Source organism: Massilia sp. UBA6681 (assembly GCF_002454935.1).
GTDB lineage: Bacteria > Pseudomonadota > Gammaproteobacteria > Burkholderiales > Burkholderiaceae_D > Telluria > Telluria varians.
Map to the genome: position 1 here is coordinate 1 of NZ_DKJX01000011.1, position 46,275 is coordinate 46,275.

The following is a 46,275-nucleotide window of genomic DNA, read 5'->3' on the forward strand; positions in this document are numbered from 1 at the left end:
CGAATTTTTCCTTTGCCATTTCCTATCTTCCTTTAAAAGAAACGTATTGTTTTTTAGCTGTTGTTGGGGACAGGTTCTCGTGAAACCCGTCCCCGGTTTTTTTTATTACTTGGCTTTCGCGGTCACGATAGCGTCGATCACGTGCTTCGGAGCTTCCGAATAGTGCTTGAACTCCATCGTGTAGGTCGCACGGCCCTGGGTTGCCGAACGCAGCGAGGTCGAGTAACCGAACATTTCCGACAGCGGGACTTCGGCCTTGATGATCTTGCCGCCGCCGCCCGGGATTTCGTCCATGCCCTGCACCATACCGCGGCGGGACGACAGGTCGCCCATCACGGAACCGGCGTAGTCTTCAGGCGTTTCCACTTCCACGGCCATCATCGGCTCGAGGATGACCGGGTTCGCCTTGCGGCAGCCGTCCTTGAACGCCATCGAGCCCGCCATGCGGAACGCGTTTTCGTTCGAGTCGACGTCGTGGTACGAACCGAAGGTCAGGGTGACTTTGACGTCAACGACCGGGTAGCCAGCCAGCACGCCGCTGGTCAGGGTCTCGCGAACACCCTTCTCGACTGCCGGGATGTATTCGCGTGGAACCACGCCGCCCTTGATGGCGTCGATGAACTCGAAGCCCTTGCCCGGCTCTTGCGGTTCGATGGTCAGGACTGCGTGACCGTACTGGCCGCGGCCGCCCGACTGCTTGACGAACTTGCCTTCGACGTCGGTGACTGCCTTGCGGATGGTTTCGCGGTACGCAACCTGCGGCTTGCCGACGGTTGCTTCCACGTTGAACTCACGCTTCATGCGGTCAACGATAATTTCCAGGTGCAGCTCGCCCATACCACCGATGATGGTCTGGCCCGACTCTTCGTCGGTACGCACGCGGAACGACGGGTCTTCCTGAGCCAGACGGTTCAGTGCCAGGCCCATCTTTTCCTGGTCAGCCTTGGTCTTCGGCTCGACTGCCTGCTGGATGACCGGCTCCGGGAACACCATCTTCTCGAGGATGATCGGTGCCGACGGATCGCACAGGGTCTCGCCGGTGGTTGCTTCTTTCAGGCCGACTGCTGCGGCGATGTCGCCTGCGCGGACTTCCTTGATCTCTTCGCGCTGGTTGGCGTGCATCTGCAGAATACGACCCAGGCGTTCCTTCTTGCCCTTGATCGGGTTGTAGACGGTATCGCCCGAATTCACGACGCCCGAGTACACGCGGAAGAAGATCAGCTGGCCGACGAACGGGTCGGTCATGATCTTGAATGCCAGCGCAGCGAACTTCTCGCTGTCGTCGGCCTTACGCGAGGTCGGCTGCTCTTCTTCGTCGGTACCTGCGACCGGCGGGATGTCCACTGGCGACGGCAGGTATTCGATGACCGCGTCCAGCATTGCCTGCACGCCCTTGTTCTTGAATGCGGTGCCGCACATCATCGGGACGATTTCGCCGGCGATGGTACGTTGGCGCAGCGCCTTCTTGATCTCGGCTTCCGACAGTTCGCCCTCTTCGAGGTACTTGTTCATCAGCTCTTCCGACGCTTCAGCGGCGGTTTCGACCAGCTTCTCGCGCCACTCGTTGCAGGTGTCGAGCAGTTCGGCCGGCACGTCGACGTATTCGAACTTCATGCCCTGCGAAGCGTCATCCCACAGGATGGCCTTCATCTTGACCAGGTCGACCACGCCCTTGAAGTTGTCTTCGGCGCCGATAGGCACTTGCAGCGGGATCGGGTTGGCCTTCAGGCGGGCGCGCATCTGCTCGTACACCTTGAAGAAGTTTGCACCGGTACGGTCCATCTTGTTGACGAAGGCCAGACGCGGAACCTTGTACTTGTTAGCCTGACGCCACACGGTTTCCGACTGCGGCTGCACGCCGCCGACTGCGCAGTAAACCATGCAGGCGCCGTCCAGCACGCGCATCGAACGCTCCACCTCGATGGTGAAGTCGACGTGGCCCGGGGTGTCGATGATGTTGAAGCGGTGCGGCTCGAAGTTGCTGGCCATACCTTTCCAGAAGCAGGTCGTCGCTGCCGAGGTAATGGTGATGCCGCGCTCTTGCTCCTGCTCCATCCAGTCCATGGTGGCGGCGCCGTCGTGCACCTCGCCCAGCTTGTGGTTCACACCCGTGTAGAACAGGATGCGCTCGGTGGTCGTGGTCTTGCCGGCGTCGATGTGAGCGGAAATACCGATATTGCGGTAGCGCTCAATGGGGGTAGTGCGTGCCATAATTTTTCCTAAATCTTTGAATGGACAAAACCGGACGGCATTTTGACGATCAAAACGCGCCCGGCCTGAACAACAGATACTGCAGGCCGCACTCCCCGAAGGGGTTTGGCCATTTGCTTAGAAGCGGAAGTGCGAGAACGCCTTGTTCGCTTCTGCCATGCGGTGCACTTCGTCACGGCGCTTCATTGCGCCACCGCGCATTTCAGCCGCTTCCATCAGTTCACCACCCAGGCGTTGCGGCATGGATTTTTCGCTGCGCTTGTTTGCGGCTTCGCGCAACCAACGCATGGACAGCGCCATACGACGAACCGGACGAACTTCCACTGGCACCTGGTAGTTGGCGCCGCCGACACGGCGGGATTTCACCTCGACCATCGGCTTGCAGTTGTTGATCGCGGTCGTGAACACTTCCAGTGGGTCCTTGCCCGATTTTTGCTGGATGTGCTCGAACGCACCGTAGATGATGTTTTCAGCGACCGATTTCTTACCGGACAGCATCAGAACGTTGACGAACTTGGCGACATCGGTGTTGCCGAATTTTGGATCCGGCAGGATTTCGCGCTTGGGTACTTCACGACGACGTGGCATTTCAATTCCTTCCTATCTTCAGTTGAGTGCGGTGTCCGCACTCGCGAAAGACCCTCATGATCTTTCACTTACTCGGCCTTCCGGCCGGCTCAACTTAACTTTTTAATGTGACCTGTACGTGACAGGGTCCGCAGGATTACTTCTTGGCGCCGGCCTTGGCGCGCTTCGCACCGTACTTCGAGCGAGCCTGCTTACGGTCTTTCACGCCCTGGGTATCCAGTGCGCCGCGGACCATGTGGTAACGCACACCCGGCAAGTCTTTCACACGGCCGCCGCGGATCAGGACGACGCTGTGCTCTTGCAGGTTGTGGCCTTCACCGCCGATGTACGAAATGACTTCGAAACCGTTGGTCAGGCGAACTTTAGCGACCTTACGCAGTGCCGAGTTCGGCTTCTTCGGGGTCGTGGTGTAGACACGGGTGCAAACGCCGCGCTTCTGCGGGCAGTTTTCCAGTGCCGGGGACTTGCTCTTCACAACCGCGGCTTCACGCGGCTTGCGAATCAGTTGATTGATGGTTGGCATCGTTCAAAAATCCAACAAAGTTACTACGTTGATGACCCGGACCCTTGTTGCGCTTGTCCGGGGACTGAAACCTAGTCCCGGATTCGTGCTCACAGCAGAGGCGACGAAAGCCACTCACCGAAGGAGCGGCTGCGAATGCGTATACCATGTGCAGAATAAATCGAGAACTCGCGAGTATAGACCCGATGCGCAAGTGGGTCAACCGCTTTGCCGGCCGGTCGACCTGGCGGCGGGGTAAACCTGGGGTTTACCGTGGTGGATGTGGCAAGCCTGCTACAGAGCTGCTGTCAAGCTTGCGTCAAGGATAGTGTATTTCCGGCTATAAAGACAGGATAATAGCCGATTTGGCCCTCTTCCTGCCCGATGTCCCGCCTGCTTCGTCCCGCCAACCTGTACCTGCTGCTGAGCTACGCCCTGCTGTCGAGCATGCCTTTTGCGGCGAAGCTGCTGGACCTGCCGGGTGCGCAAGGCGGCAGCGACCCATGGCAGCTGCTGGGCGCCGGCGTGTTCGCCTGGATCGCCGCCTGGGCCCTGTGCAAGCGCCCGGCCTGGTTCCACTGGGCCCTGCTGCCGGCCTTCCTGGCCCTGCCGACCGAGCTCTACCTTCTTGTCTATTATGGACAGGGGATTTCGACGCACCACCTGGGCATCATCGCCGAGACCAGTCCCAGCGAGGCACTCGAGTTCCTGGGCGGGAAAGCCTGGCTGCTGGGCGCGGTGATCGTCGGCGTGCTGCTGTGGTTCGGCTCGACCTGGGCGGCAGCCTGGCGTACCCGCGACCTGGATTGGAACGACCGCTCGCGCTGGATCGTGCTGGCGGTGCTGGGCGCGGGCGCCGCGGTGCTGGCCTACGGGCAGAAATCCGGCTTCGCCCAGGCCGACGGGAAACACGCTGCCGCTACCGCGGGAAGCTGGCCGCCACTGCCCGCCTGGGCCAGGCCGCCGGTCGACCTGGCGCTGTTCGCCCAATCCTGGCCCTTCGGCCTGAGCGCGCGCGGCCTCGACTTCTATAAAGAGCGGGTCTACCTGGCCGAACTGAACCGGCGCAGCGCCGCCTTCCGCTTCGGGGCAAAGCAGATAGGCGACGGGCATGGGCCGCAGGTGCTCGTGGTGGTGCTGGGCGAATCCTCGCGCTACGACCGCTGGAGCCTGAACGGCTACGCACGCGAGACCAATCCCTTGCTGGCGCAGGAAGAAAACCTGGTCATGCTGAAGGACGTGATCACGCCGGTATCGGCCACCCGCCTGTCGATTCCGGTGATCATTTCGCGCAAACCTGCGATGCAGAGCCTGAAGGATGGCTTCTCCGAAAAATCCTTCCTGTCGGCCTTCAAGGAGGCCGGCTTCAAGACCTTCTGGATCTCGAACCAGGTCTCGTTCGGCAAGTTCGACACGCCGGTGTCGGTGTTCGCGAAAGAAGCGGACGACGTCCAGTTCCTGAACCTGGGCAGCGTGTCCGACGCCTCCAACCACGACGCGGTACTGCTCGCGCCCTTGCGGCGCGCCATCATTGATCCGGCGCAGAAGGTGCTGGTGGTGCTGCACACGCTGGGCAGCCACTGGAACTACGCGCACCGCTACCCGCAGGAGTTCGACCGCTGGCAGCCCTCGCTGAAGTCGATCGAGAAGCCCGACTACACCAATCCGCGCATCGAGCCGCAGATGAACAACAGCTATGACAGCGCCATCCTGTATACCGACTGGTTCCTGTCGAACGTGATCGGGGTGCTGAAGGAAACCGGCCTGCCCGCCTCGCTGCTGTACGTGGCCGACCACGGCCAGACCCTGTACGACAAGTCATGCAAGATCGCCTTCCACGGCCATAACACGCAGTACGAATTCCACGTGCCGGCCTTCGTCTGGTATTCGGGCAGCTACGGCGAGCGCTTCCCGGCCAAGGTCGCGCAACTGAAGCGCCATCAGAAGGCGAAGCTCTCGACCGAGAACATGTTCCACACGGTGCTCGACATGGCCGACATCCGCTACCCCGGCGAAAGCCTGGAACGGAGTTTCGTCAATCCGGCCTTCAAGCGCCACAAGCGCTACGTCGACAGCTACGGCTGGACCGACTACGACGACGCCACCATGCGCGGCGACTGCCGCGAGGTGATTGCGAAGGGCAAGCCGCTCAAGCGCAACTGAGGCGGGCGGCCGCTTTTCCTCGGACTCGGTCAGGTGTGCGCTGAGCCAGCGCGCCACCTCGGCGGCACGACCTTCGATCCGCTCCCCGAAACCCTGCGTGGCCAGCAGCGCAATGCCGTTCGGGTTGCGCAGCACGCCCGGCAACAGGACCGGCCGGCCACTGGCGGTATCGATGCGGTACGGTTCCAGCTTGCCCGCGAGGATACGCGCCAGCACCAGGTTGTGCGAGGACACCAGCACCAGGTCGCGCTCGCACAGGCTTTCCAGCACCGCGGCTGCGGCCGACACCGATTCCAGGTGGTTGGTGCCGCGGAAGACCTCGTCGACCAGGCAGATGCCCGCCGGCTCCCCGCTCGCATCCAGCAGTTCGCGCGCGCGGCGCAGTTCCGACATATAAAGACTCTCGCCGCCCAGCAGCGAATCCTCGTTCTGCATGCTGGCGCGCACCGGCACGGCCGGCAGGCGCGCCTGCTGCGCGTAGCAGAAGCCGAAGGCGCGCGCCGCCACCAGGTTCAGGCCCACCATGCGCAGGAAGGTGCTCTTTCCCGAGGCGTTCTGGCCCGAGATGAAGGCGCCCTGCCCGTCCAGGCTGACGGACAGCGGGACCGGCATCTCCATCAGCGGGTGCACGCCGCCCTGCAGGTCCAGCGTGCGCGCGGCGCTGCGTTCGGCCCAGCACCAGTGCTGCTGGCGGCGCAGGTGGCGTGCCAGCGCGACGTCGGCCTCGAGCTCCGCGCTGCGCAGGTAGCAGGCGCGCAGGAAGTCGCGCGCACCGTACACCGCGCGGATGGTCTTCCAGTAGCGGCGGATGTTGTAGGCGGCGAACCAGTCCATGTAGGCCTCGCCGCCCGGGATCATGCGCAGCAGCAGCGGGCGCCCGAGGCGCCCGTGCAGGCGGGCCGCCGTGGCGCGCTCCTCGACGAAAGGCTCCAGCAACGGGCCGCCGAGTTGCGCCAGTGTCTGGCTGGCGGCCAGCAGCGCGTTCAGTCTGTCCAGCGTGTTCTTTCACAGCTCGAGGCGGCGGTGGTAGCTGATCTGCAGCGCCATCAGCGGCGCCACCGCGGCCAGGGTCGCGATCCAGCCGAGCGGCTGCGTGACGAGCAGGCCCAAGGACATCACCAGCAGCAGCGGCAGCACCCAGATGAATCCGGCCCAGGCGGGCGCTTGCGGCGCCTCGCCCTCGAACAGCAGGCCGGCGACCTCGGTCTCGGCGTAGCGCAGCGGGCGCAGCGCCAGGTTCAAGGCGTCGAGGCGCGCCGGATCGGCCAGCAGGCCGCGCAGGCGCTCTCCCAGCACGGCGCAGCCGGCATCGTCCAGGCCCGCACGCAGGTGGCGGTGCAGCACCTGGCGGCCGAAGATGCTGGTGCCTTGTGCGAGTTGCTCTTCGTAGGCCGGGAGCAGCAGATCATGCCAGGTCTGCTCGTCGAGCGCCGTGCGGGCGTCGAGGGTGATGCGGTGCAGGCGACCGGTTTCTTCGGGAGTGAAGAAGTGCGAAGGCGGCTCGCGCTCGGCGTCGCGTTTGACAACATGGCGGAAGAGGCGCTGCAGGCGTGCGAGTTCGGATCGGATCATGCCGCGATCCTAGCAGCGCGCCGGCGCCTCAAATCTCAAGCATTGTCACCGAGGCCGGCCGCCATGGCGATAAAGGCGTCGAGGTAGCCGATCGCGGCGTCGTCCTCGCGCGTGCCGAGGAAGATCTGCTTCGGGATGCCGTTCGGGCCGAGACGCACCGGCACCACCGGCATGCGCGCGGAGTATTCCTCGACCAGCCAGCGCGGCAGCGCCGCCACGCCGCGGCCGCTGGCGACCATCTGCAGCAGGATGTCGGTGGTCTCGATGGTCTTGCGCTGGCGCGGGGCACAGCCGGCCGGCAGGAAGAACTGGTTGTAGATGTCGAGGCGGTCGATGTCGACCGGGTAGGTGATCAGGACCTCGTCGGCCAGGTCGCAAGGCTCCACGAAGGCGCGGCCGGCCAGCGGGTGGTCTTTCGCCAGCACCAGCACCTGCTCGTAGTCGAACACCGGCACGAAGCGCAGACCCGGCTTGAACAGCGGATCGGGCGTGACCAGCACGTCGATCTCCCATCCCTCGATGGCCTTGATGCCGCCAAACTGGAAGCGCTGCTTGACGTCGACGTCGACGTCCGGCCAGGCCGCCAGGTAAGGCGCCACCACCTTCAGGAGCCAGGCATAGCAGGGCGCGCACTCCATCCCGATGCGCAGGGTGCCGCGCTGGCCCTCGGCATACTGCGCCATCAGGCGCTCGGCGTGTTCGAGCTGGGGCAGCAGGCGATTGGCCAGGCCCTGCAGGTAGAGGCCGGCCTGGGTCGGGCGCAGGCTGCGGCCGTCGCGGGTCCAGACCTCGACCCCGAGCTGCCCCTCCAGCTTGCGGATCGCGTGGCTGAGCGCCGATTGGGTCAGGTGCAGGCTCTCGGCGGCGGCCGTCAGCGAGCCGCGCTGCTCGACTGCGCGCAGGATCATCAGGTGGATACGTTCCAGCATGGATACATGAATGAATTTGATCGATATATGAAATCATATCAATTTTATTCATGAGTTGTCCGTCCTATCATGGCTGCGACCATCAACAGGACGCATACCATGACCATCACCCACAACCTCGGCTTTCCCCGCATCGGCGCCCGCCGCGAACTGAAATTCGCCCTCGAGCGCCACTGGAAGGAAGCTACTGCACCCGCCGAACTGGAAATAGAGGCCGCCCAGCTGCGCGCCCGCCACTGGGCCCGGCAATCCGCGCTCGACCTGGCCCCGGTTGGCGACTTCTCGCTCTACGACCACGTGCTCGACATGAGTTTCACGCTCGGGAACGTGCCGCAGCGCGCCCATGCCCACCACAGCGACGCGCTGGACGCCTACTTCCGCGTGGCCCGCGGCCGCGCCTTGCACGCCGACTGCGGCTGCACCCACGCCGGCGAAATGACCAAGTGGTTCGACACCAACTACCACTACATCGTCCCCGAATTCGACGCCTTCACGACGTTTACACTGGACACCTCGCGCTTGCGGCAGCAGTTGCAGGAAGCGTTCGACGCCGGCGTGCGCGCCAAGCCGGTGATACTCGGCCCCCTCACCTACCTCTGGCTCGGCAAGTCCCACGACGACAGCGACCGCCTGGCGCTGCTGCCCGCCCTGCTGCCGGTGTACGCGGAACTGCTCGACTGGCTGGCGCAGACCGGCGTCGAATGGGTACAGGTCGACGAGCCGGCGCTGGTCACCGACCTCGACGCGCGCTGGCGCCAGGCCTATGCGGACGCCTACACGGCGCTGCGCGGCCACGGCCCGAAACTGCTGCTGGCCACCTACTTCGGCCGCCTGGAGGACAACCTGCCGCTCGCCTGCAGCCTGCCGGTTGCCGGCCTGCACCTGGACGCCATCAACGCGCGCGACGAGATCGAGCCGGCGATCGCCCTGCTGGGCCCCGACAAAATCCTGTCGCTCGGCGTGGTCGACGGCCGCAACATCTGGAAGACCGACCTGCATGCGACCCTGGCCTGGCTGGAGCCGGTGCAGCGCCAGTTGCAGGCGCGCCTTTGGATCGCGCCGTCCTGCTCGCTGTTGCACGTGCCGGTCGACCTGGAACTCGAGACCGGCATGGACCCCGAGGTCCGTTCCTGGCTCGCATTCGCCGTGCAGAAACTGGACGAGCTGCGCCTGCTGCAAACCGCGCTCGACCACGGCCGTGTCGGCGTGCAGGACGCCTTGATCGCGAACGCCGCCACCATCGACCGCCGCCGTGCCTCTGCGCGCGTGCACAATGGCGAGGTGGCGCGGGCCGTCGCCGCCATTGCGCCGGCGCTGGGCCAGCGCATCAGCGCCCACGCCCAGCGCGCCACCGAGCAGGCCGCCGTACTGGCGCTGCCCGCCTACCCCACCACCACCATCGGCTCCTTTCCGCAGACGCCGGAGATCCGCCAGGCGCGCCGCCGCCACAAGCTGGGCGAACTCGACGACGCCGCCTACCGCGCTGCCATGCAGGCCGAGATCGCGCGCTGCGTGCAAGCCCAGGAAGCGCTGGGCCTGGACGTCCTCGTGCACGGCGAGGCCGAGCGTAACGACATGGTCGAGTACTTCGGCGAACAGCTTGATGGCTTCGCCTTCAGCGCCAACGGCTGGGTGCAGTCCTATGGCTCGCGCTGCGTGAAGCCGCCGATCCTGTACGGCGACGTGCAGCGCCCGCGTCCGATGACCGTGGAATGGACCTGCCATGCCCAGTCGCTGACGAACAAGCCGATGAAGGGCATGCTGACCGGCCCGGTCACGATGCTCAACTGGTCTTTCGTGCGCGACGACCAAGCGCGCGCCGTCACCTGCCGCCAGCTGGCGCTGGCGATCCGCGCCGAGGTCCAGGACCTCGAACGGGCCGGCGTGCGCATCATCCAGATCGACGAGGCCGCGCTGCGCGAAGGCCTGCCGCTGCGCCGCGCCGGCTGGCCCGGCTACCTGGACTGGGCGGTCGAGGCGTTCCGCATCGCCGCCAACGGCGTGCGCGACGCCACCCAGATCCACACCCATATGTGCTATTCGGAGTTCAACGACATCATCGCCGCCATCGCCGCCATGGACGCCGACGTGATCACCATCGAGACCTCGCGCTCCAATATGGAACTGCTCGGCGCCTTCGACGACTTCCGCTACCCGAACGGCATCGGCCCCGGCGTCTACGACATCCATTCGCCCAACGTCCCGAGTCGCGAGCAGATCGTCGCGCTGATGCAGAAGGCCGCCGCGCGTATCCCGGCGGCGCAACTGTGGGTGAATCCGGACTGCGGCCTCAAGACGCGCAGCTGGGACGAGGTGCTGCCGGCGCTGGAGAACATGGTGGCGGCGGCGCGGACCCTGCGCGCCGCCGCCTAGCGTGCCTGTCCCGCCTGTTGTCCTGCGCTGTCCCGCCAACGCGACAGTCTGCGTACGTTCTCCCACATACCGTCGGTCGATACTCTGGCACGATTTTTTATCACATCCATACACGGTAACGAGGGAGAACCAGGGCATGAAACGCGTGACAGCAGCGGTGGTAATCGGCATGGCGACAGGCGCCGCCTGTGCCCAACAGGGTGACGGGACCCGCTTCTCGGCCCCGTCCAACGTCTTCAAGCCGGCCAAGGTCGAGGCCACTCCCGAGCGCATGCGCAGCATCAAGGCGCCGCAGGGCTTTACCGTCACCCCCTTCGCCACGGGCTTGAAGAACGCCCGCATCATCACGGTGGCGCCGAATGGCGACATCTACGTCAGCCGGCGCGACCAGGGCGACGTGTTGTTGCTGAAGGACACGAACGGCGACGGCAAGGCCGACGGCGCGCCGGTCGAGGTGGCCAACCGCGCCGGCGCGCACGGCATGGCGATCAAGGACAACAAGTTCTATCTCGTCACCGTCAAGGAACTGTTCGTGGCCGACATCAAGTCCGACGGCCGCCTGGGCGAGCTCAAACTGCTGGTGGGCGACCTGCCGGATTCCGGCCAGCACCCGAACCGTACCATCGCCTTCGGGCCAGACGGCATGTTGTATCTCACCGTGGGCAGCACCTGCAATACCTGCAACGAGAGCAATCCCGAGAACGCCACCATCCTGCGCGTCTCGCCGGACGGCCAGCAGCGCAGCATCTTCGCTTCGGGCCTGCGCAACACCATCGGCTTCGACTGGCATCCCCAGACCGGCGAGCTGTGGTCCTTCGATCACGGCATCGATTTCCTCGGCGACGAGCAGCAGCAGGAAGAGATCAACAAAATCGAGATGGGCAAGATGTACGGCTGGCCGCACGTCTACGGCGGCGGCGACATCTACCCGCAGAGCACCCCGGTGGGCGAGATCAAGAAAGAAGAATGGAAGGCGCGCAGCACCCCGATGGTGCTGGGCTACACCGCGCATGCGGCGCCGATGCAGATGGTGTTCGGCCACCGCGGCGGCTTTCCGGCCGAGTACAGCGGCGACGCCTTCGTGACCATGCGCGGCTCCTGGAACCGCGCCCAGGCGTCCGGCTACGAGATCGTGCGGGTGCGCTTCGCGGGCGGCCGGCCGACCGCCGTCGAACCCTTCGTCACCGGCTTCCTTACCGACGGCGGCAAGACCCACATCGCACGTCCGGTCGGCCTGGCCTGGGCCAAGGATGGTTCGCTCTTGATGGCAGATGACGGCAACGGCGTCATCTACCGCATCGCCCACAGCGCCGGCAAGCCCGGCAACTTGAGCGCGATGGCCCCAAGCGGCCCGATGCGCGACCAGGCCAACAAGGGCAATGGCGTGCCGCTCGCGAACAAGCGGCCCGAGACCCAGTCGACAGGCACGCTGTCGGTCAGCTCGACGAGCTTCAAGGCCGGCGGCGCGATGGACCAGAAATACAGCGAATACGCCGACGGCGTGTCGCCGGCCCTGGCGTGGAAGCCAGTACCGAATGCGAAGTCCTACGCCATCATCATGGAAGATCCGGACGCCAAACCGGTCACGCCCTTCGTGCACTGGCTGGCCTGGAACATCCCGGCGAACGTCACCAGCCTGCCCGAAGGCCTGCAGGAGCAGCCGCGCCTGACCGATCCGGAAGGCGTGCTGCAGGGCCGGAACACGCGCGGCTCGATGGGTTATTTTGGCCCCAAGCCGCCGGCGGGCGACAAGCCGCACCACTACCACTTCCAGGTGTATGCGCTCGATACCATGCTGGATGTGCCCTTCGGCGCCGACCGCGACCAGCTGCTGCAGGCGATGCAGGGGCACGTGATCGGCAAGGGCGAAGTCATGGGCACCTACGCCCAGAAGCAGAAGCCGCAGAAGTAAGGAAGCAAGCCAAGGAGCACCCCCAGGACGGGCGCGGATGCAGTCGGTTCGCGCCCGTCCGCTTTTGCACAATCGGACGCTCCTGTGTCCGGACGCTGTCCGCACCCTGTCATGACGGACACCGCGGACACCGGACGCGGCAGCAACCTTCCCTATAGAATCAATCACTTGCTTCATTGGCACGGATCGTGCATTGACAACGCCATCCAACGTTGTCACCCGAGATGCCATGATCCGCGATACATCAGAACAAGACGCTGTCCTCACCCCGGCCCCGGTCCACAAGCTCAAGCGCCGCGCGCTGTGGGTGGGCGGCGCCCTTGCCCTCCTCGCCGTCAGCGTCGCCGTGCTGGGCGCCTGGACCAGCAGCGAACACTCCGTCAGCGAAGCCCGCCTGCGCATCGCCGAAGTCACCCGCGGCACCCTGGTGCGCGACGCGTCGGTGAATGGCCGCATCGTGGCCGCCGTCAGCCCCACCCTGTATTCGACCGCCCCATCCACCGTCAACCTGAAGGTCGCCGCCGGCGACACCGTCAAGAAGGGCGACGTGCTGGCGGTGCTGGAGTCCCCGGACCTGACCGATGAACTCAAGCGCGAGACCTCGAGCTACGAGCAACTGAAGGCCGAGGTGGCGCGCCAGCAGATCCTGGCGCGCAAGCAGAAGCTGCTGGCCAAGCGCGAAGCAGACACCGCCGAGATCGATCGCCTGTCGGCCCAGCGCACCCTGGAGCGCTACGAGAGCGTGGCCCAGGTCGGCATCATCGCCAAGATCGACTACCAGAAGGCCAAGGATGCCCTGAACTCGGCCGAGATCCGCGCCAACCACGCCTCCCAGGCCGCCGCGCTCGAAGGCGACGACGTCCAGCTGGCCCTGAAAACCAAGATCAACGAGCTGGAACGCCAGCGCCTGTCGCTGGCCAATGCCCAGCGCCGCGTCGACGAGCTGACCGTGCGCGCGCCGGTGGACGGCTTCATCGGCACCCTCAACGTCCAGAACCGCATGGTGGTGGCCGCCAACGCCCCCCTGATGACCCTGGTCGACCTGTCGAAGCTCGAAGTCGAGGTCGAGGTGCCGGAAACCTATGTGGCCGACATCGGCCTGGGCATGAACGCCGAGATCACCCTGCCGTCGGGCAAGACCACCGGCAAGCTGTCCGCGCTGTCGCCGGAAGTGGTGCGCAATCAGGTGCTGGCGCGCGTGCGCTTCGACGGCGAGCAGCCGAAAGGCCTGCGCCAGAGCCAGCGCGTGACCGCCAGATTGCTGATCGAGGAGCGCCCCAACGTCCTGATGCTGCCGCGCGGCCCCTTCGTCGAAAGCGAAGGCGGACGCCATGCCTATGTGGTGCGGGACGGGATCGCCGTGCGCACCCCGATCCAGTTGGGCGCGACCAGCATTTCCGCCGTCGAGATCCTGTCGGGCCTGAAGCAGGGCGACAAGGTGGTCGTCGCCGGCACCGACACCTTCAATAACGCCGCGCGCGTCTCGATCAACCGCTGAACAAGACCAACACAAACTAGGAGAATCCCATGCTGCGCATGACCAACCTGAGCAAGGTGTACCGCACCCACATGATCGAGACCCACGCGCTGCGCGGTTTCGAGATCGAAGTCAAGCAGGGCGAATTCGTCACCGTGACCGGCCCCTCCGGTTCGGGCAAGACCAGCTTCCTGAACATCGCCGGCCTGCTGGAAGAATTTACCTCGGGCGAATACATCCTCGACGGCGTCAACGTGAAGGGCCTGGACGACAGCGCCCGCTCGCGCCTGCGCAACGAGAAGCTGGGCTTCATCTTCCAGGGCTTCAACCTGATCCCCGACCTGAACCTGTTCGACAACGTCGACGTGCCGCTGCGCTACCGCGGCTTCAACAAGACCGAACGCAAGGAACGCATCGAGGACGCGCTGGCCAAGGTCGGCCTGGCTTCGCGGATGAAGCACTTCCCGGCCGAGCTGTCCGGCGGCCAGCAGCAGCGCGTGGCGATCGCGCGCGCGCTGGCCGGCTCACCCAAGCTGCTGCTGGCCGACGAACCGACCGGTAACCTGGACACCCAGATGGCGCGCGGCGTGATGGAACTGCTGGAAGAGATCAACGCTGCCGGCACCACCATCCTGATGGTGACCCACGATCCGGAGCTGGCGGTGCGCACCCACCGCAACGTGCACATCATCGACGGCCAGGTCTCGGACCTGGTGCGCAAGGGCCCGACCCTGGTCGACAAGGCCGCCGTGACCGCATAAGGACGACCAGACCATGTTCTCCTACTACTTCAAGCTGGGCGTGCGCAGCCTGCGCCGCAACCCCGCCCTGACCGCCTTGATGGTGCTGACCCTGGCCATCGGCGTGGCCGCCAGCGTGTCCACGCTCACCATCCTGCACATGATGTCGGGCGACCCGATCCCCGCCAAGAGCGACCGCCTGTTGGTGCCGCACGTGGACAACGGCCCGGTCGAGGGCTGGGCGCCGAGCGACGGTCCCAACGACGACCAGCTGGGCTACATCGACGCCGCCAACTTCCTCAAGAGCGGCCAGGGCGAGCGCCGCACCGCCATGTACGGCGTCTACCAGCCGATCGAGCCGCCGCGCACCGACATCCCGGCCTTCACCGCCTCCGGCCTGGCCCCGACCCGCGACTTCTTCGCGATGTTCGATGTGCCCTTCCTGCACGGCCAAGCCTGGACCGAAGGCGACGATGCGCGTGGCGCCGACGTGGTGGTGCTGGGCCGCGCGACCGCCGAGAAGCTGTTCGGCGAGGCCAATCCGGTCGGCAAGCAGATCAGGATCGGCGGCTTCCCGTACACGGTGGTCGGCGTGCTGGACAAATGGAATCCGCTGCCGCGCTACTACAGGCTGATCGGCGGCAGCCGCTTCGGCAACTCGGAAGAATTCTTCATCCCCTTCTCGACCGCGCTGCGCCACGAAATGGGCCACAACGGCAGCATGAACTGCAGCGCCAACCGCGACCCGGGCTTCGCCAACCTCCTGACCTCGGAGTGCACCTGGATCCAGGCCTGGTTCGAAACCAGGAGCAGCAGCGACCGCGCCGAACTGCAGACCTGGCTCGACAACTATGCGAGCGAGCAGCGCAAGCTGGGCCGCCTGAAGCGCAATGCGCCGAACAAGCTGTACGACGTGATGGAATGGATGGAGCACATGAAGGTCGTCGGCAACGACAGCAAGCTGTCGGCCTGGCTGGCCTTCGGTTTCCTGATCCTGTGCCTGGTCAACACCGTCGGCCTGCTGCTGGCAAAGTTCTCGGTGCGCGCATCCGAGATCGGCGTGCGCCGCGCGCTCGGGGCTTCGCGCCGCGACGTGTTCCAGCAGTTCCTGATCGAGACCGGCGTGGTCGGCCTGGTTGGGGGTGTGCTCGGCCTGGTGCTGTCCTTCGGCGCGCTGGCCCTGATCGGCATGCAGAGCAAGGGCATGGCGGCGGTCGCCCGCATGGACTGGCAGATGCTGATGCTGACCTTCCTCATGTCCGTCACCGCGGCCATCGTTGCCGGCCTGCTGCCCACCTGGCGCGCCTGCCAGGTGACGCCGGCCATCCAGCTGAAATCGCAATAAGAACGAGAAAACGAGAGAGACCATCATGGAAATCAAGCCCATCCTGTCCGCGCTGATGCGCAACAAGACCGGTCCGATCCTGGTCGCGCTGCAGGTCGCGCTGAGCCTGGCGATCCTGGCCAACGCCCTGCATGTCGTCAACGAGCGCCGCGAAGTCGCGGCGCGTCCGAGCGGCCTGCTGGATGAAGCCGCGACCTTCTACTTCAATGTGCGCAACCTGAACAGCGACGGTCCCGAGCAGATGCTCGCCACCATGAAGCGCGAAGCCGATGTGCTGCGCGCGGTGCCGGGCGTGGTCTCGGTGGCGAACGTGTCCCAGATGCCGATCTCGGGCAGCGGCAGCAGCAACAGCGTCGCGCTCGACCGGCGCCAGGAACGCGAGAGCGCAATCGCCTCGATCTACATCTCGGGCGATTCGCTGGTCAAGACCTTCGGACTGAAGATCGTCGAAGGCCGCGACTTCCTGCCGCAGGAATCCGTGGACATCAACGAAAACGAGAACCGCGAATTGCCCAAGCAGCTGATCATTTCGAAAGCGCTGGCGGACAAGCTGTGGCCGGGGAGCTCGGCAATCGGCAAGACCCTGTACTTCGGCACCGGCGAAGACGCCCAAGGGACCGAGATCGTCGGCGTGGTCGAACGGCTGCAGTCGGCCCATGGCGACCTGGGCGAGCGCGGCGAGTGGTCCGCGATCACCCCGGCGCGCCTGTACGGCAATCCCGGCGCCCTGTATGCCGTCCGCGCCGAAGCGGGCCAGCGCGACCGCGTCATGAAGGAAGCGGAGGAAGCGCTGCGCAAGTCGTCGGCGACGCCGATGATCCTGGAAGTCAAGACGGTCACGGACGACCGCCAGAAGCGCTACCGCGGCGACGTCGCCCTGTCGTGGATGCTGATTACCGTCAGCGTGCTGCTGCTCCTGATTACCTGCTCGGGCATCGTCGGCATGGCCAGCCTGTGGGTCACCCAGCGTCGCAAGCAGATCGGCGTGCGCCGCGCCCTGGGTGCACGCAAGGTCGACATCCTGCGCTACTTCATCACCGAGAACGTTTTGATCACCAGCGCCGGCGTGTTCGGCGGCGTGCTGCTGGGCCTGGGCCTGAACCACCTCCTGGTGACCAGGCTGGAAATGGCGCGCCTCCCGGCCGAGTACCTGATCGGCGGCGCGATCGTGTTCTGGGCGCTGGGCATCCTGGCGGCCTACGGTCCGGCGTGGCGCGCGGCCAGCATTTCGCCGGCGACCGCCACCCGCAGTGCCTGATGGCAAACAACCAGTGCTAAACTTGCCGTCATGCCCACTGTACTGATCATCGACGACAACGCCGCGGTCGCCATCGCGCTCGACGTCCTGTTCTCCCTCCACGACATCGCCGCCCTGCGCGCGGCCTCGCCCGAGGAAGGACTGGACATCCTCGGGCGCGAGCACGTGGACCTGGTCATCCAGGACATGAACTTCACGGCCGACACGACCTCCGGCGAGGAAGGCGTGGCGCTGTTCCGCGAGATCCGGCGGCGCCACCCGGACCTGCCGGTGATCCTGCTGACCGCCTGGACCCACCTCGACGCCGCGGTGGAGCTGATCAAGGCCGGCGCCGCCGACTATCTCTCCAAGCCCTGGAACGACGAGCGCCTGCTCACCACGGTGAGCAACCTGATCGAGCTGGGCCAGGCCAACCGCGCGCTGAACCAGCGCCTGCAGCGCGAGCGCAAGGCCAAGCGCGAGCTGGAACAGAACTTCGACCTGCGCGGCCTGGTCTGGCAAGACCCGGCCACCGAGCGCGTGCTCACCCTGGCCTGCCAGGTGGCGCGCGCCGACGTGCCGGTCTTGATCACGGGCCCGAACGGCACCGGCAAGGAACGCATCGCCGAGATCATCCAGGCCAACTCGCAGGTGGCCGACGGCCCCTTCGTGGTGCTGAACTGCGGCGCCCTGCCCTCGGAACTGATCGAGGCCGAGCTGTTCGGGGCCGACGCCGGCGCCTACACCGGCGCTTCCAAGGCCAGGGAAGGCAAGTTCGAGGCGGCCGACGGCGGCACCCTGTTCCTGGACGAGATCGGCAACCTGCCGCTGGCCGGCCAGATGAAACTGCTGCGCGTGCTGGAAACGGGGCGTTTCGAGCGACTCGGCTCCAACCGCGAGCGCCAGGTGAAGGTGCGCGTGATCAGCGCCACCAATGCGGATCTTGGCGCCATGATCCGCGCCGGCACCTTCCGCGAAGACCTGTTCTACCGCCTGAACGTGATCGAGCTGCGCCTGCCGCCGCTCGCCGCGCGCCCGGGCGACATCCTGCCGCTGGCACTGTCCTTCCTGCGCGGGAAGACCCTGCACCCGTCCGCGGAAAGCGCCCTGCAGGCCCACACCTGGCCCGGCAACGTGCGCGAGCTGAAGAACGTGATGGCGCGCGCCAGCCTGCTGGCGCAAGGTGAGGTCATCAAGGCCGCCGATCTCGGCTTGCCGGTGGCGGTGGCGCCCACGCCGGACACGGAGCCGGACCGCGACGCCATCGTGCAGGCGCTGGCGCGCGCCGGCGGCGTGGTGGCGCAGGCTTCAAACGAACTGGGCCTGTCGCGCCAGGCACTGTACCGGCGCATGGAGCGGCTCGGCATCGCCAGGCCGGCATGAAGCGCACAGGGTTCCGACTCTCGCTGGTCACGCGCTGGTCGGCGCTGGTCGGCACCCTGCTGGCCCTCGGCATGCTGATCGCGCTCGGGCTGGACCACCTGTTCCCCGAGCATCCCGCGCTAGTCTTCTTCACCTGCCTGGTGGCGATCGTCCCGATCGCGATCATCACCATCCGCACCCAGATCCAGCCGATCCTGTCGCTGTTCCGCGCCCTCGAGGGCACGGTGGCGAGCTACCGCGACGGCGACTTTTCCTTCAGCCTGCACTGGCCGCAGAACGACGAGCTGGCCGACCTGATCGCCGCCCACAATGACCTGGGCCAGGTGCTGCGCGAACAGCGCCTCGGCCTGGTGCAGCGCGAGCTGCTGCTCGACACCATGGTCCAGAACACCCCGGTGGCCATGCTCCTGGTGACGGACTTCGCCACCGATACGGGCACCTCGGCCGGCACCATCGTCTACGCCAACCTGGCCGCGCGCCAGCTGCTGTCCGAGGGCCGCAAGCTCGAAGGGCACGGACTGGGCGCCGTGCTCGAGACCGCGGCCCCGGCCCTGAAAGAGGCGCTGGCGCGCGGCGGCGACGGCCTGTTCACCGCCGGCGAATCCGAGGAAGAAGAGGTCTACCACCTGGCGCGCAGCAGCTTCACCCTGAACGGCCGGCGCCACGAACTGCTGCTGCTGCGCCACCTCACCACCGAGCTGCGGCGCCAGGAGGTACAGACCTGGAAGAAGGTGATCCGCGTGATCAGCCATGAACTGAACAATTCGCTGGCGCCGCTGGCCTCGCTCGCGCACTCGGGCGCGGAGCTGGTGCGGCGCGGGCAGACCGAGCGCCTGCCCCAGATCCTGCAGACCATCGGCGAGCGCACCCGCCACCTCGAGACCTTCATCCTGGGCTATGCGCGCTTCGCCAAGCTGCCCACGCCGCGCCTCGAAGCCCGCCCCTGGGACGTGTTCATCGACGCTCTGGCCGAGCAGGTGCCGTTCCGCCTGCTCGGTGACTTGCCGCAGGATCCGGCCTGGATCGACGCCCCGCAGATGGAGCAGGCCCTGCTGAACCTGCTCAAGAACGCCCACGAATCCGGATCGCAGCCCGAGGACGTCGCGCTGCAGGTGCGCCGCGTGCAGGACGCCCTGCGCATCGACGTGCTGGACCGCGGCACCGGCATGAGCGACGCGGTGCTGACCAACGCCCTGGTCCCCTTCTATTCCACCAAGCGCAGCGGCACCGGCCTCGGGCTGGCGCTGGCGCGCGAGATCGCCGAGGCCCACGGCGGCCGCATCTCGCTCTCGAACCGCGAGGGCGGCGGCCTGGCCGTCACCCTCATCCTTCCGGCGCTGCCGGGTACGCACACTTCCTGACCAGGACTGTCCCGCATTGGTCATCTGGTAAGATCGGCTTTCACCGCCGCTCCTCTGCCATGCCGCCTTCCTACGCCCGCATCGATCCCCGTTTCGCCCAGCCGGGCCACCCGCCCGCCACCATCGACGAGTTCGACGGCGTGCGCTTCCTGCACCTGGGCACCTCCTGGGTGCAGGGCGCGATGCGGCTGTCCAAGCCGGACGCGATCGAGCTCGAATACGTCCAGATGATGATGATGTGGACGCTGTTCATCCAGAACCCGCGCCGCATCGTGCAGCTGGGCCTCGGCAGCGCGGCCCTGACCAAGTTCTGCTGCCGGCGCTTTCCCGGCGCACGCGTGAGCGTGGCCGAGCTGAACCCGAACGTGATCGCCATCTGCCGCGCCCTGTTCGGCCTGCCCGAGAACGACGCGCGCCTGGACGTGCGCGAGATGAACGCGCTCGACTTCGTGCTCGATGCCGGCAACCACGGCCAGGTCGACGTGCTGCAGGTGGACCTGTACGACCACGACGCCCGCGGACCGGTGCTCGATTCGCTGGACTTCTACCAGGGCTGCTACGACTGCCTCACGAACGACGGCATCATGACCGCCAACGTGTTCGGCCACGTCGACAGCTACGACAAGAACCTGCTCACCATGCAGCAGGTGTTCGACGCCGTCGTCTGGCTGCCCGAGGTGCACGATGCCAACATCGTGGTGCTCGCCTTCAAGAATGCGCCGGAGCTCGATTTCTCGGTGCTGTACGAACGTGCCGGCGAGATCCGGCGTCACTTGAACCTGCCGGCCAAGAAATGGGTCGACGGACTGAGGGAGTGGATGCGCGACCACGCCTGAGGGTCGCGCAGCGGCAGCTCAGCGCACCAGCGCCCCCTCGGCCTTGTCCAGCGGCAGCCTCGCTGCTAGCACAGGTGGTCCTCGCTTTCCATCCTCTTCTCATCAATACACCGAATCACGTAAAACTGTTGTGTCTTGCACAGTTCACACTTGTATTTACGAATTTCCTTGTTCAGAATCAATTCGCCACGGTTATAGGAGACCTAGTTTTTGTGATGGCGTAATTCAATTCTCAACAAGGGGACAAGATGGTGAAACACGCAGACAAGCAGGTATTACTGGTGACCGCGCTGGTATCGGCCATGACATCGGCGTTCGCGCAGGAAGCAGCGAGCAGCCAGGGGCAGGGACCGAAGGACACGGCAACGGTGGTCGTGCTGGGTTCGCGGACCCAGGCCAAGACCGCACTGGACACCGCCGTGCCGGTCGGCCTGATCAGCGCGAAAGACCTCCAGTCGGCCGGCTCGCTCGAACTCGGCAAGGTGCTGCAGGACCTCGACCCCTCGTTCAACTTCACCACGACTTTTATCAGCGACGGCACCGACATCATCCGCCCCGCCACCCTGCGCGGCCTCGGCCCCGACCAGCTGCTGGTGCTGGTCAACGGCAAGCGCCGCCATCAGCAGGCGCTGGTCAACGTGCAGCAGACCATCGGCCGCGGCTCGGCCGGCACCGACATCAATGCGATTCCCTTGTCCGCCATCCAGTCGATCGAAGTGCTGCGCGACGGCGCTGCGGCGCAGTACGGCTCGGATGCGATCGCCGGCGTGATCAACATCGTGCTGAAAAAGGGCGTCACCGATACCCAGTTGAGCGCCAGCCTCGGCACCACCAAGGAAGGCGACGGCGACACCTTCAGCGGCAGCGCGCACAAGGGCTTCGCCCTTGGCGCCAACGGCGGCTACCTGAACCTGTCGGTCGAAGGCCGCGACCGCGACGAAACCAATCGCGCCGGCCTGGACACCGCGCGCGTCAACCCGCCGCGGGTCACCCAGCGCATCGGCGACAGCAAGGCCAAGGACGCCTACCTGTGGCTGAACGCCGCGCTGCCCTTGGGTGGCGGCGAGCTGTATGCTTTTGGCGGCGCATCCCGGCGCAAGGGCGATTCGTCCGGCTTCTTCCGCACCGCCGACGACGCGCGCAACGTGCCGGCCGTGTACCCGAACGGCTTCCTGCCGAACATCATCACCACCGTCAAGGATGCCTCCCTCGGCGTCGGCTACAAGCACGACCTGAGCGGCGACTGGAGCGTGGACCTGAGCGTCAACCACGGCCGCAGCGAGCTCGGTTTCCACGAGCGGAACTCGATCAATGTCAGCTACTACTACGAGAACGGCAGCTCGCCCCTGGAAGCCGACACCGGCAAGCTGAAGTTCGACCAGACCACGCTGAACCTGGACTTCAAGGGCTCGGTCGAGGTCGCCGGCGCCCCGCTCCACATTGGCGCCGGTTTCGAATGGCGCCGGGATAACTACCAGATCGTGGCCGGCGACCCGGTCTCTTACCAGTACGGCCGCAGCAACGACCCGCGCAAGATCATCCGCGACCAGAGCGGCGGCATCGCGGCGTCCGGCATCCAGGGCTTCCCGGGCTACACCCCGGGCACGGAAGTGGACGACGGCCGCCACAACACCGCCTACTACGTCGACCTGGAACGCAAGCTCGGCGATGCGCTCTCGCTCGGCGCGGCCCTGCGCCACGAACGCTACTCGGACTTCGGCAACACCACCATCGGCAAGCTGAGCCTGCGCTACGACCCGTCGCGCACGATCGGCCTGCGCGCCAGCGCCTCGACCGGTTTCCGTGCGCCGGGCGTGCAGCAGAAGTTCTACAGCTCGGTGTCGACCAACCTGAACGCCGCCGGCGTGCTGACCGAAACCCTGACCGCGCGCGAGAACAGCGCCGTGACCCGCGCCTTCGGCATCGCCCCGCTGCAGGAGGAGACCTCGAAGAGCGCCAGCGTCGGCATGATCCTGCGCCCGACCCAGAATTTCTCGGTGACGGCCGACCTGTACCGCACCAACATCGACGACCGCATCGTGTTCTCGTCGAACATCGCGCCGGAGTCGGGCCCCTGCCTGAGCGCCGCCGCCTGCCCGATCCGGGCCATCCTCGACCCGCTGCGCGTGGGCCAGGCGCAGTTTTTCACCAATGCGATCGACACCAGCACCACCGGCTTCGACCTGGTGGCCCAGCACACTACGCGCGGCCAGGGTTCGACCCTGGTGCTGTCCGGCCAGCTCGGCTTCAACCGCACCAAGGTGAAGGACCGCCATTCGCAGTCCTCGGTCTTGACGGGCGCCCAGCTGTTCGACGACACCCAGGTGACGCTGATCGAGAAGGGCCAGCCGCGCCAGCACCACGTGGTGGCGGCCGACTATACGGCCGGCCAGTGGAACGCGACGGCGCGCGCGAACTACTTCGGCGAAGTGGAAGGCCAGGGCTTCACGCCGGGCTTCATCCAGACCTGGTCGGCGAAGTGGATCGTGGACCTGACCGGGCGCTACAACTTCACCAGGAAGCTGAGCCTGACGGCGGGCGTCAATAACCTGTTCGATACCTATCCGACCCGGTGGGATCCGGTGAAGGCGGCGCCCTTCCCGCAGCTGGGCTTTACGCACTGCTGGGAGACCTGCCCGTTCGGAATCAATGGGCGTTCGTACTACGTGAAGGCGGATTACGCGTTCTGATGCCGCGCCCCGCGACCCGTGCCTGGCGCGGGTCGCGGCTGTCGTACTTCCTTATCTGAACGCGTCCGGTTCACCTTTGAACCAGCGGGCGAGGCCGGTGACAAAGTCGGCAAGATGGTCTTGATCGGGTGTCCGCAGCGCGTGCCCGGCCTTGGGATACTCGATGAAGGTGAAGGGTTTGTCGGGACGTGCAGCAAAGTAGTCGCGCAGCTTGCGGCCTGATTCGATCGGGACACTGTCGTCTTGTTCGCCCATTGCGGCGACGATCGGGATATTCAAAGCCGCGTAGGCCGACAGCGGATCGTAGAACAGGTGCGAACTCCAGTAGCGATACGAGTTGCCGAAGAACTCCTTGTCGACGTTGTGCGGATCCGCCTTGATGGCAGCATAGGTCTGGAGTAACTGTTCGCGCGTGAACAGCGTTGCATAGGGCACGACGCCACGCGCGTTAAAAATCAGGAATTCTTCGCTTTGTGGCAGGCCGCCGCTGCCACCCGTGGCAAGCCAACCGATTTTCTTGCTGCGCGAAGCAACGATCGGGGCGACCATGCCGCCTTCGGAGAAGCCCAGGATTGCCAGCTTGCGCGCCGCGAGCCTCTTCAGGCGCGGCTCCTTGTCGATGAATGCCAGTGCGTCCTCGACCCGGCGCTCCAGGTAATCCGCGCGGCGATAGGCCGCCGAACAACGCGTTCCATCGTCGCCCTTCTCGATGCCGGCCTTTTCGAGAAAGTAGACATCGACAGGCGCCGGGTAGCGCTGGAAGAAGGCAGGGATGCGCTGGCCAAACGCGCGGCAACCCGATCCGCTGATCAGGAGGATCGGAACCGCATTTTCAGCAGAGCCGGCATCGTGCAGGCGAAAATAGCGGCGCTGCTGGCCGTCGATCTGCACCGTTCCCTCGTCGAGCCTGCGTTCGGCCGGGATCTCGAGGACTTCCAGCACCCGGGTGGCGCCCACCCCGACCTTTTCACCGCCACCCATCAGGAAGATGCGGTTGCCGACCACAGCCGCGCCATGTCCGTGCCGTGGCGTCGGCATGGCCGGCAGGGCCGACCAGCGGTCCGTCTTGGGATCATAGACCCAGGCATCGGGAAACACCTTGCTGGCCGGGACAAACTGCTCGCCGCCGAAGGCATACAGCTTGCCGTCGTAGGCGGCCGCAGCCAGGCCGCCCTGGGCCTGGGGCATCGGGGCCCTGGTTTCCCACCGCTTGGTAACGGGATCATAGACCTCCAGCGTCGACAGGTTGACCGGGCGCTGCCGGCCATCGGCCTGCTTGAGCATCTGGCGGCCACCCACCACATAGATCTTGTCGTCGATGACGGCGGCGGCTGCGCTGTTGCGCGCGCTGGGCGCGTCGGGGATGCGCTCCCAGCGCTTGGTGCGCGTGTCCAGCGCCTCGCCGCGGGCGGTATCCGCGTGGGCGTTGATGTGCACCGCCTCCGGGCTGGTCGGGACGCGCCCGCCGATGAAGTAGATTTTGTCCCTGACGGTAGCGACCACGCCTTCGGCCCGCGGCCCTGGCAGGGACGGGCCGGCCGACCACCGGTTCGCCCCGGCGTCATAGACGAACACGGTCGCATGGGCGCGCCAGTCCGGGATGGCGCCGGAGAAGCCGCCGATGCCGTAGATCCTGCCGCCGGCCTCGGCCAAGGCGATATGGTGCCGGCCTTCCGGCAAGGGCGCGAGCGTGGTCCAGCGGCCCGTTTTCACGTCGTAGGCTTCGACATGGTCGGTGAAGCCCGGCGGCTGCGAGAGCACACCGCCTGCCACGATGATCCTGTCGCCCAGCACGGCGGGATAGATTTCCTGCCGCGCGATGGCGGCGTCGGGAGCCCGGGACCAGCGCACTGCCGGCGTCGCGTCGGCGGCTGCCTGCGCCGCGGCCTGGCAAGGGGTGGCAAGCAGCGCCACGGCCAGCATGGTCGGCAGAATCGATTTCACTTTGTCTCCTTCGATCAGCGGCGCTCGCGCCACCAGAGCAGCAGCATCGCCAGGGTGAACGCGAGCGCGAACGGCCAGGCCGGGAAGGCACGTGCGGCGCCCGCCAACGCTGTCGCCGGCGTACGCGCGGCAAAGCGCGCGGTGGCGTCACGACGCTGCGCCGCCTGCCATTGCGGCCAGTCGCCCGGCGCGTAAACGTAGACCGCATGCGTGCCCGCTTTCGCATCCTCTACCCGCAGCCAGCCCGACTGCTCCGGCCAGACGGCCACGCAGGCGGCATCGACACGCGGCGACCAGGAGCGCACCAGCTTCAGGTCCGGGAACGCTAGCTCCCCCTTCACGCCGCGCGCGCACAGTTCCATGCGCTGGCCCGGCAGCGGCAGTTCTTCCGGCCCCAACCATTCGACTTCTTTCGAAACGTCGATGCCCACGCGGTCCAGCACACCCTGCCACCACAGCGCCAGCGCCTGCGGTTCGGCGATCGCGTGGCGATGCCATTCGGCGGCGCCCAACCAGGCGATGCGGCCCTTCTGCCAGCTGCGGGTCCACACCATGCCGTCCGCGCCGAGCCACTCGCCGGCTTCACGCGCGGCGGGGTTCAGCCGCGCCACCGCCATCTCCAGCGGCCCATCGATCTTCTTGTCCGCCGGCTGCGGCAGCAAGCGCAAGCCCAGGGTGCGCGACCAGATGCCCGGATCGTTGGCATTCGCGCCCAGCACCAGGAGCGGCAGGCCGCCGGCCACGCGGCCCAGTAGCGCCGAGCGTTCGGCGCTGCTTGCACGCTCGAACCAGGCGGCATCGATCACCAGCAGGTTCGGCGCCTTCATCTCGGCCAGCGGCAGTTCGGTGCGCGTGATGGCGCGGCCCAGCACCACCTGCCAGTCGAGCAGCGCACCGCTGCCGGCCAGCAGTTCGTTCAGGGTGCGCACATCAAAAGAAGGCGCGCCGAAGCGGCCCTGCACCTGCAGGATATTCGGTTCCTTGATGGTCAGCGGCACCGGACCTTCGGCGATGGTCTTGCCGGCGCCATCCAGCAGGCGCGCCCTGAGCACCAGGCGCTCGGCCAGCGGCGGCATCCAGTTCACCACCAGGTCGCCGACGCCGCGCGCATCGGCGATGACCTGGCCGTTCTCGGCCAGCAGCTGCAGGCGCGCGTCTGTTTTATCGTCGCGCTGCACCCGGAGCGTGAACGTACGGCCGAGCGCCAGCTGGCGCGGGTAATGCAGGCGCAGGCTGCCGCTTTCCGGACGCTGCCACTGCAGCGGCAGCGCGGGCAGGTCGTTCCACTGGGCGGCGCGCAGGCCGTCGCCCTTGACCGCGAAGGCGCGCACGCCGTCCAACGCCGGCGCAGGAGCGGCCGGATCGAGCGCGAGGGTTCGGCCCGCATCGCCCGGCATCTTGACGCCGGCAGCGAACAGGCCGAGCGCCGCCGCGGCGACCAGCACCAGCAGCGCATCGATGAATGTGCGGCGCCAGGCATAGAGGCCGGCGCTGGCGATGCCTGCAAGGCCGATCAGGGCCAGCATCAGGTTTGTGCTCATCATTATTTCGTCCCCTCACGCCAGGCGCGTACGAAGGGCGTCTCGACCACCGGCTTGGCCTGCAGCAGCACCTGGCCCTGCCCCGCGCCCTGGCGCAGCCAGGCGCGCAGCACCGGACGACATGCGACGCAACCGTCGGCCACGTCCTGGATCGCCTTCTGGGCAGACAGGCGCTGGTCGTCGTCCTGCAGGCGCTCGCGCACCCAGTCGTGGGCGCTGCGGGTCCACAGGGCCGGCAGCGGGCCGTCGCCGGAAAGCGCCTGCACCAGTTGGCCGAGGTCTTCCGGCACGCGTTTGTCGGCGCCGCCCTGCTCGCGGCGGTAGCTGGCGGCACCAATCATGTCGCCGGTCATGCGCTTTTCTTCCTTGATCGGCGGCGGCACGAAGGCGGTCTTGTGCAGGTAGATGCGCTCGGCCTGCTGCAGCTCCTTGATCGCTTCCAGCGCCTTGTGCTCGGGCGCCAAGGCGACTTTCGGCGTGATCGCGCGCAGCGCCTTCTCGGCATCCCACATCGCCACCAGCGCGCGGCGCAGCACCTTTTTCGTGTCTTCGTCGTACAGCGTGGCGTTTTCGGCCTCGTCGTGGGCGTGGCCGTATTCGTGCAGGATGTCCTGGGTGCTTCCCTCGCTGCCATGGACGTGGCCGTCGTCCTCGGCGTGTTCTTCTTCGCCGTCGGTAAACAGCGAGGACTCCTCGCCCAGGAACTGCCCGTAGCGCCGGCGCAGCGTGCCCTGGTCGCTGGCGATCTTCTGGCTGCGCTCGATCACCTCGTCCCGGGCGATCTTCCGGGTGCGCATGTCGGCGATCAGCTGTTCGGTATCGATGATGATCTGGCGCTGGCTGCGCAGGCTCTGCGGCTTGACCAGCATCGGCATGGCGGCGCTCTCCTCTTCCGCTTCCTCCGCGGGCGCCGGCAGGCGCAGGGTATAGGTCGGCGACTGCACGGTATGCGGGCGCGCCGCGTTGTCGGTGGCGCGGACAAAAAAGTACAGCTCGTCGCCCGGCTCCATGCCCAGCTCCGCCAGCGACCAGTTCTTGGACCAGTTGCGCTGCTTCGGGTCCGTGGAACCCGGCAAGGGCATCTCGCGGTCGGTGAAGCGGATGTTCTCGCCGCTGCCGCGCGCCAGCGTCATGTGCAGGGTAGCGCGCTTGATCAGGTAGTCGTCGCGCACCTTCACGCCCATGGCGGCGCTGGTCGCCGTATCAGGCAGCTCCTGCACCATCTGGGTCGGTGCGGTGATGGTGATTTCCGGCGGCTGGTCGGGAATGACCTTGACCGTATAACGGCTCCCGCGCCAGCGCCAGAACACCGATTCGGTAGCAGTCCAGCGCACGCACTCCTTGCCCGGCTTGATCACCTGGCCGGTACTGAGCTCGATGCTCTCTTCCGCCGCCGACGGGTCCTTCAGGCACCAGCTCATCACGGTCTGCTCCGGCACCTGCAAGTCCTTCGGCGCCGTTTCGATTGGCGCCACGCCGGTATAGGCCGGCGGCGCGGTACGCACCACCAGCTGGCTCGCTACCTGCGCCGCGATCGCCGCCGGCTGCTTGCCGGGTGCGGCGACACCACCCTGCTGCGGCGCGGCCGTGGCGAACCAGACCGCAGCGGCCGCGGCCACGCTGCCCAGCAACCAGGGCGCACCAAGCGTCACGCGGCCACGCGCGATGCCGCGCAGCTGCCGGTTCGTGAGGCTGGCATCGAGGCGTTCGAGGATGCGGCGGCGCTGCAGCTGGGCGACCGGCGTCGGCGCATGCTCGAGCAGCGCGCTGCTGTCTTCCATCTCCGGGACGGCGCCGTCCAGCCAGGAGGTCCATTCGATACCGACACGGCGGCGCAGGATGGCCCAGTCCCAGGCGCACCACATGCTCCATGCGATCAGGCCCGGCGCGGAGCGGATGAACAGCCACGGCAGCGCACCGGCGATCCACAGTGGCAGCCGGCGCAGCTGGGCGGCACGCCAGGCGCGTTTGACGATCTCAGCGCCGTCTTGCATGCGTGAGTATCCTTTCGAGTACGAACAATGCCACCAAGGCGGCCATCAGCATGTCGCGCAGCGCGCCGCTCGGTTCCGGCGCACGGGCAGTGCCGGACGCTTCGAACACGCGCGACGGCGCGGTATGGCTTGGGGGGCCGACGTGCAGGCGCTGCCAGTTGTCCAGCAGCGTGCGCGCGGCATCCGCCGTCGCGGGGGGCCAGGCTTCGGAATGCCAAACACGGCCGCGCGCACTGTCGGCGTAGCGCAATCCATCTACCTGTTGCGCCTTGCCCAGTTCCGGGAAGGCGGCGATGTCGGTGACCAGCCACAGCGGCGCGCGCAGCGATGCCGGCGGCGCCTCCTTGCGGTCCCAGACGATGAGCGAAGTCTTCGCTCCCGGCGCCGCGTCGATGGCGATACCCTCCAGGGCGAACACGCGGCGCCACTGCTCCGGACGCTCGCTGGCGATATGGACGCGGCGCTCGTTCTTCTCCGGCTGGCGCGCCAGGGTAAGCAGTTCGACCCTGCGGCCGAATTCCGGCAGCAGCGCCGGCATCGGCACGTCGCCCAGCACCAGCAGGCGCGCTTCCGGGCGCCACTCGCGCTGGTGGGCGCGCAGCCAGGTGATCGCTTGCCCGGCCGGCATGCCGAGGCGGTCGGCCTTGGCCAGCCCGGCCTGCGCCGCCTGCGCATCGGCCCATTTAGGATCGGTGCCGGTGGCGACGATCACGGTATCGCCGCGCCAGGGCGTGACCGGGTCGGCCAGCCAGGCGATGACGGTGGCCAGCAGCAGGCAACGCACCAGCAGCAGGAGGATGTCCTTCCAGCGCCACTCGCGCGTCTGGCGCGGTTCGGCACGTGGCAGGAAGCGGCTGGTGGCCAGCAGCTCGGCCTTGTGCTGCTCGCGCTTGCGGCGATGCCACCAGATCGGCAGCAGCAGGATCGGTAATGCGAACCACCACAGCTGGTTCATGGACGGCTCCCCGGACGGCGCAGCCAGAGACGCAGGACTTCGCCCGGCGGCTGCTCGATACGTGCGGACACGATCGGGATATCGCTCTTGCGGCAAGCCGCCGTCACCGTGGCGAAGTGCGCCTCGCGGTTCTGGCGATAGCCTTCCTTCAGGTCGGCGCCGAAGCGGTAGACACCCGTCTCCTGCTCCGGATCGCGGTAGGCGAGGTTCGAAGAAAAGCTGGCGTCCACTTCCGCCTGCGTCTGCAGGCACAGCACGCGCACGTCGTGGCGCATGCCGCGCAGGCGGACCAATGCCTGCGACAAGGGCGAGGGCCAGTCGAGCAAATCGCTGGCCGCATAGACGACGCTGGGGGACTGGGCGAAGTGCAGGCTGGCACGCAGGACGTCGGCATCCGGCAGTTCGCCCTCGGCCTGCACGCGGCTGAGCTGCAGCAGCACGCGCTGCAGCTGGCGCGGTCCGCGCATGGCCGGAGTGAACTGGACCTTGCCGCCGTTCAGGACGACCAGTCCGAAGGCGTCGCCCTGGCGCTGGGCGATCGCTGCCACGCAGCCGAGCAAGGTGCGCGCATAGCCCAGCTTGTCCACGCCCTCTACCTCGCGGCTGGGCTCGAGCATCGAGGCGCTGGCGTCCAGCACCAGCCAGACGGCCACGTGGCTGTCGCGCTCCGCCTCGCGCACGAAGTAACGGTCGGCGCGCGCCAGCAGCTTCCAGTCGACGCGGCGCCACTCATCCCCGGGCGCATAGGCCCGGTACTCGGAGAATTCAACGCCTGCCCCACGCTCGCGCCCGGCGTGGATGCCGTGGCCGAGCCCCGCCAGCACATGGCGGATCACGAGGTCGAGCTTCTGCGTGTGCGCGATCAGCGCGGTCTTCGCCAGCGACAAGATTAATCGACCCGGATCTCGTTGCGCAGGGATTGCAGGATGTCGGCGATGGCGATGCCGTCGGCCTCGGCCTCGAAGTTGCGCAGCACGCGGTGCGCCAGCACCGGCAGCAGCATGGCCTGGATGTCGTCGCGCGTGACCGCCAGGCGCCCCTGCATCAGGGCGCGCGCTTTCGAAGCCAGCACCAGGGCCTGGCCGGCGCGCGGGCCGGCGCCCCAGCCGATGTGCTGCTTGACCGCCGCCACGGTGGTGAGGGCCGGACGGGTGTTGCGCACCAGGCGCGTCGCGTAGCGCAGCAGATGTTCGCCGATCTCGATGTCGCGCACCAGCTGCTGCAGGCGCAGCAGGGTCTCGACCGTCATCGCCGGCTCGGCGTCGTCCAGGCCCGCGTGGGTGGTGCGCGAGACCATCAGCACCTCCTCATCCTCGGTCGGATAGACGACGTCGATGCGCAGCAGGAAGCGGTCGAGCTGGGCTTCCGGCAGCGGATAGGTGCCGGCCTGCTCGATCGGGTTCTGCGTGGCCAGCACGAAGAAGGGGCGTGGAAGTTTATGGGTGGTGCCGGCGAAGGTGACGGCACGTTCCTGCATCGCTTCCAGCAGCGCCGACTGGGTCTTGGGCGGCGCGCGGTTGATCTCGTCCGCCAGCAGCACCTGGGTGAACACCGGGCCTTGCTGGAAACGGAACACGCGCTGGCGCGTCGTGGTGTCTTCTTCCAGGATCTCGGTGCCGACGATATCCGAGGGCATCAGGTCCGGCGTGAACTGCACGCGGCGAAATTCCATGTCGGTGGCCTGCGCCAGCGATTTCACCAGGAGGGTCTTGCCCAGGCCCGGCACGCCCTCGACCAGGGCGTGGCCGCCCGCCAGCAGGCAGGTCACCAAGAGGTCGACCACGTCTTCCTGCCCGATGATCACGCGCGCCATGCTGGCCTTCAATGCGCCGACCTTTGCCGTCAGCTCGGCAATCTCCGTTTCACTCCACGCTACCACTTCACGTTCCGCCACCGCTTACGCTCCCAACGCATATTGAATGATATTGACCGCGAAGCGGGTGTTGTCGACCGCGAGGAACCGCTTGTTGCGGAAGTCGTAGTCCCACTCGCATCCGTAGTCCTTGTTCGAGTACAGCAGGCGGATGCGCCCGCCGAACTCGATCGCCTTCAGGTACTCGTGCACCAGGTCGTCGCCCCAGCCATTGAGTTCCCCGCCGGTGGTCGGCGGCCCGTCGAACTTGAAGAAGCAGGAATACAACGGGTGTGTATTCGGGATCTTCTTCAGTGCGGAGGCGCCGAAAATCTTGACCATCTCGGCTTCGAAGGACTTGGCGAACAGTCCGTCGATGTCGTGGTTGCAGTCGTCCACGAAAACGAAGCCGCCGCCGCGTACGTATTTCTCGAGGTTGCGCCGTTCTTGCGGGGTGAACTGCACCAGCTTGTGCCCCGCGAAGTAGCAGAACGGCGCCTGCAGCATCTTCGGATCCGACAGGGCGACGATGCGCTCGGTCGGATCCACCCGCAGCGTGGTGTACTCGACAAGCGAGTTCAGCACGTTGCTGGGCATACGGATATCCACGTCCCAGTCGCCCGATTCGTAGCTCAGGCGCGTGAAGTAGAAATCGTAATTGGCCATCTTTTAAAACTCAGACCGCGTCGGACAGCGAGGTGAAGTTGAAGTCGCGGACCTTCATCGGCGGCAGCACCATCTGGAACGGCACCTCGTCGCCACCGATGATCTCGGGCTTGCCCAGCTCGTCGATGTTGTTGAGGATGGTGACCGGGCTTTCGTTGAAGCGGAAGTTCTTCACCGGGTGCTTGATCTTGCCGTTCTCGACGTAGAAGGTGCCGTCGCGGGTCAGGCCCGTGATCAGGAGCGACTGCGGGTCCACCATGCGGATGTACCAGGTGCGGGTGACCACGATGCCCTTCTTGGTATCGGCAACCAGCTCGTCCAGCGACTTGGTGCCGCCGGCCATGATCATGTTGCCGTGGCCCGCGGTGGCCTGGTTGCCGGTCTTCTGCGCCCAGAACGGCGAGTAGCCGAGCGAGGCGACGCGGCCGTTCTTGATCAGGTCGGTGCGCTTGCGGGCGATCATGGTCTGGTTGTCCCACGGCGCCACCGGCACGTCCGGGTTCCACGGGTCGGCCCAGATGTTCACCTGCTCGTCGAACAGCTTCTCGCCCAGGCGGTTGCCGCCGCCCTTCTTGGCCAGGAAGCTGCGGCCCTCGTCCGCGGCGCGCGCGCCGAAGGAGCTGAACATGTTGCCCAGGATTTCCGAGGTGGCCGCCGGTTCCAGGATCACGGTGTAGCGGCCCGGCTCCAGCGCTTTCGCATCGACCGAGCGCAGCGCCTTGTCGATCGCGATCTCGGCCGCCTCGGCCGCGTTGAAGCGGCGCGCATCGACCGCCGAGCGGGTGACCCAGCCCGAACCGCGGCCGTCTTCGGTGCGCGCGGTGCAGGTGAAGGACAGGTCGGTGAACTCCTGGAAGCCGAACACGCCCTTCGAGTTGGCGATGCAGGCGAAACGGGTGCTGTCGGTGAAGAAGCCGGCGGTGACCAGCTTCTTGGCGCGCGCCTGGCCGATCGAGGCGGCGGCGACTTCGGCGCGGTAGGCCGGATCGATGGCGGCGGTGCTCGGAACGAAGGTCTTGGTGAGCTGGTATTCCTGCTTGCCGACGCTTGGGACGAACTCCGGATTCTCCGGCGCCAGGCGCGCCAGTTCCTCGGCGCGGCGCACCGCCTTTTCCAGCGACTTGTCGTCGAACTCGTTGACGACGGCGGTGCCGACGCGCTTGCCGAAGGCCACGCGCACGGCCAGCTGGGTGTCTTCGGTCAGACCGGCGGTCGACACGCTGTTGCGTGCGAAGCGGATGTTACCGGTGCGATTGCCTTCGATCGAGACGCTGCACTCGTCGGCTTTCGAGAAACCGATCACGCGGTCGGCGATGCGTTTTGCTTCTTCCTGGTTCAGCTGTTTCATATTGTCCCCTTCCCTCAACCGATCTTGCGTGCGGTGTTGATGACGTTGATGCCATTGAAGCGCGCGGTGCTCGAACCATGCGAGACGGCGCTGACCTGGCTCGGCTGGCCTTTGCCGTCGAAGAACGAGCCGCCCATGCGCCAGTCGCGCTCGTCGCAGATGGCCGAGCAGGCGTTCCAGAATTCCTGGGTATTGGTCTGATAAGCGACGTCTTCCAGCTGGCCGGTGATCTTGCCATTCTTGATCTCGTAGAACAGCGTGCCGCCGAACTGCGAGTTGTAGCGCTGCTGGTCGATCGAGTACGAGCCGCGGCCCAGGATGTAGATGCCCTTCTTGACGTCCTTGACCAGTTCGTCCGGGGTCAGGCGCGCCTTGCCGGCTTCCAGCGAGATGTTCGGCATGCGCTGGAACTGGATGGTGCTCCAGCTGTCGGCGTAGGAGCAGCCGTGCGATTCCTTCTCGCCGATGATGTGGGCCTGGTCGCGCGTGGCCTGGTAGTTGACCAGGATGCCGTTGCGGATGATGTCCCACTTCTTGGCCGGCACGCCTTCGTCGTCGTAGCCGATCAGGCCGAGCGAGCCCGGCGTGGTGCGGTCGGCAACGAAGTTCACGCGCTCGGAACCGTACTTGAATTTCTTCGACTCCCACTTGTCCAGGCCCACGAAGCTGGTGCCGGCGTAGTTGGCTTCGTAGCCGAGCACGCGGTCCAGTTCCGTCGGGTGGCCGACGTTCTCGTGGATGGTCAGGAACAGGTGTTCGGGCGACAGCACCAGGTCATACTTGCCCGGCTCGACCGACTTGGCGCTGAGCTTCTCGCGCGCCTGCTTGCCCGCCAGTTTGGCGTCCTCGATGATGTCGTAGGAGTTGGTGTACAGGGTGGTCACGCCGCCGGCGGCCTGCACCTTGTCGCTGGCCTTGGCGTCGAAGTACTCGTAGCCCATGCTCACCGGCGAGGAGAGGCCCGCGCGCGAGCGGAACTTGCCGCTGGCCTTGTCGACCGCGGTCGCATTGATCGGCGCCCACAGGCGGTGGATGTCCTGGTCGATGTAGGAGCCGTCGGTGGAGGCGAAGTACTTCTGCTGGTTGATCTGGAACAGCGACGCGGTCATGAAGCTCGCGCCGGCCGCCATGCCCGCCTTGTTGGCGGCGATCAGCATCTCGGCCTTGTCCTTGACCGGGATGGCGCGCCAGTCCTTCTTGACCGGGGTGGCCCAGGCCACTTCACCCACGCCCTTCACGGGAGCCAGGCGCACCGGCTCGGTCTGCAGCTTGGCGTTGGCCTTGGCGATGGCCACCGCCTGGCGCGCGGCGTTGGCGATGCCGTCCGGGGTCAGGTTGTTGGTCGAGGCGAAGCCATAGGCGCCGTTGGCGATCACGCGCACGCCGACGCCGGTCGATTCGGTGTTGCTGATGTTCTCGACGTTCAGGTCGCGCGTGATGATGAACTGGTTCAGGTAGCGTCCGATGCGCACGTCGCAGTAGGACGCGCCGGCCTTGGTGGCGGCGTTCAGCGCGGTGTCGGCCAAGGCCTTCTTGGCGCTGGTGGGCATGGCGCTCATCAGTTCATCGGCGGCGATGGCGTTGCCGAAGACGGGGATGAGCATGGCGCCCGCGGTGCCGGCGCCGATCTGGAGGAATTTACGACGTTCCATGTATGTTTTCCGTATGCGTTCACCCGCGGCCCGAGAACGTCATCCCGGCGCAGGCCGGGATGACGTTCTCGGGCCGCAGGATGGCTGTTGCTTAAACCGCGTCCGACAGCGACGTGAAGTTGAAATCGCGGATCTTCATCGACGGGATCAGCATCGAGTAGTTCGCCTCGTCGCCGCCGATCACCAGCGGCTTGCCGATCTCCTCGATGTTGTTCAGCATGCTCACCGGGCTCTCGTTGAAGCGGAAGTTCTTGATCGGATGCTTGACCTTGCCGTTCTCGATGTAGAAGGTGCCGTCGCGGGTCAGGCCCGTCACCAGCACCGATTGCGGATCGACCATGCGGATGTACCAGGTGCGGGTCACCAGCACGCCCTTCTTGGTGTTGGCGATCAGCTCGGCCGTGCTCTTGTCGGTGCCGGCCATGATGATGTTGCCGGCGCTGCCGATGGCGCGCTGGCCCTTCTGCTTGGCCCAGTACTGCGAGTAGTTCAGCGCATTGATGCGGCCATCCTTCACCAGGTGGGTCCGTTCGCGCGGCAGCATGTCGTTGTCCCACGGCAGCACCGGCACGTCCTTGTCCCACGGGTCGGACCAGATGTTGACCTGCTGGTCGAACAGCTTGTCGCCCAGGCGGTTCTGGCCGCCCTTCTTCGACAGGAAGCTGCGGCCCTCATCGGCCATGCGGGCGTTGAAGCCGCCGATCATGAAGGTCAGGAGGTCGCTGGTGGCGGAAGGCTCCATCACCACGGTGTAGCGGCCCGGCTCGAGGGCCTTGGCGTCCACCGAGCGCAGCGCCTTCTCGATGGCCACGTCGGCCGCTTCGCGCGGATCGAAACGGGCGACGTCGCGCGCCGAGCGCTTGACCCAGCCCGAACCGCGGCCGTCTTCGGTGCGCACGGTGCAGGTGAAGTCGAGCGAGGTGGCGACCTGGTGGCCGAACACGCCGTTCGAGTTGGCGACGGTCTCGAAGGTCTCGCGGTCGGTGAAGAAGCCGGCCGAGACCAGGCCCTTCTTGCGGCAGGCTTCCATCGCGTAGGCGGCGGCCTGGGCGCGGAATTCCGGGTCGATCTCGGCGGTGCGCTTGACGTAGGTTTCGGACGATTTGTAGCCGGTCTTGGCGATCGCCGGCATGAACTCCGGATTCTCCGGCGCCAGGCGCGCCAGGTCCTCGGCGCGGCGCACGGCCTTTTCCAGCGACTTGTCGTCGAACTCGTTGATGGTGGCGGTGCCCTGGCGCTTGCCGAAGGCCACCTGCACGGTCAGGCGGGTGTCGTCGGCCAGGCCGGCGGTCGACACGGCATTGCGGGCGAAACGGATGTTGCCGATGCGGGCGCCTTCGATGTTGACGATGCACTCGTCGGCCTTCGAGAGCGACAGCACCCGGTCGGTGATGCGCTTGGTCTGGTCCTGGGTAAGGATGCTCATGAGGGTCCTCTTGCCTTAGCCGATCTTGCGGGCGGTGTTGATCACGTTGATGCCGTTGAAGCGCGCGGTCGACGACCCGTGCGACACGATGCTGATCTGCGGCGGCTGGCCCTTGCCGTCGAAGAAGGAACCGCCCATGCGCCAGTCGCGCTCGTCGCAGATGGCGGTGCAGGCGGTCCAGAATTCCTGGGTGTTGGCCTGGTAGGCCACGTCTTCCAGCATCTGGCCGATCTTGCCGTCCTTGATCTCGTAGAACAGCTGGCCGCCGAACTGGGCGTTGTAGCGCTGCTGGTCGATCGAGAAGGAGCCGTCGCCGACGATGTAGATGCCCTTCTTGATGTCCTTGACCATCTCGTCCGGGGTCAGCTTCTTCTTGCCGGCCGCAAGGGAGACGTTCGGCATGCGCTGGAACTGCACCGAGTTCCACGAGTCGGCGTAGGAGCAGCCGTGCGATTCCTTCTCGCCGATGATGTGGGCCTGGTCGCGGGTGGCTTGGTAGTTGACCAGGATGCCGTCCTTGATGATGTCCCACTTCTTGGTCTTGACGCCCTCATCGTCGTAGCCGATGGCGCCGAGCGAACCCGGGGTCGTCTTGTCGGCGAACAGGTTGACGATCGGGTTACCGTACTTGAACTTCTTCGATTCCCATTTATCCAGGGTGGCGAAGCTGGTGCCGGCGTAGTTGGCTTCGTAGCCGAGCACGCGGTCCAGTTCCGTCGGGTGTCCAACGTTTTCGTGGATCGTCAGCCACAGGTGTTCCGGCGACAGCATCAGGTCGTACTTGCCCGGGAGGACAGACTTGGCGGTCAGCTTGGCCTTGGCATCGCGGCCCGCGGCGCGCGCATCCTCGATGATGTCGTAGGTATCGGTGTACAGGGTCGCAACGCCGCCCGCGGCCTTGATCTTGTGCTCCTTGAGGCCATCCAGGTATTCATAGCCCTTGCCGACCGGCGCGCCCAGGCCGGAGCGCGAGCGGAACTTGCCGGTGGCCTTGTCCACTGCGGTGGCCTGGAACGGGGCCCACAGGCGGTGCACGTCCTGCTCGATGTAGGAGCCGTCAGTGGAAGCGAAGTACTTCTGCTGGTTCACCTGGAACAGCATCGAGTTCATGAAGGTCGCGCCGCCTTCCATGCCGGCCTTGTTGGCGGCGATCAGCAGGTCTGCCTTCTCCTTGATCGGCACGGTGCGCCAGTCCTTCTTGATCGGCGTGTTCCACGATACTTCCCCGACGCCCTTCACTGGTGCAAGGCGCACCGGTTCGGACTGCAGCTTGGCGTTGGCCTTGGCAATCGCCACCGCCTGGCGCGCCGCATTGGCGATGCCGTCGTTGCTCATGTCCGAGGTGGCGGCGAAGCCGTAGGCGCCGTTCGCGATCACGCGCACGCCGACGCCGGCCGACTCGGTGTTCGCCACGTTCTCCACGTTCAGGTCGCGCGTGGTGATGAACTGGTTCAGGTAGCGGCCGATGCGCACGTCGGCATAGCTGGCGCCGGCCTTGGTGGCGGCGTTCAGCGCGACGTCGGCCAGCGCCTTCTTGGCGGCCGTGGGCATGGAGCTGAGCAGTTCGTCCGCGGCGATCGCGCGGCTGAAGGGGACGAGCGTGGAGGCGAGCGCCAGGCTGCTGAAATTGAGAAAGGTACGGCGTTCCATAAAGTCTCCTGAAATCAACCTACTTCTGGGCAGCGGTCCCGCCTTGTGGTGCGGCCCGCTCTTGTATTTACTACGGAGGGAGTGGTTTCGACGGGGCTGATGGCTCCGCTAAACTTGTCAACCTTAGCAGCAACTCGAGGTTTTGAATAGGCAATTGTTGTGCCAGATCAAAGCACGTTTTAAACCCATGATTTAGTGGGCGTCCACTGTCCGCGCAAAGTGTCCGGGTAGGTGTCCGGGCGTCCGCCGCGGACACCTGCGCGGACATGTTTACGAGTGAGACATATGCATGTTTGAAGAACGCTTGACTGTCCGGCAAGTGTGACCGATCATCAGCGCGGCGGCGGCGTCCCGCCCGGCCGCGCACAATCACCTGGAGACTTCGAACCGATGAAACGACTGATCCTGGCCGCCATGCTGGCCACCGGCCTGGCCGGCGCCGCCGGCACCGCGCTGGCGGACGACGCCCTGAAAGCCGCCATCGCCGGCGAACACCGCAGCGCCGCCAACAAGGCGCGCGACGCGGCGCGCCACCCGTACGAAACGCTGACCTTCTTCGGCATCAAGCCCAACATGACGGTGGTGGAACTGGCGCCCGGCGGCGGCTGGTACACCGAGATCCTGGCGCCCTACCTGCGCCAGAACGGCAAGCTGATCGCCGCAGGCCAGGCCTTCGTGCCGGAAAAGCGCGGCGGCATGGCGCTCAAGCAGAAGTTCGAGGCGACGCCGGCGGTCTACGACAAGGTGGTCCCGGCCGTATTCGAGCCGCCTGCCACCTACCAGATCGCGGCGCCGAACAGCGTCGACATGGTGCTCACCTTCCGCAACCTGCACAACTGGGTCGGCAACGGCGAGGAGGCGCTGAAGAACACCTTCAAGGAAATCCACAAGGTGCTCAAACCCGGCGGCGTGCTGGGCGTGGTCGACCATCGCCTGCCGGCATCGATGACGCAGGATGCCAAGGCCTCGAGCGGCTACGTGCACGAGGCCTGGGTCATCAAGACCATCGAAGGCGCCGGCTTCAAGTTGGCCGCCAAGTCCGAAATCAATGCCAACCCGAAGGACACCGCCAACCACGAAAAGGGCGTGTGGACCCTGCCGCCGGTGCTGTCCAACAAGGACAAGGACCGCGAGAAGTACATGGCGATCGGCGAGAGCGACCGCATGACGCTGAAGTTCGTCAAGCAGTAATCCCCTCCGCCGGGAGGCGCAACGCCTCCCGTGAAGATTGGTGTATATCCTTCGGCGGCGAGCGTGTATATTCTTGCCACTCGTACTACTGTTGAGCCACCGAAGGAACCCATGAAAACCGCACGCCTCGCCGCCGCCGTGGCATTCGCCCTGAGCGGCCTCGTCCACGCCCAGGACACCTCCCCGCCTCCGGCACCGACTCCCGCCACGCCGCCCTCGCCGGCCGTCGCCACCCCGTCCGCCACCAGGGCGCCGGCCCTGCCGGCGGTCGAGAACTCGGTGGTCAAGATCTTCGCCACCGTGCGCCGTCCGGACCCGTACAAGCCCTGGACCAAGGCCTCGCCGGCCGACGTCACCGGCTCGGGCGTCATCATCGAGGGCAAGCGCATCCTGACCAACGCCCACGTGGTCGGCTACGCCAGCCAGGTCGAGGTGCAGGCCAGCCAGTCGGGCGACCGGGTGCCTGCCAAGGTGATCGCGCTGGCGCGCGGCCTGGACCTGGCCGTGCTGGAACTGGAAGACCCGAGCTTCTTCGACAAGCGCCCGCCGGTGCAGCGCGCCGCCGTGCTGCCGGACGTGCGCGAAGCGGTCTTCGCCTACGGCTATCCGGTCGGCGGCAACTCGCTGTCGACCACCCGCGGCATCGTCTCGCGCGTGGAGTTCGTCGGCTACGGCTCGTTCAGCTCGGGCCTGCGTATCCAGATCGACGCGCCGATCAACCCGGGCAACAGCGGCGGCCCGGTGATCGCGGGCGACAAGATGATCGGCCTGGCCTTCTCGATGGCAGCCAATGCCCAGAACATCGGCTATGTGATCCCGAACGAAGAGATCGAGCTGTTCCTGAAGGACGTGGCGGACGGCCGCTACGACGGCAAGCCGCTGCTGCACGACAGCTTCCAGAACCTGGAGAACACGGGCCTGCGCCAGTACCTGAAGATCGACAAGTCGGTGGAAGGCGCGCTGGTGCACCGTCCGTACAAGAACGATGCCAGCTGGCCGCTGAAGGAAGGCGACATCGTCACCCACGTCGGCGAGTACCCGATCGACAACCAGGGCATGGTGAAGCTGGGTTCGAACCTGCGCGTGCGCTTCCAGTACCGCATCCAGCAGCTGGCGAAGGACGGCAAGGTGCCGATGTCGATCATCCGCGCCGGCAAGCCGATGAAGGTCGAGGTGCCGACCAGCGGCCCGCGTCCGCTCCTGATTCCGGACCTGAACGGCGGCTATCCGTCCTACTTCGTGTACGGCCCGGTGGTGTTCACCCGCGCCACCAGCGAATTCCTGTCCTTCATGGTGGCGAGCGCGCCGGCGGCAAATGCCTATGCCTTCAACGACAGCCCCCTGATCACGCGGCGCGGCGATTCGCCGGACGCCACGCGTGAGGAGCTGGTGGTGATCAGCGGCCCGTTCTTCCCGCATCCGCTGGTACGCGGCTACAACAACCGCTTCGGCTCGGTGGTCGACACTGTCAACGGCGTCAAGATCCGCAGCCTGGCCCACCTGGTGTCGACGCTGCGCGATTTGAAGGACGAGCACGTCGTGTTCAAGTTCGACCAGCGCTATGGCGAGAACATGATCCTGCCGCGCAAGGCGGTGCTGGATGCGACCGAGGGGATCCTGTCGGATAACGGGATTCGGACGCAGGGGTCGGAGGATATGATGAAGGTGTGGAACGGGAAGTGAGCTGAGGGCTGCTCATGCAACCTTGGATCCCCGCCTGCGCGGGGATGACGGTCTTTAGGCCAACACAATAAGCACGTCGTTCCCGCGCAGGCGGGAACCCAATTTTGACTTTACATCAAACTTTCTTGTCCTTCTTCACCGGCGTGAAGAGCAGATCCTGGAAGTCATAGCTGAAGTCCGTTTCCGTCGACACCGGCTTCATGCGCACCCGTTCGATGCTGCCGTCGTGGTCCAGCGAGAAGGTCACGTAGGCATCCGCATTGAAGTTGCGCTCCTTCCAGCGCACGATGAAGGTGTCGTGCTGAAAGTGCTCCATCTCCCCGGTCAGGTCCGGCGTCTTCGCGAACGACAGCACCAGCTTGTTGTTCACGCGTTTGATCGATGCCTTGCCGTACCACGCATCCTCATACTCCCCTTCGTAGGACGCCAGCGGCAGCGACGGCTTCGAGCCCGCCGCGCGCGATGCCGCTTCGCCCTTCACGCGGGCCGCTTCCTTGGCCTGGTTCTCGCGGTCGATGTCGGCGATACGGCCGATCCAGTCGGTAGGCGCCATGCCCAGGTGCTGGTCCAGCAGGCGGTACTGCAGCGCGTTCAGCGAGGGGCCGCTTTCCGCGTTGGTGAAGATCGCGATGCCCAGCTTCGACTCCGGCACCAAGAGCACGCGGGTGTAGAAGCCCTGCAGCGCGCCGCCGTGCATCGCCACCAGCTTGCCCTGGTAGTCGCGCAGCTGGAAGCCCAGGCCGTAGGCGTAGAAATTCGGCTTGGTGGCGGCCAGCGGCGCGCGCGGCGTGTTGATGGTCATCGGGGTCTGCGCGGTCCACATCTCGCGCGCCTGCTTGTCCGACCACAGGCGCACGTCCTTGCCGTCCGCGCCCTTGCCCAGCTTGCCGCTGTCGAGCAGCACGTTCATCCAGCGCGCGATGTCCTCGGCATTGGTGTTGATGCCGACAGCGCCGACCGCATTCGCCACCGGCATCGGTTTCACCGGCACGGCCTTGCCGTTGATCTTGCTGTGCGGCGCCGACACGTTGGCGAACTTCGCGTTTTCTTCCAGGCTGGTGGTGGTGTTCGCCATGCCGACCGGCTTGAGGATCCACTCGTGCATGGTCTCGCCCCAGGTCTTGCCCGACTTGGCGGCGATGATCTTGCCAACCACGATGTAGAGCAGGTTGTCGTAGGCGTAGGCACTGCGGAAGCTGGTGGCCGGCTTGATGTAGCGGAGGTTGTGGATGATCTCGTCGGTGCTGAAATTGGTGGTCGGCCACCACATCAGGTCACCGGCGCCCAGTCCCAGGCCGCTGCGGTGCACCAGCAGGTCGCGGATGGTCATCTCGGCGGTGACATAGGCGTCGTACATGCGGAAGTCCGGCAGGTGCTTGATCACCGGGTCGTCCCAGCCCAGCTTGCCCTGGTCGACCAGCATGGCGAGCGCCGCGGCCGTGAAGGCCTTGGAGTTCGAGGCGATCTCGAAGATGGTCTTGCCGTCGACCTTGGCCGGCTCGCCGCGCTTGCGCACGCCGAAGCCTTCGGCCGCCAGGACCTTGCCGTCCTTGACGACGGCGATGGCGATGCCCGGCACGTCGAACTCCTTCATGACGCGCTCGACGTCGGCTTTCAGGTTGTAGGCCGGCGCCACGGCAGCGGTGGCGGGCGCGGCGTCCTGTGCGAATACGGCGCCGGCGGCGCTGGCGGTCAGCGCGAGCAGGGCCGCGGCTGCAATGCGATTCATGGCAAACACTCTGTTCATCCCCTTGTTTGTTACTTGTTCATCTGCTTGTCGACGCTGCCTTGCGTCTCCGGGTGGTAACGCTCGCGCGCAGCTTTATAGACGCGCTCGGCCCAGGCGCGATCTTCCGTGTTCGCACGCAGCGCGCCGTACAGCGGCACCACGAACTTCTGGCGCCCCACCTTCAATAGGAAGGCTTCCAGGTTCGGGCGGATGCCGCGGTAGCCGGCGTGCACCGAAGCGCGGTAGAAGCGGAAAGCCACCTCGTTGTTGCCGGTCTTGGCCAGGCCGTAGGCCTTGTCCAGTTCTTCCAGCTTGGCGGCATCGGCCTTGTTGTCGATATCGTTCAGGAACTTCATCCACTCGGCGGCGTTCCAGTCCTTGGCAGGCAACTGGGCGGTCTTGATGTCGCCCTTGAGCCAGCGCGCGGTGGTGTCGTTCAGCTTGGCCAGGCGAGTCGAGACGGCGCGGGTAGCGCTGGCCGGGATGCCCGGCCCGTACAGCCACTCGTCCAGCTCCGCGTCGCTCATGATCTTCGGATTCTTGGCCAGCAGGTTCGCGCGCAGGAAAGCCACGAACTGGTCGGTGGTCACGCTCTGGAAGGCGTGCTGGTCGAACCAGCTGCGCAGGAAGGTGTCGAAGGCGGCGCGGCCGGCGCGCTGCTCCAGGGTGCGCAGGAACCAGGCGCCCTTCGGATAGGCCAGGCCTTCATCCGTATAGTGCTCGGAACTGGTGTCCGGGTCGCGCGTGACGAGTGCCTGCTTGGCCTTCGGGATGTCCCTGAGCGAGTCCAGCGCTTCTTCCTGCTCGAGCTGCAAGTTCATGGTCGCCACTTCCTCGCCGTACATCTTCTCGAGGATGCGGGTGGTGACGTAGGTAGTAAAGCCCTCGTTGAGCCACCAGTGCTTCCACGAGGCGTTGGTCACCAGGTTGCCCGACCAGCTGTGCGCCAGCTCGTGCGAGACCAGGTCCACCAGGCTGCGGTCGCCCGCGATCATGGTCGGGGTCAGGAAGGTCAGGCGCGGGTTTTCCATGCCGCCGATCGGGAAGGACGGCGGCAGCACCAGCATGTCGTAGCGTCCCCAGCGGTACGGGCCGTACAGCGATTCGGCCGCGGCCACCATCTTCTCGGTGTCAGCCAGTTCGTATTCGGCGGCCTTGATGCGCATCGGCTCGGCGTAGACGCCGGTGCGTGGGCCCAGGGTGCGCGCTTCCAGCTCGCCGATACCGATGGCGATCAGGTAGGACGGCACCGGCTGCGGCATGGTGAACTTCCAGCCGCCCTTGCCCGTGGCTTTCGGGTCGTTATCGGCGCTCATCACGACGCGCATGCCTTCCGGGGCCTGGATGCGCGCGGTGTAGGTGAAGCGCACCGCCGGGGTGTCCTGGATCGGCACGAAGGAGCGCGCGGCGATCGGCTGCGACTGGCTGAACATGAAGGGGTACTTGCCCGACATGGTCTGCTTCGGCGTGAGCCACTGCAGCGCCGGCGCGGTGGGCGCGGTCTGGTAGTGGATGCGCACCTTGGCCGGCTGGCCGGGCAGCGCGACGTGCAGGGCCTGGCCCTTTTCAAGATCCAGCTTGTCCAGGGTGTACTTGACCGGCTTCCACGCCCCTTTCGCGTCCTGCGCCTCGATTTTCGAGATCTTCAGCTCACGGGTGTCGAGGTCCAGCGTGGTGGCCGACTTGTCGATCCAGTTCAGGGTCAGGTCGGCGTAGCCGGCCAGGGTCTTGCGCGTGAAGTCGGCCTTCAGGTCCAGGTGCAGGGCGGTGGTCTTGACCTGGTCATACTTGGCGTAGCTGAGGGGGTCGAGTGCGAACGCATAGGCGCTCCACTGGCAGATAAAGGCGCAAGCCGAGGCGCGCAGCAGGGTGCTAGTCTTCATGGTCTCTCGCGTGGAAGGAAGCGGGCAGAATAGCATTTTCGACCGTGGCCGGAAAGCACCGGGCCGAGGCTGGCGCGCGCTGCGGGAACCGGGGGCTCTGCTAAGATCGGGACTTTCGTACCTGCCGCTTCATGGACGCCTTTCTCGTATCGACCGGCATCGTGGGACTTGCCGAGATTGGCGACAAGACCCAGTTGCTGGCCCTCCTCCTCGCCGCCCGCTTTCGCCGCCCGCTGCCGATCGTGTTCGGCATTTTTGTCGCGACCGTGTTCAACCACGCTTTCGCCGCCGCCGTCGGCGCCCTGGTGAGCGAGCTGGCGGGTCCGGGCGTGATGCGCTGGGTGCTGGGCCTGTCCTTCCTCGCCATGGCCGCCTGGGTCATGGTGCCCAGCAAGGTGGATGCGGACGAGCTGCCGCTGGCGCGCTTCGGCGTCTTCCTGACCACCGTGCTGGCCTTCTTCATCGCCGAGATGGGCGACAAGACGCAAGTGACCACCGTGGCCCTGGCGGCGCGCTACGACTCGATGGCGGCGGTCGTCGCCGGCACCACCTTCGGCATGATGCTGGCGAACGTGCCGGCGGTGGTGTTCGGCGAGCGCATCGCCAAACGCGTGCCGCTCAGGCTCGTGCACGGCCTGGCGGCGCTGATCTTCGCGGTGCTGGGCATCGCTACCCTGCTGGGTGCGGGCGAGCCGCTCGGCTTCTGATCCCTTACTCCTGCGTCACCCACACCGGCGCCGACCACAACACATTGCCGTCTTCCTGGGTCACCCGCGCATAGAAGAAGTGCTTGCCCGGCGCTGGCGTGAAGGTGCTGGTGGCCAGGTTCGAGACCTCGGTGACGCTGCCGTTCCGTCCCGGCACGCCCGCCAGGATCGACACCGCCGCCACCTTCTTGCCGGCGCCCGATGCGAAGTTGGCAACCAACGTGAGCGGCCCGCGGTTGGTGAAGCGCTCGCCCATCAGCTTGCCGTTCGCGGTGAGGACCAGCTGCGAACCCTTGTCCATGGTGGCGAACACGCGCCGCGCCTTGAGCGCCTCCACAAAAGCGTCGCGCGTGAGCGCCGTCCCGTTGGGCAGCAGGATGCCGGTGCGGTTGGTGTAGGACGCGCCCCAGTTGGCGCAGTGGTTGTCCTGGTTGGTGCTGAAGGCCACGTGGTAGCCGGCTTCCAGCAGCTTGTTGCAGGCCTGCTCGAAGTTGCTGCGCCGGGTTTCGGTCTCGGTGTCGTTGGTCGAGAAGGCGGTGCTGTTCATTACCTCGCACAGCGCCATCGCCTCGTCGCCGTCGGGCGTGTAAGCGAGCGGCACGCCGTTCACCTTGAATTGCCCGCTGTGCGAGGGATGGTTGAACTGCCCCACCCAGCCGCGCTGGCGCATCAGGGTGTACAGCGCGCCATAGTCGCTGCGCGCGGTCTGCGTGTCGGCCAGCAGCTCGCCCAGGG

The 46,275-nt window shown here is 66.1% G+C and carries 32 protein-coding genes and 2 pseudogenes; 14 read left to right on the forward strand and 20 right to left on the reverse strand.

Features of this window, described 5'->3' with window-relative positions:
• Nucleotides 1–105 precede the first annotated feature (105 nt).
• The 3 genes from fusA to rpsL form a co-directional block, all read right to left on the reverse strand.
• On the reverse strand, nt 106–2,211 hold the full coding sequence (fusA, locus tag B2R83_RS01570; RefSeq protein ID WP_209589795.1) for an elongation factor G: 2,106 nt from the start codon (nt 2,209–2,211) through the stop codon (nt 106–108).
• 117 nt (nt 2,212–2,328) lie between these two features.
• Nucleotides 2,329–2,799 (reverse strand): 30S ribosomal protein S7, encoded by a 471-nt coding sequence (gene rpsG, locus B2R83_RS01575; RefSeq protein WP_027867277.1) that lies wholly within the window; start codon nt 2,797–2,799, stop codon nt 2,329–2,331.
• Between the two features lie 136 nt (nt 2,800–2,935).
• Entirely contained in the window at nt 2,936–3,322 is a 387-nt protein-coding gene (rpsL, locus tag B2R83_RS01580; protein WP_027867278.1) for a 30S ribosomal protein S12, read from the reverse strand.
• 363 nt (nt 3,323–3,685) lie between these two features.
• Between rpsL and B2R83_RS01585 the strand changes: the two genes are divergently transcribed.
• On the forward strand, nt 3,686–5,464 hold the full coding sequence (locus tag B2R83_RS01585; RefSeq protein WP_292037929.1) for a phosphoethanolamine transferase: 1,779 nt from the start codon (nt 3,686–3,688) through the stop codon (nt 5,462–5,464).
• Between the two features lie 216 nt (nt 5,465–5,680).
• Here B2R83_RS01585 and B2R83_RS23885 read toward each other — a convergent pair.
• The 3 genes and pseudogenes from B2R83_RS23885 to B2R83_RS01600 form a co-directional block, all read right to left on the reverse strand.
• Nucleotides 5,681–6,322, reverse strand: a pseudogene (locus B2R83_RS23885) (MutS-related protein); the annotation flags it as partial.
• 147 nt (nt 6,323–6,469) lie between these two features.
• Nucleotides 6,470–7,036 (reverse strand): hypothetical protein, encoded by a 567-nt coding sequence (locus B2R83_RS01595; protein ID WP_292037932.1) that lies wholly within the window; start codon nt 7,034–7,036, stop codon nt 6,470–6,472.
• Nucleotides 7,037–7,071: 35 nt separating this feature from the next.
• The gene (locus B2R83_RS01600) at nt 7,072–7,965 is read right to left on the reverse strand and encodes a LysR family transcriptional regulator (RefSeq protein ID WP_292037933.1); all 894 of its coding nucleotides are present in this window, start codon (nt 7,963–7,965) and stop codon (nt 7,072–7,074) included.
• A 99-nt stretch (nt 7,966–8,064) separates the two neighbouring features.
• Here B2R83_RS01600 and metE point away from each other — a divergent pair, with 99 nt between their 5' ends.
• From metE to B2R83_RS01650, 10 genes are all read left to right on the forward strand, one after another.
• Nucleotides 8,065–10,338, forward strand: a complete 2,274-nt coding sequence (gene metE / locus B2R83_RS01605; protein ID WP_292037934.1) for a 5-methyltetrahydropteroyltriglutamate--homocysteine S-methyltransferase — start codon at nt 8,065–8,067, stop codon at nt 10,336–10,338.
• A gap of 136 nt (nt 10,339–10,474) precedes the next feature.
• Entirely contained in the window at nt 10,475–12,250 is a 1,776-nt protein-coding gene (locus B2R83_RS01610; RefSeq protein WP_292037935.1) for a YbhB/YbcL family Raf kinase inhibitor-like protein, read from the forward strand.
• A gap of 229 nt (nt 12,251–12,479) precedes the next feature.
• Nucleotides 12,480–13,748, forward strand: coding sequence for an efflux RND transporter periplasmic adaptor subunit (locus B2R83_RS01615; protein ID WP_292037936.1), 1,269 nt, complete (start codon nt 12,480–12,482; stop codon nt 13,746–13,748).
• Nucleotides 13,749–13,777: 29 nt separating this feature from the next.
• Complete coding sequence (locus B2R83_RS01620; protein WP_036209021.1) at nt 13,778–14,488, forward strand: ABC transporter ATP-binding protein; 711 nt, start codon at nt 13,778–13,780, stop codon at nt 14,486–14,488.
• Nucleotides 14,489–14,501: 13 nt separating this feature from the next.
• The gene (locus B2R83_RS01625; protein WP_292037938.1) at nt 14,502–15,812 is read left to right on the forward strand and encodes an ABC transporter permease; all 1,311 of its coding nucleotides are present in this window, start codon (nt 14,502–14,504) and stop codon (nt 15,810–15,812) included.
• 25 nt (nt 15,813–15,837) lie between these two features.
• On the forward strand, nt 15,838–17,070 hold the full coding sequence (locus B2R83_RS01630) for an ABC transporter permease (protein ID WP_292037939.1): 1,233 nt from the start codon (nt 15,838–15,840) through the stop codon (nt 17,068–17,070).
• Between the two features lie 30 nt (nt 17,071–17,100).
• Entirely contained in the window at nt 17,101–18,432 is a 1,332-nt protein-coding gene (locus B2R83_RS01635) for a sigma-54-dependent transcriptional regulator (RefSeq protein ID WP_292037941.1), read from the forward strand.
• On the forward strand, nt 18,429–19,793 hold the full coding sequence (locus B2R83_RS01640) for a sensor histidine kinase (protein WP_292037942.1): 1,365 nt from the start codon (nt 18,429–18,431) through the stop codon (nt 19,791–19,793). The genes B2R83_RS01635 and B2R83_RS01640 overlap by 4 nt, the downstream gene beginning before the upstream one ends.
• Nucleotides 19,794–19,852: 59 nt before the next feature.
• A complete protein-coding gene (locus tag B2R83_RS01645) occupies nt 19,853–20,629 on the forward strand; it encodes a spermidine synthase (protein WP_292037943.1) in 777 nt (258 codons plus the stop codon).
• Between the two features lie 248 nt (nt 20,630–20,877).
• The gene (locus B2R83_RS01650) at nt 20,878–23,319 is read left to right on the forward strand and encodes a TonB-dependent receptor plug domain-containing protein (protein WP_292037944.1); all 2,442 of its coding nucleotides are present in this window, start codon (nt 20,878–20,880) and stop codon (nt 23,317–23,319) included.
• A 51-nt stretch (nt 23,320–23,370) separates the two neighbouring features.
• Here the strand turns inward: B2R83_RS01650 and B2R83_RS01655 are convergent, their stop codons facing one another.
• The 11 genes from B2R83_RS01655 to B2R83_RS01705 form a co-directional block, all read right to left on the reverse strand.
• Nucleotides 23,371–25,263, reverse strand: coding sequence for a Kelch repeat-containing protein (locus B2R83_RS01655; protein ID WP_292037945.1), 1,893 nt, complete (start codon nt 25,261–25,263; stop codon nt 23,371–23,373).
• A 14-nt stretch (nt 25,264–25,277) separates the two neighbouring features.
• The gene (locus B2R83_RS01660; RefSeq protein ID WP_292037946.1) at nt 25,278–26,804 is read right to left on the reverse strand and encodes a hypothetical protein; all 1,527 of its coding nucleotides are present in this window, start codon (nt 26,802–26,804) and stop codon (nt 25,278–25,280) included.
• 2 nt (nt 26,805–26,806) lie between these two features.
• Entirely contained in the window at nt 26,807–28,798 is a 1,992-nt protein-coding gene (locus B2R83_RS01665; RefSeq protein WP_292037948.1) for a DUF4175 family protein, read from the reverse strand.
• Nucleotides 28,782–29,753, reverse strand: a complete 972-nt coding sequence (locus B2R83_RS01670) for a BatA domain-containing protein (RefSeq protein ID WP_292037949.1) — start codon at nt 29,751–29,753, stop codon at nt 28,782–28,784. The genes B2R83_RS01665 and B2R83_RS01670 overlap by 17 nt, the downstream gene beginning before the upstream one ends.
• Nucleotides 29,750–30,640 (reverse strand): DUF58 domain-containing protein, encoded by an 891-nt coding sequence (locus tag B2R83_RS01675; RefSeq protein ID WP_292037950.1) that lies wholly within the window; start codon nt 30,638–30,640, stop codon nt 29,750–29,752. Before B2R83_RS01675 ends, B2R83_RS01670 begins: the two co-directional genes overlap by 4 nt.
• A 2-nt stretch (nt 30,641–30,642) precedes the next feature.
• Complete coding sequence (locus tag B2R83_RS01680) at nt 30,643–31,647, reverse strand: AAA family ATPase (protein WP_209589822.1); 1,005 nt, start codon at nt 31,645–31,647, stop codon at nt 30,643–30,645.
• Between the two features lie 3 nt (nt 31,648–31,650).
• A complete protein-coding gene (locus B2R83_RS01685) occupies nt 31,651–32,271 on the reverse strand; it encodes a DUF4159 domain-containing protein (protein ID WP_292037951.1) in 621 nt (206 codons plus the stop codon).
• A 10-nt stretch (nt 32,272–32,281) separates the two neighbouring features.
• Nucleotides 32,282–33,619 (reverse strand): TldD/PmbA family protein, encoded by a 1,338-nt coding sequence (locus B2R83_RS01690; RefSeq protein ID WP_292037952.1) that lies wholly within the window; start codon nt 33,617–33,619, stop codon nt 32,282–32,284.
• Nucleotides 33,620–33,633: 14 nt separating this feature from the next.
• Complete coding sequence (locus B2R83_RS01695) at nt 33,634–35,271, reverse strand: TldD/PmbA family protein (RefSeq protein ID WP_292037954.1); 1,638 nt, start codon at nt 35,269–35,271, stop codon at nt 33,634–33,636.
• Nucleotides 35,272–35,362: 91 nt separating this feature from the next.
• The gene (locus tag B2R83_RS01700; protein WP_292037955.1) at nt 35,363–36,697 is read right to left on the reverse strand and encodes a TldD/PmbA family protein; all 1,335 of its coding nucleotides are present in this window, start codon (nt 36,695–36,697) and stop codon (nt 35,363–35,365) included.
• A gap of 15 nt (nt 36,698–36,712) precedes the next feature.
• The gene (locus tag B2R83_RS01705; RefSeq protein ID WP_292037956.1) at nt 36,713–38,347 is read right to left on the reverse strand and encodes a TldD/PmbA family protein; all 1,635 of its coding nucleotides are present in this window, start codon (nt 38,345–38,347) and stop codon (nt 36,713–36,715) included.
• A 390-nt stretch (nt 38,348–38,737) separates the two neighbouring features.
• Here B2R83_RS01705 and B2R83_RS01710 point away from each other — a divergent pair, with 390 nt between their 5' ends.
• Together B2R83_RS01710 and B2R83_RS01715 are read left to right on the forward strand one after the other, a co-directional pair.
• Complete coding sequence (locus B2R83_RS01710) at nt 38,738–39,538, forward strand: class I SAM-dependent methyltransferase (protein WP_292037957.1); 801 nt, start codon at nt 38,738–38,740, stop codon at nt 39,536–39,538.
• Nucleotides 39,539–39,649: 111 nt separating this feature from the next.
• On the forward strand, nt 39,650–41,221 hold the full coding sequence (locus tag B2R83_RS01715) for a S1C family serine protease (RefSeq protein WP_292037958.1): 1,572 nt from the start codon (nt 39,650–39,652) through the stop codon (nt 41,219–41,221).
• Between the two features lie 115 nt (nt 41,222–41,336).
• Here B2R83_RS01715 and B2R83_RS01720 read toward each other — a convergent pair whose 3' ends face one another.
• Together B2R83_RS01720 and B2R83_RS01725 are read right to left on the reverse strand one after the other, a co-directional pair.
• Nucleotides 41,337–42,950 (reverse strand): serine hydrolase, encoded by a 1,614-nt coding sequence (locus B2R83_RS01720; protein ID WP_292037959.1) that lies wholly within the window; start codon nt 42,948–42,950, stop codon nt 41,337–41,339.
• A 29-nt stretch (nt 42,951–42,979) separates the two neighbouring features.
• Nucleotides 42,980–44,833: a M1 family metallopeptidase gene (locus B2R83_RS01725; RefSeq protein WP_292037960.1), complete on the reverse strand. Its 1,854-nt coding sequence runs from the start codon at nt 44,831–44,833 to the stop codon at nt 42,980–42,982.
• A 131-nt stretch (nt 44,834–44,964) separates the two neighbouring features.
• On the opposite strand from B2R83_RS01725, the gene B2R83_RS01730 reads away from it, so the two are divergent.
• Nucleotides 44,965–45,540 carry a TMEM165/GDT1 family protein gene (locus B2R83_RS01730; RefSeq protein WP_292037961.1) on the forward strand — a complete coding sequence of 192 codons (576 nt, stop codon included), beginning with the start codon at nt 44,965–44,967 and terminating at the stop codon, nt 45,538–45,540.
• A 4-nt stretch (nt 45,541–45,544) separates the two neighbouring features.
• Here B2R83_RS01730 and B2R83_RS01735 read toward each other — a convergent pair.
• Nucleotides 45,545–46,275: pseudogene (locus tag B2R83_RS01735) on the reverse strand (phosphotransferase); the annotation flags it as partial.

What these genes read in the sequence shown, in the direction of transcription:
- fusA (WP_209589795.1), bottom strand. Translation starts at nt 2,211, where the DNA reads ATGGCACGCACTACCCCCATTGAGCGCTACCGCAATATCGGTATTTCC.
- rpsG (WP_027867277.1), bottom strand. Translation starts at nt 2,799, where the DNA reads ATGCCACGTCGTCGTGAAGTACCCAAGCGCGAAATCCTGCCGGATCCA.
- rpsL (WP_027867278.1), bottom strand. Translation starts at nt 3,322, where the DNA reads ATGCCAACCATCAATCAACTGATTCGCAAGCCGCGTGAAGCCGCGGTT.
- B2R83_RS01585 (WP_292037929.1), top strand. Translation starts at nt 3,686, where the DNA reads ATGTCCCGCCTGCTTCGTCCCGCCAACCTGTACCTGCTGCTGAGCTAC.
- B2R83_RS01595 (WP_292037932.1), bottom strand. Translation starts at nt 7,036, where the DNA reads ATGATCCGATCCGAACTCGCACGCCTGCAGCGCCTCTTCCGCCATGTT.
- B2R83_RS01600 (WP_292037933.1), bottom strand. Translation starts at nt 7,965, where the DNA reads ATGCTGGAACGTATCCACCTGATGATCCTGCGCGCAGTCGAGCAGCGC.
- metE (WP_292037934.1), top strand. Translation starts at nt 8,065, where the DNA reads ATGACCATCACCCACAACCTCGGCTTTCCCCGCATCGGCGCCCGCCGC.
- B2R83_RS01610 (WP_292037935.1), top strand. Translation starts at nt 10,475, where the DNA reads ATGAAACGCGTGACAGCAGCGGTGGTAATCGGCATGGCGACAGGCGCC.
- B2R83_RS01615 (WP_292037936.1), top strand. Translation starts at nt 12,480, where the DNA reads ATGATCCGCGATACATCAGAACAAGACGCTGTCCTCACCCCGGCCCCG.
- B2R83_RS01620 (WP_036209021.1), top strand. Translation starts at nt 13,778, where the DNA reads ATGCTGCGCATGACCAACCTGAGCAAGGTGTACCGCACCCACATGATC.
- B2R83_RS01625 (WP_292037938.1), top strand. Translation starts at nt 14,502, where the DNA reads ATGTTCTCCTACTACTTCAAGCTGGGCGTGCGCAGCCTGCGCCGCAAC.
- B2R83_RS01630 (WP_292037939.1), top strand. Translation starts at nt 15,838, where the DNA reads ATGGAAATCAAGCCCATCCTGTCCGCGCTGATGCGCAACAAGACCGGT.
- B2R83_RS01635 (WP_292037941.1), top strand. Translation starts at nt 17,101, where the DNA reads ATGCCCACTGTACTGATCATCGACGACAACGCCGCGGTCGCCATCGCG.
- B2R83_RS01640 (WP_292037942.1), top strand. Translation starts at nt 18,429, where the DNA reads ATGAAGCGCACAGGGTTCCGACTCTCGCTGGTCACGCGCTGGTCGGCG.
- B2R83_RS01645 (WP_292037943.1), top strand. Translation starts at nt 19,853, where the DNA reads ATGCCGCCTTCCTACGCCCGCATCGATCCCCGTTTCGCCCAGCCGGGC.
- B2R83_RS01650 (WP_292037944.1), top strand. Translation starts at nt 20,878, where the DNA reads ATGGTGAAACACGCAGACAAGCAGGTATTACTGGTGACCGCGCTGGTA.
- B2R83_RS01660 (WP_292037946.1), bottom strand. Translation starts at nt 26,804, where the DNA reads ATGAGCACAAACCTGATGCTGGCCCTGATCGGCCTTGCAGGCATCGCC.
- B2R83_RS01665 (WP_292037948.1), bottom strand. Translation starts at nt 28,798, where the DNA reads ATGCAAGACGGCGCTGAGATCGTCAAACGCGCCTGGCGTGCCGCCCAG.
- B2R83_RS01670 (WP_292037949.1), bottom strand. Translation starts at nt 29,753, where the DNA reads ATGAACCAGCTGTGGTGGTTCGCATTACCGATCCTGCTGCTGCCGATC.
- B2R83_RS01685 (WP_292037951.1), bottom strand. Translation starts at nt 32,271, where the DNA reads ATGGCCAATTACGATTTCTACTTCACGCGCCTGAGCTACGAATCGGGC.
- B2R83_RS01690 (WP_292037952.1), bottom strand. Translation starts at nt 33,619, where the DNA reads ATGAAACAGCTGAACCAGGAAGAAGCAAAACGCATCGCCGACCGCGTG.
- B2R83_RS01695 (WP_292037954.1), bottom strand. Translation starts at nt 35,271, where the DNA reads ATGGAACGTCGTAAATTCCTCCAGATCGGCGCCGGCACCGCGGGCGCC.
- B2R83_RS01700 (WP_292037955.1), bottom strand. Translation starts at nt 36,697, where the DNA reads ATGAGCATCCTTACCCAGGACCAGACCAAGCGCATCACCGACCGGGTG.
- B2R83_RS01705 (WP_292037956.1), bottom strand. Translation starts at nt 38,347, where the DNA reads ATGGAACGCCGTACCTTTCTCAATTTCAGCAGCCTGGCGCTCGCCTCC.
- B2R83_RS01710 (WP_292037957.1), top strand. Translation starts at nt 38,738, where the DNA reads ATGAAACGACTGATCCTGGCCGCCATGCTGGCCACCGGCCTGGCCGGC.
- B2R83_RS01715 (WP_292037958.1), top strand. Translation starts at nt 39,650, where the DNA reads ATGAAAACCGCACGCCTCGCCGCCGCCGTGGCATTCGCCCTGAGCGGC.
- B2R83_RS01720 (WP_292037959.1), bottom strand. Translation starts at nt 42,950, where the DNA reads ATGAATCGCATTGCAGCCGCGGCCCTGCTCGCGCTGACCGCCAGCGCC.
- B2R83_RS01725 (WP_292037960.1), bottom strand. Translation starts at nt 44,833, where the DNA reads ATGAAGACTAGCACCCTGCTGCGCGCCTCGGCTTGCGCCTTTATCTGC.
- B2R83_RS01730 (WP_292037961.1), top strand. Translation starts at nt 44,965, where the DNA reads ATGGACGCCTTTCTCGTATCGACCGGCATCGTGGGACTTGCCGAGATT.